This window comes from Streptococcus sp. 1343 (assembly GCF_013277355.1).
GTDB classification, from domain to species: domain Bacteria; phylum Bacillota; class Bacilli; order Lactobacillales; family Streptococcaceae; genus Streptococcus; species Streptococcus pseudopneumoniae.
Window position 1 is genome coordinate 1 of record NZ_VMMT01000018.1, and the last position, 57,671, is coordinate 57,671.

Annotated in this window: 54 protein-coding genes, 1 tRNA gene and 2 pseudogenes (1 of these 57 running past the window's edge); 10 read left to right on the forward strand and 47 right to left on the reverse strand. The window is 38.0% G+C overall.

Annotation, left to right across the window (positions count from 1 at the left end):
• Positions 1-43 precede the first annotated feature (43 nt).
• From HT709_RS02370 to HT709_RS02400, 7 genes are all read right to left on the reverse strand, one after another.
• A complete protein-coding gene (locus HT709_RS02370) occupies positions 44-298 on the reverse strand; it encodes a type II toxin-antitoxin system RelE/ParE family toxin (protein WP_001809704.1) in 255 nt (84 codons plus the stop codon).
• 1 nt (position 299) lies between these two features.
• A complete protein-coding gene (locus HT709_RS02375; RefSeq protein ID WP_007284772.1) occupies positions 300-542 on the reverse strand; it encodes a DUF6290 family protein in 243 nt (80 codons plus the stop codon).
• A gap of 90 nt (positions 543-632) precedes the next feature.
• Positions 633-1,442 (reverse strand): MBL fold metallo-hydrolase, encoded by an 810-nt coding sequence (locus tag HT709_RS02380; protein WP_001289495.1) that lies wholly within the window; start codon positions 1,440-1,442, stop codon positions 633-635.
• Position 1,443: 1 nt separating this feature from the next.
• A complete protein-coding gene (gene vicK / locus HT709_RS02385; protein ID WP_172925479.1) occupies positions 1,444-2,793 on the reverse strand; it encodes a cell wall metabolism sensor histidine kinase VicK in 1,350 nt (449 codons plus the stop codon).
• On the reverse strand, positions 2,786-3,490 hold the full coding sequence (yycF, locus tag HT709_RS02390) for a response regulator YycF (RefSeq protein ID WP_000722069.1): 705 nt from the start codon (positions 3,488-3,490) through the stop codon (positions 2,786-2,788). The genes vicK and yycF overlap by 8 nt, the downstream gene beginning before the upstream one ends.
• Before the next feature lie 55 nt (positions 3,491-3,545).
• Positions 3,546-4,721: an A/G-specific adenine glycosylase gene (mutY, locus tag HT709_RS02395; RefSeq protein ID WP_172925480.1), complete on the reverse strand. Its 1,176-nt coding sequence runs from the start codon at positions 4,719-4,721 to the stop codon at positions 3,546-3,548.
• Between the two features lie 460 nt (positions 4,722-5,181).
• Complete coding sequence (locus tag HT709_RS02400) at positions 5,182-6,852, reverse strand: formate--tetrahydrofolate ligase (RefSeq protein ID WP_172925481.1); 1,671 nt, start codon at positions 6,850-6,852, stop codon at positions 5,182-5,184.
• Positions 6,853-7,081: 229 nt separating this feature from the next.
• Between HT709_RS02400 and coaB the strand changes: the two genes are divergently transcribed.
• From coaB to HT709_RS02425, 5 genes are all read left to right on the forward strand, one after another.
• Positions 7,082-7,771 carry a phosphopantothenate--cysteine ligase gene (coaB, locus tag HT709_RS02405; protein WP_050251486.1) on the forward strand — a complete coding sequence of 230 codons (690 nt, stop codon included), beginning with the start codon at positions 7,082-7,084 and terminating at the stop codon, positions 7,769-7,771.
• A gap of 11 nt (positions 7,772-7,782) precedes the next feature.
• A complete protein-coding gene (gene coaC / locus HT709_RS02410) occupies positions 7,783-8,334 on the forward strand; it encodes a phosphopantothenoylcysteine decarboxylase (RefSeq protein ID WP_004254190.1) in 552 nt (183 codons plus the stop codon).
• Entirely contained in the window at positions 8,318-8,881 is a 564-nt protein-coding gene (locus HT709_RS02415; RefSeq protein ID WP_000747412.1) for an ECF transporter S component, read from the forward strand. The genes coaC and HT709_RS02415 overlap by 17 nt, the downstream gene beginning before the upstream one ends.
• A 176-nt stretch (positions 8,882-9,057) precedes the next feature.
• A complete protein-coding gene (locus tag HT709_RS02420) occupies positions 9,058-9,585 on the forward strand; it encodes an ECF transporter S component (protein ID WP_172925482.1) in 528 nt (175 codons plus the stop codon).
• Between the two features lie 11 nt (positions 9,586-9,596).
• Positions 9,597-10,112 carry a transcription repressor NadR gene (locus tag HT709_RS02425; RefSeq protein WP_172925483.1) on the forward strand — a complete coding sequence of 172 codons (516 nt, stop codon included), beginning with the start codon at positions 9,597-9,599 and terminating at the stop codon, positions 10,110-10,112.
• Here the strand turns inward: HT709_RS02425 and HT709_RS02430 are convergent.
• The 7 genes and pseudogenes from HT709_RS02430 to HT709_RS02460 all read right to left on the reverse strand — a co-directional run.
• A pseudogene (locus HT709_RS02430) lies at positions 10,109-10,246 on the reverse strand (NUDIX hydrolase); the annotation flags it as partial. The gene HT709_RS02425 and the pseudogene HT709_RS02430 sit on opposite strands and share 4 nt — an antisense overlap.
• An 80-nt stretch (positions 10,247-10,326) precedes the next feature.
• A complete protein-coding gene (locus tag HT709_RS02435; protein ID WP_000691495.1) occupies positions 10,327-11,292 on the reverse strand; it encodes a substrate-binding domain-containing protein in 966 nt (321 codons plus the stop codon).
• Positions 11,293-11,395: 103 nt separating this feature from the next.
• Positions 11,396-12,340: a ribose ABC transporter permease gene (rbsC, locus tag HT709_RS02440; RefSeq protein ID WP_172925485.1), complete on the reverse strand. Its 945-nt coding sequence runs from the start codon at positions 12,338-12,340 to the stop codon at positions 11,396-11,398.
• Position 12,341: 1 nt separating this feature from the next.
• On the reverse strand, positions 12,342-13,820 hold the full coding sequence (locus HT709_RS02445; protein ID WP_172924911.1) for a sugar ABC transporter ATP-binding protein: 1,479 nt from the start codon (positions 13,818-13,820) through the stop codon (positions 12,342-12,344).
• A 13-nt stretch (positions 13,821-13,833) separates the two neighbouring features.
• Positions 13,834-14,232, reverse strand: a complete 399-nt coding sequence (rbsD, locus tag HT709_RS02450; protein ID WP_172925486.1) for a D-ribose pyranase — start codon at positions 14,230-14,232, stop codon at positions 13,834-13,836.
• On the reverse strand, positions 14,207-15,118 hold the full coding sequence (gene rbsK, locus HT709_RS02455) for a ribokinase (protein ID WP_070527734.1): 912 nt from the start codon (positions 15,116-15,118) through the stop codon (positions 14,207-14,209). The genes rbsD and rbsK overlap by 26 nt, the downstream gene beginning before the upstream one ends.
• The gene (locus HT709_RS02460) at positions 15,118-16,092 is read right to left on the reverse strand and encodes a LacI family DNA-binding transcriptional regulator (RefSeq protein ID WP_172925487.1); all 975 of its coding nucleotides are present in this window, start codon (positions 16,090-16,092) and stop codon (positions 15,118-15,120) included. The genes rbsK and HT709_RS02460 overlap by 1 nt, the downstream gene beginning before the upstream one ends.
• Positions 16,093-16,236: 144 nt before the next feature.
• On the opposite strand from HT709_RS02460, the pseudogene HT709_RS02465 reads away from it, so the two are divergent.
• Positions 16,237-16,305: pseudogene (locus HT709_RS02465) on the forward strand (DNA-binding transcriptional regulator); the annotation flags it as partial.
• Here the strand turns inward: HT709_RS02465 and HT709_RS02470 are convergent.
• The 4 genes from HT709_RS02470 to HT709_RS02485 form a co-directional block, all read right to left on the reverse strand.
• On the reverse strand, positions 16,302-16,769 hold the full coding sequence (locus tag HT709_RS02470; protein WP_172925488.1) for an 8-oxo-dGTP diphosphatase: 468 nt from the start codon (positions 16,767-16,769) through the stop codon (positions 16,302-16,304). The pseudogene HT709_RS02465 and the gene HT709_RS02470 sit on opposite strands and share 4 nt — an antisense overlap.
• A gap of 70 nt (positions 16,770-16,839) precedes the next feature.
• Positions 16,840-17,328 (reverse strand): GNAT family N-acetyltransferase, encoded by a 489-nt coding sequence (locus tag HT709_RS02475; RefSeq protein ID WP_172925489.1) that lies wholly within the window; start codon positions 17,326-17,328, stop codon positions 16,840-16,842.
• 14 nt (positions 17,329-17,342) lie between these two features.
• Positions 17,343-19,331 carry an excinuclease ABC subunit UvrB gene (gene uvrB / locus HT709_RS02480; RefSeq protein ID WP_172925490.1) on the reverse strand — a complete coding sequence of 663 codons (1,989 nt, stop codon included), beginning with the start codon at positions 19,329-19,331 and terminating at the stop codon, positions 17,343-17,345.
• 76 nt (positions 19,332-19,407) lie between these two features.
• On the reverse strand, positions 19,408-20,361 hold the full coding sequence (locus HT709_RS02485) for a CPBP family intramembrane glutamic endopeptidase (protein WP_100104548.1): 954 nt from the start codon (positions 20,359-20,361) through the stop codon (positions 19,408-19,410).
• Positions 20,362-20,533: 172 nt separating this feature from the next.
• Here HT709_RS02485 and HT709_RS02490 point away from each other — a divergent pair, with 172 nt between their 5' ends.
• From HT709_RS02490 to zwf, 3 genes are all read left to right on the forward strand, one after another.
• Positions 20,534-22,699, forward strand: coding sequence for an ABC transporter substrate-binding protein/permease (locus tag HT709_RS02490; RefSeq protein WP_172925491.1), 2,166 nt, complete (start codon positions 20,534-20,536; stop codon positions 22,697-22,699).
• The gene (locus HT709_RS02495; protein WP_050251490.1) at positions 22,699-23,439 is read left to right on the forward strand and encodes an amino acid ABC transporter ATP-binding protein; all 741 of its coding nucleotides are present in this window, start codon (positions 22,699-22,701) and stop codon (positions 23,437-23,439) included. Before HT709_RS02490 ends, HT709_RS02495 begins: the two co-directional genes overlap by 1 nt.
• A 150-nt stretch (positions 23,440-23,589) precedes the next feature.
• Complete coding sequence (zwf, locus tag HT709_RS02500; RefSeq protein ID WP_050261511.1) at positions 23,590-25,077, forward strand: glucose-6-phosphate dehydrogenase; 1,488 nt, start codon at positions 23,590-23,592, stop codon at positions 25,075-25,077.
• 45 nt (positions 25,078-25,122) lie between these two features.
• Here zwf and ftsY read toward each other — a convergent pair whose 3' ends face one another.
• From ftsY to shp3, 11 genes are all read right to left on the reverse strand, one after another.
• Positions 25,123-26,400 carry a signal recognition particle-docking protein FtsY gene (ftsY, locus tag HT709_RS02505; RefSeq protein WP_050261510.1) on the reverse strand — a complete coding sequence of 426 codons (1,278 nt, stop codon included), beginning with the start codon at positions 26,398-26,400 and terminating at the stop codon, positions 25,123-25,125.
• A 3-nt stretch (positions 26,401-26,403) separates the two neighbouring features.
• Complete coding sequence (locus HT709_RS02510) at positions 26,404-27,222, reverse strand: Cof-type HAD-IIB family hydrolase (RefSeq protein ID WP_000763444.1); 819 nt, start codon at positions 27,220-27,222, stop codon at positions 26,404-26,406.
• On the reverse strand, positions 27,222-28,013 hold the full coding sequence (locus HT709_RS02515) for an HAD family hydrolase (protein ID WP_031243444.1): 792 nt from the start codon (positions 28,011-28,013) through the stop codon (positions 27,222-27,224). The genes HT709_RS02510 and HT709_RS02515 overlap by 1 nt, the downstream gene beginning before the upstream one ends.
• A gap of 1,069 nt (positions 28,014-29,082) precedes the next feature.
• On the reverse strand, positions 29,083-30,249 hold the full coding sequence (locus HT709_RS02530) for a nucleotide sugar dehydrogenase (protein ID WP_172925492.1): 1,167 nt from the start codon (positions 30,247-30,249) through the stop codon (positions 29,083-29,085).
• 21 nt (positions 30,250-30,270) lie between these two features.
• Positions 30,271-31,038 (reverse strand): site-specific DNA-methyltransferase, encoded by a 768-nt coding sequence (locus tag HT709_RS02535; protein ID WP_000846118.1) that lies wholly within the window; start codon positions 31,036-31,038, stop codon positions 30,271-30,273.
• Entirely contained in the window at positions 31,022-32,248 is a 1,227-nt protein-coding gene (locus HT709_RS02540; RefSeq protein WP_172925493.1) for an MFS transporter, read from the reverse strand. The genes HT709_RS02535 and HT709_RS02540 overlap by 17 nt, the downstream gene beginning before the upstream one ends.
• Positions 32,235-33,167, reverse strand: a complete 933-nt coding sequence (locus HT709_RS02545) for a hypothetical protein (RefSeq protein WP_001144047.1) — start codon at positions 33,165-33,167, stop codon at positions 32,235-32,237. Before HT709_RS02545 ends, HT709_RS02540 begins: the two co-directional genes overlap by 14 nt.
• A 3-nt stretch (positions 33,168-33,170) precedes the next feature.
• Complete coding sequence (locus HT709_RS02550; RefSeq protein ID WP_001221832.1) at positions 33,171-34,292, reverse strand: hypothetical protein; 1,122 nt, start codon at positions 34,290-34,292, stop codon at positions 33,171-33,173.
• Positions 34,293-34,297: 5 nt separating this feature from the next.
• The gene (locus tag HT709_RS02555) at positions 34,298-34,768 is read right to left on the reverse strand and encodes a hypothetical protein (RefSeq protein WP_000350878.1); all 471 of its coding nucleotides are present in this window, start codon (positions 34,766-34,768) and stop codon (positions 34,298-34,300) included.
• A gap of 495 nt (positions 34,769-35,263) precedes the next feature.
• The gene (locus HT709_RS02560; protein ID WP_000744515.1) at positions 35,264-37,120 is read right to left on the reverse strand and encodes a hypothetical protein; all 1,857 of its coding nucleotides are present in this window, start codon (positions 37,118-37,120) and stop codon (positions 35,264-35,266) included.
• A 101-nt stretch (positions 37,121-37,221) separates the two neighbouring features.
• Positions 37,222-37,293, reverse strand: a complete 72-nt coding sequence (shp3, locus tag HT709_RS02565; RefSeq protein ID WP_001812431.1) for a peptide pheromone SHP3 — start codon at positions 37,291-37,293, stop codon at positions 37,222-37,224.
• Positions 37,294-37,372: 79 nt separating this feature from the next.
• Between shp3 and HT709_RS02570 the strand changes: the two genes are divergently transcribed.
• A complete protein-coding gene (locus HT709_RS02570) occupies positions 37,373-38,224 on the forward strand; it encodes an Rgg/GadR/MutR family transcriptional regulator (RefSeq protein WP_050222395.1) in 852 nt (283 codons plus the stop codon).
• 193 nt (positions 38,225-38,417) lie between these two features.
• Here the strand turns inward: HT709_RS02570 and smc are convergent, their stop codons facing one another.
• From smc to HT709_RS02655, 18 genes are all read right to left on the reverse strand, one after another.
• Positions 38,418-41,957: a chromosome segregation protein SMC gene (gene smc / locus HT709_RS02575; RefSeq protein WP_172925494.1), complete on the reverse strand. Its 3,540-nt coding sequence runs from the start codon at positions 41,955-41,957 to the stop codon at positions 38,418-38,420.
• Positions 41,948-42,646 carry a ribonuclease III gene (rnc, locus tag HT709_RS02580; RefSeq protein WP_000661480.1) on the reverse strand — a complete coding sequence of 233 codons (699 nt, stop codon included), beginning with the start codon at positions 42,644-42,646 and terminating at the stop codon, positions 41,948-41,950. Before rnc ends, smc begins: the two co-directional genes overlap by 10 nt.
• Before the next feature lie 334 nt (positions 42,647-42,980).
• A tRNA-Arg gene (locus HT709_RS02585) sits at positions 42,981-43,052 on the reverse strand.
• Between the two features lie 66 nt (positions 43,053-43,118).
• Entirely contained in the window at positions 43,119-44,105 is a 987-nt protein-coding gene (locus HT709_RS02590; protein WP_138707054.1) for a GMP reductase, read from the reverse strand.
• Positions 44,106-44,305: 200 nt separating this feature from the next.
• Positions 44,306-45,085 carry a Sua5/YciO/YrdC/YwlC family protein gene (locus HT709_RS02595; protein ID WP_000160496.1) on the reverse strand — a complete coding sequence of 260 codons (780 nt, stop codon included), beginning with the start codon at positions 45,083-45,085 and terminating at the stop codon, positions 44,306-44,308.
• Positions 45,086-45,112: 27 nt separating this feature from the next.
• The gene (gene leuD / locus HT709_RS02600) at positions 45,113-45,706 is read right to left on the reverse strand and encodes a 3-isopropylmalate dehydratase small subunit (RefSeq protein WP_119919765.1); all 594 of its coding nucleotides are present in this window, start codon (positions 45,704-45,706) and stop codon (positions 45,113-45,115) included.
• Positions 45,707-45,715: 9 nt separating this feature from the next.
• Positions 45,716-47,098, reverse strand: coding sequence for a 3-isopropylmalate dehydratase large subunit (gene leuC, locus HT709_RS02605; protein ID WP_055356790.1), 1,383 nt, complete (start codon positions 47,096-47,098; stop codon positions 45,716-45,718).
• A gap of 3 nt (positions 47,099-47,101) precedes the next feature.
• A complete protein-coding gene (locus tag HT709_RS02610; RefSeq protein WP_033680381.1) occupies positions 47,102-47,371 on the reverse strand; it encodes a DUF1294 domain-containing protein in 270 nt (89 codons plus the stop codon).
• A complete protein-coding gene (gene leuB / locus HT709_RS02615; protein ID WP_055356789.1) occupies positions 47,368-48,405 on the reverse strand; it encodes a 3-isopropylmalate dehydrogenase in 1,038 nt (345 codons plus the stop codon). Before leuB ends, HT709_RS02610 begins: the two co-directional genes overlap by 4 nt.
• An 11-nt stretch (positions 48,406-48,416) precedes the next feature.
• Positions 48,417-49,979, reverse strand: a complete 1,563-nt coding sequence (locus HT709_RS02620; protein WP_055356788.1) for a 2-isopropylmalate synthase — start codon at positions 49,977-49,979, stop codon at positions 48,417-48,419.
• 314 nt (positions 49,980-50,293) lie between these two features.
• Complete coding sequence (locus HT709_RS02625) at positions 50,294-50,950, reverse strand: MmcQ/YjbR family DNA-binding protein (protein ID WP_023936522.1); 657 nt, start codon at positions 50,948-50,950, stop codon at positions 50,294-50,296.
• 43 nt (positions 50,951-50,993) lie between these two features.
• Positions 50,994-51,626, reverse strand: a complete 633-nt coding sequence (locus tag HT709_RS02630; protein ID WP_023936523.1) for a copper homeostasis protein CutC — start codon at positions 51,624-51,626, stop codon at positions 50,994-50,996.
• A 92-nt stretch (positions 51,627-51,718) separates the two neighbouring features.
• A complete protein-coding gene (locus HT709_RS02635; RefSeq protein ID WP_023936524.1) occupies positions 51,719-52,078 on the reverse strand; it encodes a YbaN family protein in 360 nt (119 codons plus the stop codon).
• A gap of 105 nt (positions 52,079-52,183) precedes the next feature.
• Positions 52,184-54,271 carry a type I DNA topoisomerase gene (gene topA, locus HT709_RS02640; protein WP_000179656.1) on the reverse strand — a complete coding sequence of 696 codons (2,088 nt, stop codon included), beginning with the start codon at positions 54,269-54,271 and terminating at the stop codon, positions 52,184-52,186.
• Between the two features lie 165 nt (positions 54,272-54,436).
• Positions 54,437-55,480: a TIGR00341 family protein gene (locus HT709_RS02645; protein WP_007284808.1), complete on the reverse strand. Its 1,044-nt coding sequence runs from the start codon at positions 55,478-55,480 to the stop codon at positions 54,437-54,439.
• 52 nt (positions 55,481-55,532) lie between these two features.
• Positions 55,533-55,658, reverse strand: a complete 126-nt coding sequence (locus HT709_RS12025; protein WP_031233629.1) for a hypothetical protein — start codon at positions 55,656-55,658, stop codon at positions 55,533-55,535.
• 592 nt (positions 55,659-56,250) lie between these two features.
• Positions 56,251-57,099 carry a DNA-processing protein DprA gene (gene dprA, locus HT709_RS02650; RefSeq protein ID WP_166736025.1) on the reverse strand — a complete coding sequence of 283 codons (849 nt, stop codon included), beginning with the start codon at positions 57,097-57,099 and terminating at the stop codon, positions 56,251-56,253.
• Positions 57,100-57,186: 87 nt separating this feature from the next.
• Positions 57,187-57,671, reverse strand: the 3' portion of a protein-coding gene (locus HT709_RS02655; RefSeq protein WP_172925495.1) for a sugar phosphate nucleotidyltransferase. It continues 205 nt past the right edge of the window; 485 of the gene's 690 nt are visible here — the last part of the coding sequence; its start codon lies off the right edge, out of view — the gene reads right to left on this strand; the stop codon is at positions 57,187-57,189.

Consider the following 57,671-nt stretch of genomic DNA (forward strand, 5'->3'; position numbering starts at 1 on the left):
ACTGGCTTGAAGCCATAATGAAAATTTACTTGAAAAAAGTAATTCAATAAATATCTCTCCTATGACCAACTTCTAGAGTAGCAACGACTAATTCATCATCTACAATTTGTACGATAACTCGATAATTACCAATTCTATAGCGCCATTGACCAACACGATTACCAACCAAAGCCTTTCCGTGTCGTCTTGGGTCTTCCAAAACATTGGTTTGTAAATAGTTTGTAATTAGCTTCTGCGTATAACGATCCAATTTTTTCAATTGCTTGATGAATCGTCTTGTCGGAACTAATTTATACAAATTATTCATCCTCCAAGCCTAAATCATGCATCATTTCTTCCCAAGTAATAGGCTCAACTCCTTTTTCCAAGTCGTCTAAATACTCTTGATAGGCTAAATCTGCCACACGAGCGTCGTATTCGTCTTCTAGAGCTTCAAGAGTTTTGGTGCGGATAAGTTCCGACAGAGAAACTCCTTCAAACTTAGCCATTGCTTTCATAAATGTTTTATCAGCTTCAGAAACTTTTAATGTAATAGTAGTCATCTTTTGCACTCCCTTTTTTAATGGTAACACCATTGTATTACTTTTTAGGTGTTCAGTCAATATAAAAAGAACACCTTCTCAGCGTTCTTTCTATATGTCCGTCAAGGGTGTTGCGGTATCTGGTGAGGTATCATAAACCTTAAAGTCCACTCCGACTCCCAGATCAGCTTGAGCCAGCTGATTGACCATGGTCATATGAGCCAGTTCCTTGATATTGTTCTCCTTAGATAAATGCCCAAGGTAGATTTTCTTAGTGCGGTTTCCCAAGGTACGAATCATAGCTTCAGCACCGTCTTCGTTAGAAAGGTGACCGAGGTCAGATAGGATTCGTTGTTTGAGTCGCCAAGCGTAAGAACCTGCTCGCAAAATCTCTACATCATGATTGGACTCAATAAGATAGCCGTCCGCATTTTCGACAATTCCCGCCATACGATCGCTAACATAACCTGTATCAGTCAGCATGACAAAACTCTTGTCATCCTTCATAAAGCGATAAAACTGCGGTGCGACTGCATCATGGCTTACACCAAAACTCTCGATGTCGATATCTCCAAAGGTTTTGGTTTTACCCATTTCAAAAATATGCTTTTGCGACGAGTCTACCTTACCGAGATACTTGCTATTTTCCATAGCCTGCCAGGTCTTTTCATTGGCATAAAGATCCATACCATACTTGCGAGCCAAAACGCCTACTCCATGGATATGGTCTGAATGCTCATGGGTAATCAAGATGGCATCCAGGTCTTCTGGCTTGCGGTTAATTTCAGCAAGTAGGCTGGTAATTTTCTTACCAGATAAGCCTGCATCTACTAAAAGCTTCTTTTTTGAGGTTTCCAGATAAAAGGAATTTCCACTGGAACCCGACGCTAAAATACTGTATTTAAAGCCTATTTCACTCATTCTAGTCTTCTACTTCGTCCTCCCATACTTCTTCTTTCACTGCATCCTTATCATAAGGGAGCACAATGGTAAAGGTTGAACCCTTGCCATATTCACTCTTGGCCCAAATAAAGCCCTTATGTTGTTTTATAATTTCTTTAGCGATAGACAGTCCTAGACCTGTACCACCTTGTGCACGACTTCTAGCACGATCCACACGATAGAAACGGTCAAAGATACGTGGTAAATCCTGCTTAGGAATCCCTAAACCCTGGTCAGAAATGGATAAAATCATCTGGTCTTCAGTTGTCTTCATTCTGACAGTGATTTCACCCCCATCTGGCGAATACTTAATAGCATTATTTAAAATATTGTCGACAACCTGTGTCATCTTATCTGTATCAATTTCCATCCAGATAGAATTGATGGGATAATCTCTCACCAACTCATATTTTTTCTCCTTTTCCTGTCCTTTCATCTTGTCAAAACGATTGAGGATAAAGGTAATAAAAGCAGTAAAGTTAATCAGTTCCACATCCAAGTGACTGGTGGCATTATCAATCCGTGAAAGATGAAGGAGGTCCGTCACCATGCGCATCATACGGTTGGTTTCGTCCAGAGACACCTTGATAAAGTCTGGTGCTACAGTTTCACACAAAGCCCCCTCATCCAAGGCTTCAAGATAGGATTTCACGCTGGTTAAAGGAGTCCGTAACTCATGGCTAACATTGGAAACAAAGAGTCTCCGTTCGCGTTCTTCCTTCTCCTGCTCCGTCGTATCATGCAAAACAGCCACCAAACCTGAAATAAAGCCAGACTCTCGACGTATCAAGGCAAAGCGAACTCGAAGGTTCAAATATTCGCCATTGATATCTTGGGAATCTAGCAACAATTCTGGACTTTGGGTAATCAAATCACGCAATTCATAGTCTTCTTCTATCTTGAGTACTTCCAAAATGCTTCTATTCAGAACATCTTCCTGAACCAACCCCAGTTGCTTCTTGGCTGTATCGTTAATCATGATAATCTGCCCCCGACGATTGGTCGCAAGGACCCCATCTGTCATATAAAACAGAATACTATTTAGCCGCTTACTTTCTTGTTCTAGATTTTCCTGAGTGAGACGAATAACCTCCGACAAGTCATTCAAATTATTGGTAATATTGGTGATTTCAGACCCACCTTGCATATCAAGAACCTTGGAATAATCTCCTGCAATCAAATCTTTAACCTTTTGATTGACTTGCTTCAATCGAATATTATCACGTCTATTCTCCAGTAATAAGAGGGTCACAACAAGGATGAAACCTAACAAAATCAGAATAAAGATAAAATCTCTGGTAAAAATGGTTTGTTTCAGTAAATCAAGCATTATTTCTCATGTAATACCCTACACCACGGCGCGTCAAGATATACTCTGGTCGGCTGGGCGTATCTTCAATCTTCTCACGCAGACGTCGGACAGTCACATCAACCGTACGGACATCACCAAAATAGTCATAACCCCAGACAGTCTCAAGCAAGTGTTCGCGCGTAATGACTTGACCTGCATGCGATGCCAAATGATACAAAAGCTCAAACTCACGGTGGGTTAAGTCTAGTTCTTCTCCATATTTTTTAGCCACGTAGGCGTCTGGAACAATTTCTAAATCCCCAATTTGGATAGGTTGAGGTTTACTTTCTGCTTCCTGCCCATCTACTGGCATAGGTTGAGAACGACGCAGAAGAGCTTTAACACGCGCCTGCAACTCACGATTGGAGAAGGGTTTGGTTACATAGTCATCTGCACCAAGCTCTAAACCGATAACCTTATCAAATTCGCTATCCTTAGCTGACAGCATGATAATAGGCACACTACTAGTCTTCCGAATAGTCTTCGCAACTTCTAAGCCATCAATTTCTGGAAGCATCAAATCCAAAATAATAATATCTGGTTGCTCTGCTTCAAATTGCTCTAGCGCTTCACGACCATTAAAAGCAGTTACAACCTCGTACCCTTCCTTGGTCATATTAAACTTGATAATATCTGAGATTGGTTTTTCATCATCTACAATTAATATTTTTTTCATATGTTCACCTTTTTCTCTACTATTATACCAAAAAAATAGCAAGAAGACACAATAGCTAGTCTTTGCTACTGTCTAAGTTGGCTTTTGCATAAGCCTGCCAGATTTTTTGTTGGGGTTTGGCAAGTGGGACATCCTTGAACTCTTCTGGTGAAAGCCAGCGAACTTCTCTATCTGAAAAATCATGAAAGTCACTCACCTGACCTGCTACAATCTGTACATGCCACTTTCGATGGCTAAAGACATGCTTGATAGTCTCAAAATAAGTATCAAACCAATCAACATCTAGATCATAGTCCTGCTGGAAACTCTCCTCTGGACTGGGGCCAAAGTTGACACTTTCTTCTGCAACCTGATGAAAGAGGTCAAACTGCTCCTCTTCCGAAAAGTCATCTACTTCTACCAGTGGGAAATGCCAAAATCCTGCCAACAAGTTTTCACTTTCATTTTTTTCAAGTAAAAATTGTCCCTGAGAATTTTTCACAACTAAGGCTTTAAGATAAATGGGAACTGGCTTTTTCTTTGGTGCCTTAATTGGATAACGGTCCATGGTTCCATTCTGATATGCAGCACTAAAGTCCTTCACCGGACTCTCTTCTGGTCTAGGATTTACAGGAGCCTCAATATCAGACCCCAAGTCCATCAAGGCTTGATTAAAGTCACCTGGCCGTTCTGGGTCAATCAAGATTTCCATCATTGCCTGAAAAATTTTGCGATTACTTGGAATCCCAATATCATGGTTGACTTCGAACAGACGGGCCAAAACACGCATAACATTACTATCGACCGCTGGCTCAGGCAAATTAAAAGCGATACTGGAAATGGCTCCTGCAGTATAAGGTCCAATTCCTTTCAAGCTGGAAATTCCTTCATAGGTGTTTGGAAATTGGCCACCAAAGTCAGTCATAATCTGCTGGGCTGCAGCCTGCATATTACGAACTCTAGAATAATAACCCAAACCTTCCCAAGCCTTCAACAAACGCTCTTCAGGCGCATTCGCCAATCTTTCCACTGTTGGAAACCAGTCCAAGAATCGTTCATAGTAAGGGATAACCGTATCCACTCTGGTCTGCTGGAGCATAATTTCAGACACCCAGATATGATAAGGATTCTTACTTCTCCTCCAAGGTAAATCTCTTTTGTTTTCATCATACCAAGTGAGGAGTTTCTGACGAAAAGAAACAATCTTCTCCTCCGGCCACATGACGATACCGTATTCTTTCAAATCTAACATATCTCTAGTATAACACAGAAGACTCTAACTGTCCTTTTCCTAGTATTAAAAAGCCTCTTCCCAAGGGAAAGAGGACTGATACTCAATGAAAATCAAAGAGCAAACTAGGAAGCTTAGCCGCAGGTTGCTCAAAACACTGTTTTGAGGTTGTGGATAGAACTGACGTAGTCAGCTCAAAACACCGTTTTGAGGTTGCAGATAGAACTGACGTAGTCAGTAACATCTATACGGAAAGGTGAATCTGACGTGGTTTGAAGAGATTTTCGAAGAGTATAGTTCTTATTGATGAACTGCTTGCAACAAATAAGAAATAGGTGGGGCAAAAGTCTTTAAACTCAAAAAACACATAATATTCGGTGTTGAAAAACCTTGATATTATGCGCTCTATTATGGGGAAATTTACTTCATTTTCTCCTGAAATTGAGTTTTTACCCAATCTCTCAAAGTCAATTGCGATATACTAGAACAAGCCTAGAACGGTTCCATCGCTTTCAACATCCATGTTGAGGGCTGCTGGTCGTTTTGGAAGGCCTGGCATAGTCATGACATCACCAGTTAAGGCAACGATGAAGCCTGCACCTAATTTTGGTACCAATTCACGAATGGTAATTTCAAAGTTTTCAGGTGCTCCAAGTGCATTTGGATTATCTGAAAAACTATATTGAGTTTTAGCCATACAGATTGGTAATTTGTCCCAACCATTTTGAACAATTTGAGCGATTTGCGTTTGAGCTTTCTTTTCAAAGTTCACTTTGCTACCACGGTAGATTTCAGTAACAATCTTTTCAATCTTTTCTTGGACAGAAAGGTCATTGTCATACAAACGTTTATAGTTAGCTGGATTTTCAGCGATAGTCTTGACAACCGCTTCAGCAAGAGCTACTCCACCTTCCGCGCCATCAGCCCAGACACTAGCCAATTCAACTGGTACATCGATTGAGGCACAAAGTTCTTTCAAGGCTGCGATTTCTGCTTCAGTATCAGAGACAAATTCATTGATTGCTACAACTGCTGGAATACCGAACTTACGGATGTTCTCAACATGGCGTTTCAAGTTAGCAAAACCGGCACGAACTGCCTCCACATTTTCTTCTGTCAAAGCATCTTTAGGCACACCACCATTCATCTTAAGGGCACGAAGGGTTGCGACAATGACAACTGCATCTGGAGATGTTGGCAAGTTTGGTGTCTTAATATCAAGGAATTTCTCGGCACCAAGGTCTGCACCAAAACCAGCTTCAGTAACTGTGTAATCAGCCAAGTGAAGGGCTGTGTTTGTTGCCAAGACTGAATTACATCCATGAGCAATATTAGCAAATGGACCACCATGTACAAAGGCAGGTGTACCGTAAATTGTCTGAACCAGGTTCGGTTTAATAGCATCCTTCAAAATCAAAGCCAAGGCACCTTCAACCTGCAAATCACCTACAGAAACTGGTGTACGGTCGTAACGATAACCAATAACGATATTAGCCAAACGACGTTTCAAATCTTCAATATCAGTCGCCAAGCAAAGAATAGCCATGATTTCGGAAGCAACGGTAATATCAAAGCCATCCTCACGTGGAATACCGTTTAGAGGGCCACCAAGTCCAACAGTTACATGACGAAGGGCGCGATCATTCAAGTCCACAACGCGTTTCCAGAGGATACGACGTTGGTCAATTCCCAACTCATTCCCTTGATGTAAGTGGTTGTCAATCAAGGCAGAAAGAGCATTGTTGGCAGTCGTAATGGCATGCATGTCTCCAGTAAAGTGAAGGTTGATGTCTTCCATTGGTAGAACTTGAGCATAACCACCGCCAGCAGCACCCCCCTTGATCCCCATGACTGGACCAAGAGACGGTTCGCGAATAGCAATCATGGTTTTCTTGCCAATCTTGTTCAAGGCATCCGCAAGACCAATGGTAATAGTTGATTTTCCTTCACCTGCAGGTGTTGGGTTGATGGCAGTAACCAAAATCAATTTCCCAACTGGATTGCTCTCAACTGCACGAATTTTATCAAAGCTGAGCTTAGCCTTGTACTTTCCATACAACTCTAAATCTTCGTAAGAAATACCAAGTTTCTCTACAACATCAACGATTGGCTTCAACTCAATACTCTGTGCGATTTCAATATCTGTTTTCATTCAAAACTCCTCTAACCTCTTATATGATAATTCATTATATCACAAAACAAGATTTTTAACATCCTCAAACTCTCTAAACGTTCGTAAATATCCATTTTTTTAAGATTTTTAGAGCCCTTTCTTAAATTTTATATGGCTTTATAGTTTGAAACTATAGTAAATATTCGTTTCTACCAAAAATTTATCACTTTCATTTTACTTACCGTTTATTTTTGTGTACAATAGTGCTATGAAAATTTTAGTTACATCGGGCGGTACCAGCGAAGCTATCGATAGCGTCCGCTCTATCACTAACCATTCTACAGGTCGCTTGGGCAAAATCATCACAGAAACCTTGCTTGCTTCAGGACATGAAGTTTGTTTAATGACGACAAAACGAGCTTTGAAGCCAAAAGCCCATCCCAACCTAAGCATTCAAGAAATTAACAATACAAACGACCTTCTCCTTGAAATGCAAGAACGTATTCAGGATTATCAGGTCTTGATTCACTCAATGGCCGTATCTGACTACACTCCTGTTTATATGACAGGGCTTGAGGAAGTTCAGGCTAGCTCCAATCTAGAAGAATTTTTAAACAAGCAGAATCATCAGGCCAAGATTTCTTCAACTGATGAGGTTCAGGTTTTGTTCCTTAAAAAGACACCCAAAATCATATCCCTAGTCAAGGAATGGAATCCTACTATTCATCTGATTGGTTTCAAACTGCTGGTTGATGTTAACGAATATCATCTAGTTGACATTGCTAGAAAAAGTCTTGTCAAGAACCAAGCTGACTTAATCATTGCAAATGATCTGACTCAAATCTCAGAAAACCAGCACCATGCTATCTTTGTTGAGAAAAATCAGCTTCAAACAGTTCAGACTAAGGAAGAAATTGCAGAACTCCTCCTTGAAAAAATTCAAGCCTATCATTCATAGAAAGGAAAGCTATGGCACATATTCTCTTGGCTGTAACGGGGTCAATCGCCTCTTACAAGTCGGCAGATTTAGTTAGTTCGCTTAAAAAACAAGGTCATCAAGTTACTGTTTTAATGACTCAAGCTGCTACAGAGTTTATCCAACCTTTGACACTACAGGTCTTATCACAGAATCCTGTCCACCTAGATGTCATGAAGGAACCCTATCCTGATCAAGTCAATCATATCGAACTTGGAAAAAAAGCAGATTTATTTATCGTGGCCCCTGCAACAGCTAACACGATTGCAAAACTAGCCCACGGCTTTGCGGACAACATGGTAACCAGTACAGCTTTAGCCTTGCCAAGTCATATTCCCAAACTAATAGCTCCTGCTATGAATACAAAAATGTATGACCATCCAGCAACTCAGGCTAATCTAAAAACATTAGAAAGCTACGGCTATCAGCTGATTGCTCCGAAGGAATCCCTACTAGCTTGTGGAGACCACGGACGAGGAGCCTTAGCCGACCTCACAATTATTTTAGAAAGAATAAAGGAAACTCTCGATGAAAAAACGCTCTAATATTGCACCCATTGCTATCTTTTTTGCAACCATGCTCGTGATACACTTTCTGAGCTCTCTTATCTTTAACCTTTTTCCATTTCCAATCAAACCGACCATCGTTCATATTCCTGTCATTATTGCCAGCATTATCTACGGTCCACGCGTTGGTGTTACACTTGGATTTTTGATGGGGCTACTTAGTTTGACGGTTAATACAATTACGATTCTACCGACAAGCTACCTCTTCTCCCCATTTGTACCAAACGGAAACATCTACTCAGCTATCATTGCTATCGTCCCACGTATTTTGATTGGTTTGACTCCGTATCTAGTTTATAAACTGATGAAAAATAAAACTGGTCTGATTCTAGCTGGTGCCCTTGGTTCACTTACCAACACAGTCTTTGTACTTGGTGGAATTTTCTACCTTTTTGGAAATGTTTTTGATGGTAATATCCAAAAACTCCTAGCAACTGTTATCTCAACAAACTCCATTGCTGAATTAGTTATTTCCGCAGTTCTAACCCTAGCCATTGTTCCAAGACTACAAACCTTGAAGAAATAAAAATAATCTCCGCTTTCAAACTTGAAGGTGGAGATTTTGCTCTATACAGTTTCTTTTTAGTGAAATCTTTACTAACTTTTAACTAAAAAACGACCTATAAACTCAAGTAAATCCTTGCTTTATTGTCTGGTTTATTGTACTATACTAATGTATATACAGTCAAAAAGGAGATTCTTATGAACACACGGAAAAAGACACAATTTATGACAATGACTGCCCTCTTAACGGCTATTGCAATTTTGATTCCAATTGTTATGCCTTTTAAGATAGTCATTCCGCCTGCTTCTTACACTTTGGGGAGCCATATCGCTATTTTTATTGCCATGTTCTTGTCGCCCTTGATGGCAGTTTTTGTCATCCTTGCCTCTAGTTTTGGATTTTTGATGGCTGGCTATCCTATGGTTATCGTATTTCGAGCTTTTTCCCATATCTTTTTTGGGACTTTGGGGGCTCTTTACCTACAAAAATTCCCCGAAACCCTAGATAAACCAAAAGCTTCCTGGATTTTCAACTTTGTTTTGGCTGTTGTTCATGCCCTTGCTGAAGTATTGGCCTGTGTCCTTTTTTACACAACTTCCGGTACCAATGTAGAAAATATGTTTTATGTTCTATTTGTACTAGTTGGATTTGGTACAATTATCCATAGTATGGTAGACTATACATTAGCACTAGCTGTCTATAAAGTGCTTCGAAAACGCCGTTAAAAGGAAGAACTATGACAAAAGATCGCAAACAAGCCCTGCTCCAACTCTTGAAAGAAGCTCCTAAAGCCCTCAATGGCCAAAGATTGGCGGAGCATTTTCATGTAACACGCCAAGTCATTGTACAAGACATTGCAATTTTAAGAGCCGATGGCGCTCCTATCCTATCCACTAATCGTGGCTACATCTATAAGCAAATTGATACCAATCCTTATGTCCATAAACTTTTCAAAGTCAAACATGAAGTTGAAGAAATCGGTCAGGAACTCCTTGCTATCGTTGATAATGGTGGACGTGTTCAAAACACCTTGATTGACCATCCCGTCTATGGAGAAATTGAAACCTTGCTTAAACTGTCTTGTCGTAGAGATGTGCAACATTTTCTAGAACAAGTCGAGCATTCTGACTTTAGACCCCTATCTGAATTGACAGATGGTATCCATTACCACCTAGTCGAAGCCGAAACACAACAAGACCTCCGCTATATCGAGGAGGCCTTGGATCAGCTCGGTTATTTAGTAAAAGACTAGAAAATTTTCTTTTCCCAATCGTCTTCTGTACGGCGATGGTAAAAAAATTCAGATTTGTCAGGAGCTTCCATCATTTCCATCAAAGGCAACATATCATAGGCCAGATTCAAGTTTGGAAGCTGGTCTTTTTGCACCCCAAAGCTCAAATACTAACAATAATATTTAAAAACTACATTGAATGAAAATTAACAACTACCTACTTACTAAAAATATATCACCAGTTGTGTTGATCAACATTATCCTTAGTCACAAGATAAATTGGAGAAACTGTTTCTTTTTCCAGTTTTTTCCCTTGATAATGATCGATTGCTGATTGAATAGCGATTTCACCCATCTTAGCTGGTTGCTGAGCAATAGTGGCAGTAATATCACCTTTTGCAATAGCGTCATGTGCATCTGGTTGACCATCAATACCAACAATTAATACATTGCTAAGACCAGCTGCTTTTACTGCTTGTGCAGCTCCTAACGCCATCTCATCATTCTGTGCAAAGATTGCTTGTACTTCTTTGTTTCCTTGAATCATATTTTGCGCTGTATTCAAAGCTTTTGCACGATCAAAATTAGCGGATTGACTAGAAAGAACATCTAAATTTGTCTTTGAAATTTGTTCAAATCCTTTACCTCTATCTACTGTTGCAGAAGCACCAGGGACTCCTGACAATTCAAAAGTTTTTGCTTTTTCTCCCAATTGCTTGGTAATAAATTCGGCAGCCATTTTACCTGCTTCTACGTTATCAGAAGCAACAGTTGTCAAGACTTCACCACCATTACTACCGCGGTCAATTAAAATTACTGGAATATTTGCATTATTAGCAGCTTTAATAGATGTAACAATTGCATCAGAATCAACTGGATTAATTAGTAAAGCATCTACATTTTGACTAATAAAATTTTGAATATCATCTGCTTGTCTAGCAGCATCATCTTGTGCATCTGCTATCTTCAAAGTTACTTCTTTTTCTCCTGCGGCTTTTTCAAGACCATCTTTCATAGCCACAAAATAGGGATTATTAGTAGTCGAAATAGAAACTCCTAATTTTAATTCTTTTGCCGACTTCTGAGTCGTAGATTTATTATCATTTGATGAATTTCCTAAACCAGTTTTTCCACAAGCTACTAAAGCAAAAATAAATGTTACAAACAAAGCAAAAATGCTAATTTTTTTAATAATTTTCATGTTATTACTCCTCGTAATATATATCTATAGGGATAGTTTCAATCCCGATTATTGTTCGTCATCTAATAAATTATTACTATTTCCAAAAAAATTGAAAATGATTCTACTGTTTTACAACTTTAAAACGATCAATCAGAACAGCAATTAAAATTACAACTCCTTTTACTACTTGCTGCCAAAATGCTGAAACACCAATAATATTAAGTCCATTATTCAAAACTCCAATAATTAAAGCACCTATTAGAGTCCCTAGTATACGACCTTTACCTCCTGATAATGAGGTTCCCCCAAGAACAACAGCTGCAATAGCATCCATTTCATAACTAGCACCTGCTGTTGGTTGAGCAGAATTTAAGCGTGATGTTATAATCAATCCAGAAATTGAAGCCATCATACCTGAAATTGAATAAATGATAATTTTCACTTTATTTAGTTTCACACCTGATATATATGCTGCTTTTTCATTCCCCCCTATAGCATACACAGATTTACCAAATGCTGTTTTATGAAGTAAAACATATAAAACAATAAATACAATAAACATAATAATTACAGGAAATGGAATTCCGACTATATAACCTTGCCCCAAAAATTGAAATAAGAATGTATCACTTAATCCTTTTGTGATAGGATTCCCATTTGTATAAACAAGTGTTGCGCCTCTAAAAATAGTCATAGTTGCTAAAGTAACGATAAATGGAGCTAATTTCCCGTAGGAAATCAATAAACCATTCATCATCCCCAGAATGCAACCCAAAATTAAAGAGATGAGAATTGCTAACGTAACAGGCATTCCAGATCCTAATAGGCCAGCGGTTAGCGCACTGGATAAGGCTAAAATTGATCCAACTGATAAATCAATTCCACCTGTTAGAATAACAAAGGTCATTCCAAAAGCGATCAGTGCATTTGATGTTACTTGCAATAGTAAATTTAACAGATTATTTGCTGTTAAAAAATTTGAATTGATAATAGTGATGACAGCCATTAAAATTATCAATGCTATTACTGTTGTCAATTCTGACATATACTTCATAGTATTTTTCACACTATTGTCCTCCTGTAGCTAGTTGCATAACTTTTTCTTGTGTAGCTTCTTGACGTGTTAATTCTCCACTAATTCTTCCTTCATGCATGACCATAATGCGATCACTGACTCCGATCACTTCTGGTAAATCTGAAGATACCATAATAATTGGCACACCTCGTTCAGCCAATTCATTCATTAATTGGTAAATTTCACGCTTAGCACCAACATCTACCCCACGAGTTGGCTCATCTAAAATCAGTACTTTTGGTGCAATACCTATCCATTTTGCTAAAACTACTTTCTGTTGATTACCACCAGAAAGTGTTCCAACTTCCTTATCTGGATAACCTGATTTAATTCGTAGCCTATCAATTAAACGTTGTACAAATATATCACTTGTTTTATTATCAAAAATACCATTTTTAACAAAATCTCGAGTACTAGGTAAAGTCATATTATCTTTAATAGAAAAATCTAAAATCAATCCCTCATCTTTACGATCTTCTGTTAAGAAACCAATTCCATGCTTAATTGCTTCAAAAGGATTTTTAATTATCAGTTGTTCTTCGTTTATTATAATTTGACCAGATTTTAAAGAATCAATTCCAAAAATTGCTCGCATTATTTCAGTACGACCAGCACCCATCAAACCAGAAAAACCAAGAATTTCCCCTTGACGTACATAGAAAGAAATATCCGTAAAAGCATCACCAGAAAGATTCTTAGCTTGAAAAACAATATTCCCAATCTCAGCCTTTTTTTCTGGATAATAATCTTCTAATTCACGACCTACCATCTTCTGAACTAATTCATCCGCATTAGTTAACTTCGTTTTCTTAGTATCAATTACAAACCCATCCCTCATAACAGTTATAAGATCTGTAATCTTAAAGATTTCTTCCATCCGATGTGAAATATACACAATACCTACACCATCAGATTTTAATCCTTCTATCACTTTAAAAAGTGTTTCAGTTTCACGATCAGTTAAAGCTGCTGTGGGTTCATCCATAATTAACAAGGAAACTTCTGATAATAAACATTTTGCTATTTCTATCATTTGTTGTTGTCCGACTGATAATTGACCAATGATTGCATCAAGAGGAATAGAGATATTAAGACGTTTAAACGCTTCTTTAGCTTTCCTTTCCATACTAACTTTATCTAGAAACCCAATCGAATTTTTAATTTCTCTTCCTAAAAAAAGATTATCAAGTACAGTCATATCTGGCCAAGTATTCATTTCTTGATGAATAAAACTCAGTCCAAACCGTTCTGCCTCTTGAGGATTAGAAAATGTTTTTTCTTTTCCATCAATAAAAATAGTTCCTGAAGTAGCTGGAAAAAGTCCAGTTAAAATATTCATTAAGGTTGATTTGCCTGCACCATTCTCTCCCATTAAAGCATGAACTTCTCCTGAATTAAGAACCAAATCAATACTTTCTAAAACACGATTATTCCCAAAAGATTTTGAAATGTTCTTCATTTCAATTTTCATAGGCAACCCCCTTCTAAATAATAACTCCTGATTGCAAGATTATATTCGAATATGGTGTATCTTCCCCAGTGCGAATAACTGCCTTAACTTTAGTATTCATAGCTTTCAATTCTTCATGACTAATATATTCAATAATTATATTCGATCCTAAAAGATCTAGAACTGCTTGCCACTGTTCTTTGTTTTTTTCCTTAATTTCTTCTGCTAAGAAAATTTTTTCAATAAGTACATGATCTGAATATTCTTTTAAAACTTCTAAAAAACTTGGATTGCCTTTTCTTAATGCTAAATCAATTTTATCAACACCTTTTGGAACTGGCAATCCTAAATCTCCGATACAAACCAAATCCATATGACCTAAATCATCAGCTAGTTTTGCTATATTACTATTTAAAATCCCATATTTCTTCATATCCTGAATGCTCCTTTATTTCTTTCAAACTCGGCATGCCTCCTTGCGCTCCAAACCTTTGAACAGAAAGATGTGAAGCAATCGTTGCAAAGGACAATGCAATATTCATCTCTTTTCCTTTTGAGATAGCATAAGCAAAAGCACCATTAAACGTATCTCCTGCTCCTGTAGTATCAACTACTTCTGCTTTTATAGCAGGAATCTTCTGAACTGCTGCCCCATCATAATAAATAGAACCTTCAACTCCTAATGTCACAATCATTTTATTAGGATAAATTTTAATAATTTCTTCTAATTTCTTATCTGGAAAAAGCTCTGAACATTCATGCTCATTAGGAGTAATAAAATCACAAAAAGGAATCATCTCTATATCCGTTTCTCTAGCTGGTGCAGGATTGTAAAGCACCTTAACTTTATTTTCTTGACAAAATTTAGCTATAGATAAGTTGGCTTCATGTGGTATTTCATTCTGTAATACAACAATACTTGCATCACTAATCAATTCCCACTCATTTTTCCAATCATTTGTTTTAACTAAATTATTCGCTCCGGGATAATAAATAATCCTATTATCACCTCCATATAAAGTAATTTGTGCAACTCCTGTAGATTGTGGTACCGTTCCCACATGTTCTGTAGAAATATTATTATTTTGCAGATTACTTAGTAAATCTGCTGAAAAAATATCTTCTCCGACGTTTCCAAATATGTAAATATTATCTTCTACACTGGATAATCTACCAATAGCTACCGCTTGATTTGCACCTTTTCCACCTGGAACTATATTAAATGAATCCCCAAAAATCGTTTCACCTCCTTCTGGAATCCTTTTTGTTCTCATAACTAAGTCCATTGAAATACTTCCAACAACAACAATTTTACTCATTACTTTCTCCTTAATGTATTTCTTTCTACGTATCTAACAGGTAGTTTAATTTTAGCTTCATCTATAGAGAACTTATTTGCCATATTATAGATTAGTTTTGCAGCCTGTTCTCCCATTTTATATGATGATTGGTGAATAGTTGATAAAGAAGGGTAAATAAATTGACTAAGTACAATATCGTCATAACCAATGATTTGAATATCATCTGGAATTTTTTTACCAATTGCTAAAATTTCATGAATATAAGCTATCGCATGAATATCAGAAGGTGCTATAATACTATCGATATTTGGATTTCTTTTTAGATTCTCTTTAGCTTCTTTTTGAATTTTTTCAAAGTCAAACGTTTCACTTTCTTCAATACAAATTTCTAAAGATTTATTCCTCAAATAGTTTAAACTTGCTTCAAACCGTTCCGCTATATTCTCGGCTTTATCATCTAAAACTTTAATAATCAGAACTTGTTTAGCACCTGCATTACAGATTGCTTCAGCAGCCAAACGACCACCTGACTGATTATCAGAAAAAACACCGTAACCTGTATCTTTACTAATCCGGTCAACCACAACAACAGGTAATGATAAATCTGGATATTCTTTTGTGAAGTCATGTGTAGTAATAATTCCAGCAGCATTTGTTTTCAACAGTAAGTTAACATATTCATTCAAAGATTCTTGGTCTGAAATCGTACCAACCATAATTCTATAACCTTTATCTTTCAAATATGATTCAGCTCCTCGAACCAATCTTGGGAAAAAGGGATTTGAAATATCTGGCAATAAGAGTCCTACCATTTGGTTTTTTTTGGTTTTCAAAGATTGTGCTAATACATTTGGTGTGTAATTTAATTTTTTAATCGCATTTTTTATTTTCTCTCTCGCATCATCTCCAACATAACCTTTTTTTGATATATATCTTGAAACCGTTGATTTTGATACTCCAGCTTCTTCAGCAACCTGTTTTATTGTAGTCATCACTCCTCCTTCTTACATTGTGGAACCGTTCCCTTATTCTATAGTAAACGTTTTCTTTTGATTTGTCAATACTTTTCTAAAAATATTTTAAATTTATTTCAGAGTACATATATTTTTTCCAAATCCATTATTACTATTATACAGGAAACACAACAAGACCTCCACTATATAGAGGAGGCCTTGGATCAGCTCGGTTGTTTAGTAAAAGACTAGAAGATTTTCTTCTCCCAGCCATCTTCTGTACGGTGGAGGTAGAAAAACTCTGACTTGTCAGGAGCTTCCATCATTTCCATCAAGGGTAACATATCATAGGCCAGATCCAAGTGTGGAATCTGGTCTTTTTGAATCCAAGAAACTTCTCCCTCTTCTGAAGAGCGAAGGGTACCAGAGAACTCAGTTGCCTTATAACAAATGACAATATAGCGCCCACCTGTATCCAGTGGCCAATTTTTAATGCCGACAAGTTGAGGATTTTGGATAGTCAACCCTGTTTCTTCATAGATTTCACGAATGACAGACTCTGCGAAAGACTCGCCATTTTCTACATGGCCTCCTGGAAAGGCATAACCATACCAACGATTGGTTTCAGGAGCGCGATACTGCATCACCACGCGCTGGGTTTCGAGGTCTTCAATCAGACAAATGTTTGTTAAAATCGTTAATTGGGAACGGGACATATTTTCTCGCTTTCTAATTTATTAAATTTTCAGACTTACTACCAGAGATATTATCTTTTACTTTTTAAAATTATTTAGAATTGAATACCATTCGTTTTTCCTCTATAGGCTTTCCAAGTTCAAGTATCTTTTCTTGTCCATCAAAAGTAAAACCCATTTTTTGATAGAAAGCAATGGCGCGCTTGTTATCTTTCAATACCCATAAGAAAATTTCAGAAAAATGATCAAGAGCAACCAAAGCTGCTTTCACTAACTTTTGTGCGATTCCTTTTCCATAATAGTCTTTTAAAACATATAAAGCAATAATTTCACCAGCTTGAATAGTCTCATCACGAAAGTTGCCATAACTTATAAAACCAACTACCTTCACGCCATCTATCGCAATCAATGTATTTTCTGGATACTTTTGACTAAAGAATCGACACCTTTCTAATGTCATTGTCTCCTGAAATTCTGCAGGCAAAAGGTCATCATAAGCCTCTCTCCACGTTTGCCAGTGAACAAAGGATTTACCTTCTATCTCTTCAGGAGTTTCCATTGATTTGATAATAATCGTCATTTATTTTCTTTTCCTTAATCCAACGCCCTAACTTCCAGCATCATATCTCGAATCTGAGCTGCTAGTTCAAAGTCAAGCACTTCAACTGCTTCTTGCATTTGTTTTTCGAGTTTCTTGACCAGTTCTTTGCGTTCTTGTTTATTGAGGCTATTGATATCGACTTCCTTGTCCTCTTCCTTGGCAACTGCCTTGGTCACAGCAATCAGGTCACGGATTTCTTTCTTAATGGTTTGTGGCACGATACCATGTTCTTCATTATAAGCCATCTGGATTTTCCGACGGCGGGCAGTTTCATCGATAGCACGTTGCATAGACTGGGTAACCGTGTCCGCATACATGATGACATGACCTTCACTGTTACGGGCAGCACGACCAATGGTCTGGATGAGTCCACGTTCGTTACGAAGGAAACCTTCCTTGTCAGCATCGAGAATAGCAACCAAGCTTACCTCGGGAACGTCAATTCCTTCACGGAGCAGGTTGATTCCGACCAAGACATCAAAGACACCCAAACGCAGGTCACGGATAATCTCTGTCCGCTCTAAAGTCTTGATATCCGAGTGCATGTACTTGACCTTAATGCCCATTTCTTTAAAGTAGTCAGTTAAATCCTCTGCCATTTTCTTGGTCAAGGTGGTTATAAAGGTTCGTTCATTCTTTTCAACACGGGCATTGATTTCACCTAAGAGGTCATCAATCTGTCCCATTGTCGGACGGACTTCCACCTCAGGATCCAAAAGCCCTGTCGGACGAATGATTTGCTCAATCACTGTCTCGGTCTGTTCATTTTCATAGTCACCAGGTGTCGCTGAAACGTAAACAATCTGGTGCACATGGCTTTCAAATTCTTCACGACGGAGAGGACGATTGTCCAGAGCAGACGGCAAACGGAAACCATAATTAACCAGCATTTCTTTACGCGAACGGTCTCCATTGTACATGCCCTTGATTTGCCCCATGGTCATGTGGCTCTCATCAATCATGATTAAGAAATCATCTGGGAAGAAGTCGAGAAGCGTATAAGGAGGCTCACCTTCGCTACGACCATCCATGTGACGAGAATAATTTTCAACCCCGTTAGTATAGCCCATCTCACGCAACATTTCAATATCATACTCTGTCCGCTGTTTCAAACGCTGGGCTTCTAGCAGTTTACCTTCCTTTTCAAAGATAGCTAACTGCTCCTCCAACTCGGCCTGAATCTTGGCAATGGCAACTTCCATGTGGTCATCATTGGTCACAAAGTGAGTAGCTGGGAAAATAGCCAAATGATCCACTTCTCCTAAGACCTGACCTGTCAGAGCCTCAACTTCACGAATACGGTCAATTTCGTCTCCAAAAAATTCTACTCGAAAGGCGTGTTCATCACGAGATGCTGGGAAAATCTCCACTACATCCCCACGCACACGAAATCTTCCCCGTTGGAAATCAATATCATTACGTTCAAACTGGATATCAACCAAGTCATTCAAGAGTTTATCACGAGAAATCTCTAGACCAGGACGGAGACTCACGACACTATCAGCGTATTCCTTGGGCGAACCCAAACCATAGATACAAGAGACTGAGGCCACGACAATAACATCATTACGCTCCAAAAGGGCTGAAGTCGCTGAGTGACGGAGCTTGTCAATCTCGTCATTGACAGAACTATCCTTCTCAATGTAGGTATCACTAGAAGGGACATAGGCCTCTGGCTGGTAATAATCATAGTAGGATACGAAGTACTCAACAGCATTTTCAGGGAAAAATTCCTTAAACTCCCCATAGAGCTGTCCTGCTAGAGTTTTATTGTGGGCAATAACCAGAGTTGGTTTATTGACTTTGGAAATGACTTGACTCATGGTATAGGTCTTCCCTGTACCAGTCGCCCCCATCAGAATCTGAGCTTTTTCTCCCCCCTCGATATTATCAACCAACTGCTCAATAGCTTGAGGTTGGTCTCCTGAAGGTTGATATTTTGATACTAGTTTAAATTGATTATCTGTAATGCGGTTAATCATAAGAATCCTCTCTCCATGTGCTATTCCTATTTTAGCATACTTGTAGCATTTTCACGAAGAAAAGGACGGACCGAAGTCACATCCTTTCATTTTCTTTCTTTAATTGATAAGCGAGATAAAGAATCAGCAGAAACAAAATAATACTGGACACGATGGAACCCTCAATACCAAAAGACCCACCAGATAGCCAGTCTTGATTGCCTTGTGGAGTAAATTTCATGATTGATGTTCCTGAAGACTGACCACTAACTAATACTCCAAAGAGGTTTCCCTGTGCGAAATTCCAAGCTCCATGAATACCACCTATACCCCATATAGTATCTGTTTTAAGAAGATATAGGGACATGGCAACTCCGAATAAAAAGAGATCAATTGCAGATAAGAAAGTTATGCCTGGATTTCCTAAATGAAGTAAGGTAAAGAGACTACTAGATATGATAATAGCGACTTTAATATTGGTTCTCTTAGCCAATTGTGGAATCAGCCAAGCACGAGTAACCAATTCTTCTGCCGTTCCTTGTAAAATCCAAAAAGGTATTGTAAATAAAGTAAAAGCTAGCGAATAAGTATCCAAGTGAATGGAGTCAAATTGATACTGCCCCAACACTACTAGTCCAGCCAAAGCAAGTATAAAGAGGGATAGACCAAGACCGTATCCTTTAAATAAGGCACTTAAAAAATTTTCTTTATAGAATCCCAAGGTTCGAATCGGTCTTTTCTCTACTTTTCTAGTCCATCTAAACACAGTTAAGATGATAAAACCAAAGGACAGTAATTCAAATATTAAATGGATGTCACTTGTTTTATCAGATAAATTCTGAAATAACATTTGAAGGAAATCTGCAATTCTTTGACCACCCATACCAAGATTGCTAAATAGCCCGATCAATGCTAAAAAACTAAGGCCAAAAAATAGAGAAGATATGAACTCAGATATATAGACGAAAAATAGAGCTAACAAGGGGCTTGTGTAAATGTTTAAACTCATTTTAGAAGTTTCAAAGTCTTTTAAGATTCTTTTGTCTTTCATAACTTTATCCTCTTTTACTATATGATATACCTTTATTATAGCACTTCTGTTGTGTGATTCAAGACAAAACAAGAATTACGGATGTTATATTTTCTGACACAGAAATATAAAAATTTGCCTTTTTTTACTTTTTCTGATATAATGGGAAAATATTCGGAAAAGGAGACTAAAAATGAAGAAAAAATTTCTAGCATTTTTGCTAATTTTATTCCCAATTTTCTCATTAGGTATTGCCAAAGCAGAGACGATTAAGATTGTTTCTGATACCGCCTATGCACCTTTTGAGTTTAAAGATTCAGATCAAACTTATAAAGGAATTGATGTTGACATTATCAACAAAGTCGCTGAGATTAAAGGGTGGAACATTCAGATGTCCTATCCTGGATTTGACGCAGCGGTCAATGCGGTTCAAGCTGGTCAAGCTGACGCTATCATGGCAGGAATGACAAAGACTAAAGAACGTGAAAAAGTCTTCACCATGTCTGATACTTACTATGATACAAAAGTTGTCATTGCAACTACAAAGGCACACAAGATTAGTAAATATGACCAATTAAAAGGAAAAACTGTTGGTGTTAAAAACGGAACAGCCGCTCAACGTTTCCTTGAAAGTATCAAGGATAAATACGGTTTTACTATTAAAACATTTGATACTGGTGATTTGATGAACAACAGCTTGAGTGCTGGTGCCATTGATGCCATGATGGATGACAAGCCTGTTATCGAATATGCCATCAACCAAGGTCAAGACCTCCATATTGAAATGGATGGTGAAGCTGTAGGGAGTTTTGCTTTCGGTGTTAAAAAAGGAAGTAAATACGAGCACCTGGTTACTGAATTTAACCAAGCCTTAGCTGAAATGAAAAAAGATGGTAGTCTTGATAAAATCATCAAGAAATGGACTGCTTCATCATCTTCAGCAGTGCCAACTACAACTACTCTTGCAGGCTTCAAAGCCATTCCTGTTAAGGCTAAATACATCATTGCCAGCGATTCTTCTTTTGCACCTTTTGTTTTCCAAAATTCAAGCAACCAATACACTGGTATTGATATGGAATTGATTAAAGCAATCGCTAAAGACCAAGGTTTTGAAATTGAAATCACCAACCCTGGTTTTGATGCTGCTATCAGTGCTGTCCAAGCTGGACAAGCTGATGGTATCATTGCTGGTATGTCTGTCACAGATGCTCGTAAGGCAACTTTTGACTTCTCAGAATCATACTACACTGCCAATACCATTCTTGGTGTCAAAGAATCAAGCAATATTGCTTCTTATGAAGATCTAAAAGGAAAGACAGTTGGTGTTAAAAACGGAACTGCTTCTCAAACCTTCCTAACTGAAAATCAAAGCAAATACGGCTACAAAATCAAAACCTTCGCTGATGGTTCTTCAATGTATGACAGTTTAAACACTGGTGCCATTGATGCCGTTATGGATGATGAACCTGTTCTCAAATATTCTATCAGCCAAGGACAAAAATTGAAAACACCAATCGCTGGAACTCCAATCGGTGAAACAGCCTTTGCTGTAAAAAAAGGAGCAAATCCAGAATTGATTGAAATGTTCAATAACGGACTTGCAAACCTTAAAGCAAACGGTGAATTCCAAAAGATTCTTGACAAATACCTAGCTAGTGAGTCTTCAACTGCTTCAACAAGTACTGTTGACGAAACAACGCTCTGGGGCTTGCTTCAAAACAACTACAAACAACTCCTTAGCGGTCTTGGTATCACTCTTGCTCTAGCTCTTATCTCATTTGCTATTGCCATTGTCATCGGAATTATCTTCGGTATGTTTAGCGTTAGCCCATACAAATCTCTTCGCGTCATCTCTGAGATTTTCGTTGACGTTATTCGTGGTATTCCATTGATGATTCTTGCAGCCTTCATCTTCTGGGGGATTCCAAACTTCATCGAGTCCATCACAGGCCAACAAAGCCCAATTAACGACTTTGTAGCTGGTACCATTGCCCTATCGCTAAATGCAGCTGCTTATATCGCTGAGATTGTTCGTGGTGGTATTCAGGCCGTTCCAGTTGGCCAAATGGAAGCCAGCCGAAGCTTGGGTATCTCCTATGGAAAAACCATGCGTAAGATTATCTTGCCACAAGCAACTAAATTGATGTTGCCAAACTTTGTTAACCAATTCGTTATCGCTCTTAAAGATACAACCATCGTATCTGCTATCGGTTTGGTTGAACTCTTCCAAACTGGTAAGATTATCATTGCCCGTAACTACCAAAGTTTCAAGATGTATGCAATCCTTGCTATCTTCTATCTTGTAATTATCACACTTTTGACTAGACTAGCGAAACGCTTAGAAAAGAGGATTCGTTAATGGCAAAATTAAAAATTGATGTAAATGATTTACACAAAAGCTACGGAAAAAATGAAGTTTTAAAAGGAATTACGACCAAGTTCTATGAAGGAGATGTTGTTTGTATCATCGGTCCTTCGGGTTCTGGTAAGTCAACTTTCCTTCGTAGCCTAAATCTTTTGGAAGAAGTTACTAGCGGTCACATCACTGTGAACGGTTATGACTTAACTGAAAAAACAACCAACGTTGACCACGTCCGTGAAAATATCGGAATGGTGTTCCAACACTTCAATCTCTTCCCACACATGTCTGTATTGGACAACATCACCTTTGCTCCTATTGAGCACAAGTTGATGACCAAGGAAGAAGCTGAAAAATTGGGAATGGAGTTACTTGACAAGGTTGGACTAGCAGATAAGGCTAAGGCCTGTCCAGATAGCCTATCAGGTGGTCAAAAACAACGTGTGGCCATCGCTCGTGGACTAGCAATGAATCCAGACATCATGCTCTTTGATGAACCAACTTCTGCCCTTGACCCTGAGATGGTCGGAGACGTACTAAACGTTATGAAGGAATTAGCGGAGCAAGGCATGACCATGATCATTGTAACCCACGAGATGGGATTTGCCCGTCAGGTTGCCAACCGCGTTATCTTTACTGCAGATGGCGAGTTCCTTGAAGATGGGACACCTGATCAAATCTTTGACAACCCACAACACCCACGTCTGAAAGAATTTTTAGATAAGGTTTTAAACGTTTAAACTCAAACTGTAAGGACTTCCTTGCAGTTTTTTTCTATCTCGTATTGGAATTTTTGATTTTTCGGAAAATTATGTTAGAATTAAGTTTATGAAATGAGGTTTCCTCATACCTAGCAAGACTAGGAATAAAAATAGAAATTAGGTAGCTAGATGTCATCTAAGGTTATTGTTACAATTTTCGGTGCGAGTGGAGACCTGGCTAAACGCAAGCTCTACCCTTCCCTATTTAGACTATATAAATCCGGCAATCTTTCCAAACATTTTGCCGTCATTGGAACTGCCCGTCGTCCTTGGAGCAAGGAATATTTTGAATCTGTTGTAGTCGAATCTATCCTTGATTTGGCAGATAGTACCGAACAGGCTCAAGAGTTCGCTAGCCACTTCTACTATCAAAGTCATGATGTCAACGATACAGAACACTACATTGCTTTGCGTCAATTGCAGGCTGAACTAAATGACAAGTACCAAGCTGAACACAACAAGCTCTTCTTCTTATCTATGGCACCTCAGTTCTTTGGAACTATTGCCAAACACCTCAAGTCTGAAAATATCGTAGATGGTAAAGGTTTTGAACGCTTAATCGTTGAAAAACCATTTGGTACAGATTACGCAACTGCAAGCAAGTTGAATGACGAGCTCCTAGCAACATTTGACGAAGAACAAATTTTCCGTATCGACCATTATCTTGGTAAGGAAATGATTCAAAGTATCTTTGCAGTTCGCTTTGCCAACCTGATTTTTGAAAACGTTTGGAACAAGGATTTTATCGATAATGTTCAAATTACCTTTGCGGAGCGCTTGGGTGTAGAAGAACGTGGTGGCTATTATGATGAATCTGGTGCCCTCCGCGACATGGTACAGAACCACACTCTACAACTTCTTTCGCTCCTTGCTATGGACAAACCAGCCAGCTTCACAAAAGACGAGATTCGTGCTGAGAAGATTAAGGTCTTTAAAAACCTCTATCATCCAACGGATGAAGAGCTTAAAGAACACTTTATCCGTGGTCAATACCGTTCTGGTAAGATTGATGGCATGAAATACATCTCTTATCGTAGCGAGCCAAATGTGAATCCAGAATCAACAACTGAAACCTTTGCATCTGGTGCTTTCTTTGTAGACAGCGATCGATTCCGTGGTGTTCCTTTCTTCTTCCGTACTGGTAAACGTCTGACTGAAAAAGGCACTCATGTCAACATCGTCTTTAAACAAATGGACTCTATCTTTGGAGAACCACTTGCTCCAAACATTTTGACCATCTATATCCAACCCACAGAAGGCTTCTCTCTCAGTCTAAATGGGAAGCAAGTAGGAGAAGAATTTAACTTGGCTCCTAACTCACTGGATTACCGTACAGATGCGACCGCAACTGGTGCTTCTCCAGAACCATACGAGAAATTGATTTATGATGTCCTAAATAACAACTCAACTAACTTTAGCCACTGGGATGAAGTTGGTGCGTCATGGAAATTGATTGACCGTATCGAAGAGCTCTGGGCTGAAAATGGTGCCCCACTTCATGACTATAAAGCTGGAAGCATGGGACCTCAAGCAAGCTTTGACTTACTTGAAAAATTCGGTGCCAAATGGACTTGGCAACCAGATATCGCCTATCGTCAAGATGGTCGTTTAGAATAAAAAAATTTCCTGCAAGTTTATGCCTTGCAGGATTTTTGCTTCTGATTAGATTAAGCCTTCCAAGAGACCTTTCATAAAGTTTTCTGAGTTAAACTCTCCAATATCATCGATTTTTTCACCAAAACCAATCAATTTTACAGGAATATTGAGTTCTTCACGGATGGCTAGAACAACACCACCTCGAGCAGTTCCATCAATCTTAGTCAAGACAATTCCTGTTAAAGGAGTGATTTTTGAAAATTCTTTGGCCTGTACCAAGGCATTTTGACCTGTTGATGCATCAAGTGCCAAGAAGGTTTCATGAGGAGCTTCTGGCACAATACGTTTGATAATACGACCAATCTTTTCCAACTCAGCCATGAGGTTGTCCTTGTTTTGCAAACGACCAGCAGTATCGATCATGAGAATATCGATACCTTCAGCCACGGCACGTTCCATGCCATCAAAGACCACACTGGCTGGATCAGCTTTTTCAGATCCAGTCACAACTGGAACGTCCACACGACGGCCCCATTCAGCAAGCTGGGCTACCGCCCCTGCACGGAAGGTGTCTGCCGCAACCAACATGACTTTCTTACCTGCTTGTTTGTAGCGGTGGGCTAGTTTCCCGATAGAAGTTGTTTTCCCAACACCATTCACACCAACAAAGAGCATGACTGTCAAGCCATCTTGGAAGTGGATGCTTTCATCGTAGCTACCATCCTTTTCATAAAGCTCAACCAATTTCTCAATGATGACACGGCGCAGTGCATCAGGTTTCTTGGCGTTTTCAAGCTTGGCTTCGTAGCGTAACTCATCTGTTAAGTTAGAAGCGACCTGTACACCAACGTCACTCATGATCAGCAGTTCTTCCAGTTCCTCGAAAAATTCTTCGTCAACAGAGCGGAAATTGGCAAAGAAGGCGTTCAAGCGAGCTCCGAAGCCTGTACGAGTTTTCTTAAGACTGCGGTCATATTTTTCCTGAACAGTTTCTTCTGCTTGAGGCGTTTGTGCTTCAAGAATTTCAGAATTATTTTCTTCTACAGTCTCTAGAAACTCAGTATTCTCTTCTTCTGAGTGTGGAAATTCTGCGACTTCTTTTTGAGAAACTTCTACAACTGGCTCTAAATCCAGACTTTCTTCAACTGTGTCTTGGATTTTCTCTTCTTCAAACACAGCTTCTTCAGAACTTTCAACCTCTGCTTCTTCCTGAGAAATTTCCTCAGCTTCTGTTAAGGCATGCTCAACATCTTCAGACAAATCAAGATTTTCCAGAGCTTCTTTTACAACTTCTTCGATTTTAGGTTCTTCTTTTTTTCCGAATAGACGGTCAAATAATCCCATATCTTAGTTCTCCTTTAGCACATATTCTTCGATAGCCCAGGCGACAGCCTCTTCATCGTTGGTCATTGGCGTCACTACATTTGCGACTGCCTTGACTTCAGGAACAGCGTTTTGCATGGCAACACCAAGCCCTGCCCATTCAATCATAGAAAGGTCATTGGCTTCATCACCACAGGCCATAACTTGGCTTTGGTCGATTCCTAGATGGCTGATTAGTTTTGCCAAACCTGTTGCTTTATGAACATTCTTTGGTGACCATTCTAGCAACATTTCACGTGATTTAAAGATTTCATATTGGTCAAACAATTCTGGAGAAATCTTTTGAATGGCTGCATCCAAGGGTTCTTGAGCAAAGGCAGTCACGCATTTATTGTAGGTCATTTGACTAGACAAGTCTTCAAAGTCCACTGGAACAAAAGTCAAAGCTGGATTAAATTTGGCATAAAGACTTTCTTGGTCGGATTGGATTTGATAAACAGTTCCTTCTGAGATAGCATCAAGAGGCAGTGATAATTTCTCTGTTTCCTCATACAAGCGTGCCACATCATCATATGAAAAGACTGTTTTATCAAGGATTTCTCCTGTATTTTTCTGAACCAAACCACCATTAAAAGTAATCGTATACTCATCTTCTTGGCCGTCAGTCCCTAGCTCATGGAGAAAGAAATCCATGGCTTTTAAGGGACGACCAGTTGTCAATACAACCTTAATACCACGATCACGCGCAGCTTTCAAAGTTGCCTTGGTACGATCCGTCAGCCTTTTATCAGTAGTCAACAAGGTCCCGTCCAAGTCCAATGCAATCAATTTTATATCTGCCATTATAAGCCCTCCATATAAGCTATAACCGACTGGTCCTTATGGTGACCAATCACAGTCTCTGCTAATTCTAAAATTTCTGGTCGTGCATTTTCAGGAGCTACAGGATGTCCCACAACCTGCATCATATGCAAGTCATTTAGATTGTCTCCAAAAGCCATAACCTGATCCATTGTGATACCAAGTTTTTTAGCTAATTCAACAATAGCCACACCCTTATCGACATAGTCCAGAACAATATCAATGGATTCAAAGCCAGTTGTCATGGCCTTAACACCAGGAACATGTTCATTAACCCAAGCTTCCCCAGCTTCTAGCGTTTCTTCTGTGAAGTTGGTTGTAAATTTGAAAATGTCATCTGTAATATCTTCTAGACTCGCTACTTTTTGAATATTTTCATTATAGTGCTGACTCACTTTTAAATAGGTCTCATCAACCGTATCTAGCACATAAGAGCCTTTTTTCCCCGTCAAGAGCAATTTATTAATATCTACATAAGGTGACGTTTTCAGCTTTTCAAAAGTTGATAGATAGAACTCACGAGACATGGTCGCTTCATACAAGTCCTGACCTTGATATTCGACCAAACTGCCATTTTCCGCGATGAAAATAATGTCATCACGAACATCAGCAAATAATTTTTCTAAGGATAGAAATCCGCGCCCCGAAGCCACCGCAAAGTAAATCCCTTTTTCCTTGTAGGAAGCCAAAAGAGACTTGAGGCGATCCATATCAAAGCGTCCATTCCCATCTAGGAAGGTTCCGTCCATATCCGTTGCTACTAATTTAATCATAAATTCTTCATACTCCAATTAATAAATCCACCTTCTATTATACCATAGAAAAAGCAAATAGCGCCTAATCCATTTGAGATTAGACGCTTGATAAACTCCCGACTTTATCACTTAATTTTTATCCAATATTACTTAACCCTTTAGTATAACTGGATTTTTTCTAAATTCCCAAACTAACTTCCACCGCCAATAAAAGTTGAAATTAATCTGATAAAAATCGAAAAAACAAGTGGAATTCCAAGTCAGAGTAAGTTCCACTTGTTTATCGTCCAATAACAAGGAAGAGATGCTCGTCTTTCAAAATTGTCTTAAAGGTTTCTTCAGAATTGAGCCTGTATTCAATAGCCTTCCCTAGTTCTGAACCCTGTAAAACTGACTGGATCCGGCACCAAACAAAGAAGTCTTCCATTCAGGGTTGGAGCTTTTCTTGACGTTTCTGTAGTCGTTCATCAATCGACAATGTATCCCATCAATAAGCTAAGCCTTTAGCACCTAACGATGATTTCCCCACTTGCTTGGGCGTCGCTTCAAAAAACTCCTTTCTCACATGTGCCCAACAACCAACAAGTGCAGCTTCTTCCAGTTGACGATAAGCGGACGAGCATCTCGCAGTTTACCAAGCTTAGCATCGCTTTGCTCCTAAACCTTGGACTGCTATCGCATAAGCAGAATAAGCTCCCTGAGATTCCTGCACTACTAAACCACTCCGTCGCTGATCATGATGGTAAAGCGTGATACCTTGTTGCTCATCTTTCCCTGACAAAAAAGTCTAATAATAGGTCTGCTGGCTATCACTTTTTAAGACCCAATAAGAGGTTTCTTTCGGATGAGGAAGAGGTTGTTATAGAAACTTTTCTTCTATAGTTACTTATCTTATAAAAAACATGTTATAACATAGTATATTGACATTGAAATAGTACACCGTTGTTTCTAAAACATTGTTAGAAATTGGTTTAACTTCCCCAATAAATTTGTTCAATTTTTATTTCATTTCGCTATAAATCGTAATATACTTTGATTTTCTCAAATATTATGTTATCGCAACTTCTCAAAAGTAAAATATTATTATTTAATCCCTATTAAATATATCTCTTGTATAAACTTTTTCTAATACATCAGACAATTCATCTGAAATTCTATTTGAAATAATAACATCCGATGTTTTTTTAAATTCTTCCAGATTCGTTACAACTTTAGCATCAAAAATCTCTTTTGAAGACAAAAACGGTTCATAAATAATAATATTTACATTATATTTCGTTAATTGTTTAATCACATTTTCAGTTGACGAATCACGAATATTATCAGAATCTTTTTTAGCTAGCAAACGATAAATGCCTACATTGTATATATTATTTTTTGTTATTTGTGTTGCTATAAACTCTGATCTTTTTTGGTTACTTAATACAATAGAATCTAACAAAACAGTTGGAAGGCCTTCACATTCACTTAACATATGTTTTGTATCTTTAGGTAAACAGTATCCTCCATAACCAAAACTAGGATTATTGTAAAATTCTCCGATTCTTTCTTCAGAACAAATTCCTTCAATGATATTTTTAGTATTTAACCCTTTCATAATGGAAAAACTATCAATTTCATTGAAGAACGCAATTCTCATTGCAAGGTATGAATTTGAAAATAACTTAATTGCTTCAGCTTCAGCTGAATTTGTCAGTAGAATCGGGGCAACTTCATTTAACGAGAACTCCGATAATAATCTTCCAAATCTTTGACAATATTCAGCTCTCCCTCCCAAAATAATTCTAGATGGAAATAAGTTATCTAATAATGCTTTTCCTTCACGCAAAAACTCTGGAGAAAAAATGATCCGATCTGTGTGAAATTTTGTATTCAAATAATTCGTAAATCCGATTGGCACTGTAGATTTTATAACTATATATGCAACAGGATTAATACTTAGGCAATCAGCTATAACTGATTCTATACCCTCAGTATCTAATACTCCTTTATTTTCATCAAAGTCTGTTGGTATTGCTATTATGATACAATCAACTTTTTCAAAGTACTTCTCATCATAAATACAAGCTTCGAATTTCAAATCTTTATTTAAAAAATATCTCTCCAACTCATAGTCGATAAATGGACAAATTTTATTATTAAGATGTTCGACTTTCTGTAAATTAATGTCTAATCCAACCACGTCATGTTCCTGAGATAACAGGACAGATAAAGTCAAACCGACGTACCCCATACCAACTGTAGTTATTTTCATAATAGACCTTCTACTACTTTCTTATCTGTTTACATTCAGCGCACCCACTTGATTTAGTTTTTTTAAACCTAATTTATAAGTGGTTGGATTTAATTCATAGGTAATGAACTTTCTATTTTTCTTAAAAGCACACAAAGATGTAGTCGCTTGCCCCATAAACGGATCCAACACAACATCACCTTCCAGAGAATAAATATCAATAAGTTGATTGACAATTTGTTCTGGAAAAGCTGGTGGTCTTGTAGAATAATCCCAAGGTATATTCCAAATGCAGTCAATAAATTTAGTGCCCTCAATGTTTCTATCCCACACTATAAATTCTGACTTTTTCTTAAAAATCAATATGTATTCATAGTTATTTAGAATCAAAGACTCATTATTCGAATAACTTGAAGGATATTTTTCAACTTGATTTTTGATATATGAAGTATTATTCAAATTCCATATTATTGTCCCTTCAATATAGAAATTATGCTCCGCAAAGAATTTTTCAATTTCATGTTTGATATCGTAATACATATTTTGATTTTTTCTGCTAATTTCTACAGAACTGCAAATATTGATGCAAATTGTTCCTGTTTCTTTTAATATTTTACTACATCTTTCCCAAACACTATTTAGACTCTGAATATAGCCTTTATATGTTTCTGTTAACCCAATCTGATCATCGTGTTGATAATCAACTAAATTAAAATATGGTGGAGAAGTGATTATTAAATCAACAGAATCATTTTCTACATCTTCCATAGCTCTGGAATCACCTAAATAAGCCTTATTCTCTGTTTTCATGTTTTTTACTCCTTTTAGTTTTTTCTATTAACATATACGAGATTAATATCATTACAATCATAAAACAAGAAATCAATAAGATAGTTATTCTCATATTAAATATTTGAATTCCTACACCAATTATCGGATTTACCAACATTGTAACAAGACTAATTGAAAAGGATAGTCCTGATATAACTGTTGCTCTTGAATTGTCATCAACCCAAAGATGTAACATCTCCATGATAATAGGATCAAGAATATCTATGATAATGTACAACAGTAGAAAACTAAATATAAATGTGGCATTGAAAGGCAAAATTTGAAAAATAATGGAAATCATTAGTATCAATGATAGCAGCATAATTAATTTAGAAACTCTTATTTTTGATATTTTATAAGCTTGAGTTGCTACTATGCCACCAATGATACTATAAATCATAAACATAGCTCCATTAATAGATGTAGAAAATCCTATTTTAGAAAAATAATCTGGTAATAAAGCAAATACTACGTTAATTGCTGAGACAATAACCGTAGTAAAAGCGAACATGAAAAGAATTTTAGTAGATTTTAGCAACCTATGAAAAACTGAAAATAATTCTTTAAATTTCGGAACACCATTTTGATTAAGATCTTCTATAGAGTGTTTCTGATTATCTGGAATAGATATGATGATTATCATTGAACCTATAAGTGTAAAAGATTGTATAAAATATGGTAAACATCTTGTAATGCTATATAAACCACCTCCTATAAATGTAGCAATCCCCAAAGTCAGAGCGCTGATTAATTGTAACTTTCCTCGTATTTTCCCATAACTCTCCTCCTTGCCTTCACTTCTTAGAGATTCAAAAAACAAGGCATCATCAGCTCCACTTAAAAAAGCATTTCCTACTCCTTCTAAAACAAATGCACCTAGTATAATATAGTAAACATAGTCCTTCATTAGCAAGATTGATGAAAGAGTTAATAATGGAGTAATTGATAACAGAACTAGTCCCAATAGAACGATTTTCTTCTTACTAAACCTATCTCCTAAAATTCCGGAGGGAATCTCTGAAACTAATTGTGAAAATAGAAAAATAGATTGAAAAAATGCAAATTGTACTAAAGATAATCCCAAAAACTGAACAATAAAGATAATATTTACTATTCTAGTAAATCGTAAATTTGTAAAAATGATATATAGATAATATTTTAACTCTGATGAAATTTTATTGCTTCTCATACCACATTCCTTCTAATTCATCTTTTACTAACCAAAAATTATCAACATCAAAAGATTTAAAAATAGCTTCCAATTCTATTCTATTCATAAATTCATGAAACAATGGATCAGATTTTCTAGTTTTATTCAAAGATGCTGATTCAAAAATACCTATTTTCCCATTATTACTCCTATGCATGCGATTTCTACAACTAAGAGATGGCATATCTATATATATTTTGGGATATATTTTATTACTGATTCTCCAGGCTTTGCCAATTGCTTTACACTGACTTAACTCTTCACAAACTATAATTTCTTCAAAATTTTCTTCAAAATATTCTGAAATGAATTCTGGTAAATACGAAATGATTGATCTACGAAAATGAAGTAATAGTTCTGGTCCAAATACAATATTCTTTGCACTAGGCACTAAATCATACAAACCTTTTAATTCATCATCACTAAAGTTATGTTTTTTTAATATCTTATCAATCATTTTATAAGATAAATCTCTTCGAATTATTTTTATTTCAATGCCTACACGTTTTCCTAGCTGTTCAAAAAATATTTCTAAGCGTTTAACAAATTGTTGCCATCTTTCTTTTTCACAATCATCTTTACATGATTCAATAGGTGTATCCACATATATTGCACAATTTAAATTTTTCATGATGGCCTCATTAATAGGCATCAGTATATCAAAGTAAAAATTGATAGCCAGATTATCAATTTTTGCATCACAGCGATCAATACAAGCCCCCCCAACAACAAGACTGTTATTTGGAGAAAAATTACTTGTTTCATCAAAAACTATTAAATTATCCCTAAAACTAGCATCATAATTTAAGTCATTTAATGAAATTATCTGATTTAAATCTTTTTTATACATTTTTTTCACTAGTAAATTGGAAAAATCAATATCTTCAATCACAGGCATGTATTATCTTCCTTTCAATAGTCCTTTTTCAAGCATAATTCTAATAATTGAACGAATACCGCTCTCTTCCTTATATTGAATTTCATTTTTTGATTCATACACCGAACCTTCATTAATATATGATATTATATTGTCGAAGATTTCTTCTTTATATCTTGTACTAATATTAGAAAATGCTTCTCTTACTTTAGTCACACCTTCACTTTCTTCAAGTAACTCATCTGTTGAAAATAAATATCCATACTTAGATAAGGTATTACAATTCCCAGAGATTTGATTATATTTTTCAAGCAATAATGCCTGAGAATAATTTGAAGGCAAAAAATAATGTGGTTTTAAGCCTAATTCTAAACTCTCTAAATAAAATGTCAAACCAGGTGTTGTAAATATCCTACTTGCTTCACATGACGCTGATAGAAACTCTTTATGGGACATTACTTTAAATGTAACATTGTAGTCAAAACGGTTGTTTGATTCAATCCATTTTTTCTGCGTCATGTTACAAGCACAATCAATCTCATATTTATCAATATTAGGTATTTTTGAAAAAAGTTTTAGATAAAATAACATGTACTTTTTGAAAAATACATCATTTTCATATGGAGTAACTATACCAGCGAAATTTAATAGAATTTTATTGTTTTTGAAATCTTTTGTTTTTGTTATTCCTTCCGTATTAATAATAGGATTTATTGTTTGGATATTCTTATACTGCGATAAATTATTGGGATCAATAAAAGCATTTTGAACAAAATAAATATCATATTCGTTAATCCCATCTAGGGGTTTTTCCCACATCCAACTTAGACTATCAACAAATACACTTTTTACATTTAAATTTGTATCTCGTTGAATTTTAGGAATATTCAGATTCATAACATTAATTAAGAGTTCATAATTCTTAATATCTACTATTTTCAAAAAGCTTTCAGACCTAATTTCATCAGTATCACACTCGATGTATTCTAATCTATTACCAAAGTTGGTCTTAAAAAAATTTATAGATTCTCCATTTCCGCAAAATGTAATCTCTTTATATCCCATCTTCAATAGCTCTTTGATAATAGAATATAATTTGGAAGACGGACCAAAACCAAAATTTGTAGTTACTGTCAAAATTCTCATAACAATCACCTAATAAATATATGCTTTTCTATGTACTTTAATATTTTTAACCATTCAAGTTTATCTGGAAACTCATCTTCAGAATCATAATAAATAACATGAACCTGAGTACCTGTTGTGTGTAAACCTTCATACAATGGTGTTTTTGAACCGATTCTTTTGTTAATTCCTAAGACAATAGGAATAGAGTGCGCTGAAGCCCAACCAAGTTCCACAGCACATCCATAACTATTATTTGGAAAAGTAATATATACATTACTTTGTTTCAGTATCGAATAATCTCTAAGGGTACATTCTAAAGAATCTGCAATCTTTTTGCCAAATTCTTCTTCCTCTAGAGCACAAAACACATTATGACCATACGATCTCAAATCAGAAATAATCCCCTTAATTCTGGACTTTGTCGCAGTTTCTAACGGACTTTTCAAGTTCGGATTAATTATTCCTGTGATTGGTGTACCTAAAAAAATATCCATTGTTATTCATTCCTTTCTTTCGTTTCATTCAATGCACAACACTGAGTTAAAAAGTATTGTGCTCTTTGTTTAAAACTATAATATAAAACGTGAAAACATATCACTATTACAAATCGCGACGAGGCGATTAAGTGAGTGCTTCAGCCAATACATTTGAAAAAATCCATCATTATAACTGTAGTTCATCCTATTAGGTACAACCAACTGTGACCATAATACTAAAAAAATCAAAGAGAAAACTAGGAAGCTTGTCTTGGACATCTCAAAATACTGATTTTATAATGAAGATAAGACTAGAATGCTAATTAATAGATTTACAGATAAATATCTGATATCTTGTATTGCTTTACGATTTCTTAAGATTATAATTAGTAAATTTATTATTAGATAAGCGACTTGTTTATAAAAAGAAATAGGCCTTTCTCAAATTTGGTGAAGGAATACTCCTCGTGTTTCAATTACTCAAAATTAGAGTAAATAATAAATATATTACATTTATATTTTTTCAAACTTTCCCTCACAATTATTTATTAAATTGAAGAAACATCTACTAATAGCTATTCCCCCATTCTGAATAATAAATAGCTTAAGATAATAGCTTTGAAGTAAAGTATCCTCGTTAAAACAGATCTCTCCTTCAACTACTTTAGTTCCAATATTTTTAAAACGTATTCTTTTCAACTCTGGTGAGGTATTTGATGACTTTTCTACATATGTTGGTAGCTGTACTCCTAAGTAAACATCTCCTCTATGTTGTGGAGTAATAACAATCTTATATTTTATTCTTAATCTTTCTCTATCATAATTATCACACATAAAATCTACTTCTGGCATGCCTGTCATTGAAGTATTTTTATCACCGCACCTATAACAATAGAAAGAATTAATATTGAATAAATTGTTAGTTTCTGGAATATAGTTGCAACCAACACCCGAACTTCCACAACAACATATTTTTTTGAAAATACTACTTTCATCAATTATAGACCTAAAAATATTATATCGATCAAATTCGAAAAGCTCGTCATTTTGGTTCTGAATCATTATTTCAGCTATCTTTTTAGAAATAGGATTTACTCTATTTATTAAATTTTGTTCAAAATTTAAATATTTTTCTTCTGTCACTCCATAGGTACCTCTGCGTGTCATTTGCATGTAATCTGCTAAAACATTATTAGATAACTTTTTTACCTCATGTTCACTACTTAATAACCCAGACGAAACATATGAAGCAAGTCGCGATAAAATCATTTTGCTACTTTGGGTTAATCGGACAATCCCATTTATATTTTCAAGTGATTGATCTACTTTTCTAGTATTTGGGAGTCCAATATTAACAATTGAAACAAACGGCTGTACATCATTTAATTTATTATGAAGTTTGGTTCCAATATTTGTCAAATTTGAATCTGAAAAAATTTCATATATCTCTGGATTATCAATCGATTGAACAGCAATAGAAGCAACAATATTTCTTGCTATTCCATCGATAGCATCTAATGTTAAGTTGAATCTAGAATCATACAATCTACAATCATTAAACGGAAAATTACTACAAGATAATAAAAATAATGTTTCAACATTTATAGAGCTAATACGTATTGCTTTACTCTCATCCTTAAAAAAAGATTGCCCTTGATGGCCCCAAGAAGGAGCAAATTTTTCTTGTTGAGGAATTAATTTATTAAAACCATGCAAAGTGAAATCAGCTAAATTTAGATGATCTTCTTTTCCATGTCCATGAAAAACTAATTCTGACCAAGATTTTTCTTCCAAAAGATTTTTTATATTTTCATTTTCAAGCCTTTTTATATCAAAAATATCCCATTTGTTTTTTGTTTCACTAAATTCATTTAACTTTTTATGCGAAAAGACTGCTTTTCGTACTTCTTTTTCACTTTTTGAGTAAAACTGCTTTCCTATCATCCAAGACAATGAAGATAGATCTCTTCCTGTCAGTATGTACAGTTCAATATTATTTTTCTTACAATATTCTAATATAGTCAAAATTTTATATTGTGAAAAATCTTTATATAGTCCTATTACTACCAGATTTTCTATGTTTATCATCTCATTTAAAGAGGTCACCCACTTCTTACAAAATAACCTACAGTTTTTATAAAACTCTAAATCAGAAGATAGAGTGATCCCTGCATCGCATTGGTAAATTGGCGTTGTTTTATAGCATTCGGAATATTCATTGTTAATTCGCTTGATATTATGAAGTAAATCTTCTCTTTTGTGGTCAACAAAAATAGGAATTTCTCCTTGAAAATTTAAACCCATAGTATTAAAAGCATTCGAATACTCTTGTACATTATTTGATATTTTAAATAAATTCTGTTTTTTCAATTAAAGCCTCCCAAATTATAAATACCGTATTTTATACTATGTATCTATAAAATCTTAAGTCTTTAGAATATTCTAAAGACTTAAGTGTACACTTAAGCATTTTACCCACCAACAATTATAATAATATCCATCACCAAAACCAAAATCGGCAAAAATTTTGAAATTTTCTTCATACTCGGACTTCCTTTCCGTTTTTATTTATTGTACAATAAATAAAAACGGATTTAATTTTTGTTGGGAAAATGGGAAATTATGAAATCAAAACTTGGCATCACACTTAGAAAAGTTCGTAAAGGAAAACAAATTAGTCTATGCTCTGTAGCAGATGAACACCTTTCAAAATCTCAAATATCTAGATTCGAACGTGGGGAATCAGAGATATCTTGTATTCGACTTATCAATATTTTAGACAAATTACACATTACTTTAGATGAGTTTCTTATTTTACATAATGAAGATTATACTAATGCTGAATTATTCGCTAATTTGGTTCAATATATTCGTAAGCAATATTCATCACATAACATCAAAAATATAGCTGCTCTACTTTCTGACTCATCACATTACACTTTAAATTCTTTCGATAAAACAATGATAAAATCCATTCTACATACAATGGATTCCAGCATTATTCCATCAAATAAAGAATTACTTCAATTGACAGATTATCTCTTTAAAGTTGAAAAATGGGGTTACTATGAAATCACTTTATTAGGTAACTGTGTACGAACAATAAACTACAACTCCTACTTCCTATTAACAAAGGAAATGTTGAACAATTACATCTACTCTTCGTTGAATAAAACAAATAAGCGAATTGTCACTCAATTGGCCATCAATTGTCTAATTCTTAGCGTAGATAAGGAAGAATTTTCAAACTGTACTTGTCTAATCACCGAAATAAAAGCATTATTAGATAATGAATTAAACTTTTATGAACAGACAGTTTTTCTCTATGCAACTGGTTACTTTGAATTTAAGCGTCATTTAGATAGCGGAATTGAAAAAATGAAACAGGCCATACAAGTCCTTGATATTTTAGGAGAAGACAAGTTAAAATTACACTATACTAGCCATTTCGATAAACTGGTAAACAAAGAATAGATGAAATGATTCTCTACTATTTAACATTTTACAAATCAAGGGTGTCTCCATAAACTCGCAACATCTCTAATGATTTTACCCTGATAGCAATAGACAGTTAAAAAGCCCTGAAATCAGCTAAATTTCAAGGCTTTCTTTATAGGCTATTGTATCAATTTACTTATTCCGATTTCTGTTGCTACTAGTTTAATTGTCATCCTTCAATACCTTCTAAATCTTTTAACTTAACTGAAACAATTTTTGAGACACCTGACTCTTGCATGGTCACTCCATAGATGGAATCAGCCGCTGCCATGGTTCCTTTACGGTGGGTCACAACGATAAACTGGCTGTCCTTGTCAAATCGATTGAGGTAATCCCCAAAACGTTTAACATTGGCTTCATCCAGCGCAGCTTCCACCTCATCCAAGATGACAAATGGAATGGTCTTGACACGAATAATGGAGAAGAGCAAGGCAAGAGCTGATAAGGCTTTTTCCCCACCACTCATGAGATTAAGCGACTGGATTTTCTTACCTGGAGGTTGAACAGAAATCTCCACACCAGCTGTTAAAAGGTCGCCCTCAGTCAATATCAAGTCTGCCTGACCTCCGCCAAACATCTGTTTGAAGGTCACTTTAAAGGACTCACGAATGGCTTCAAAAGTTGATTTAAAGCGTTCCTTAACCTCATCATTCATCTCTGTAATGGTCTCAAGGAGCAGGTTTTTCGCTGACAAAATATCATCTCTCTGGCTATTTAGGAAATCCAGACGGCTGTGAACTTCTTCGTACTGGTCAATAGCTTCCAAGTTGACTGGACCCAGTGAGCGAATAGCCTTCTCCAAATCCTTAACCTTTTGCTCTGCCAGATTAAGATTTTCCAATTCATGTGCCTTTTCTAGTGCTTCAGTATAGCTAATCTGGTACTGGTCTGTTAATTGGCTTTGTAAATGGCGTAAGCGCTCGCTGACCTTTTCTTTCTTAGCTTCAGCACGTGTTTGCTTGCGAATCCATTCCTCATTCTGTTGGCGAGCCTGATCCAAATGACTAGCAATATCATCCAGCTGGCCTTCAATATCATCCAACTCAAACTGCTTGCGAATCAAACCTTGTTGGAGGTTTGTTTTCTGAGTTTTGGCTTCTTCTACCTGTTGACTGAGCAAATTCGTATCAACTTTCTCAAGATTGTCAACCTTTTCTTGAAGAAGACGCTGGATTTCCTCTTGTTCTATATCTAAATTGTCCAATTCTTTGCCTAAACGTTCAATATCAGCAACTTCATAACGTTTTTGCCCTTGCAGTTCTGTCTTAAGCAAGCGAGCTTGCGCTACCTGTTCTTGCAAGTTCTGATAACGTTCTTGGATGGCATTTTTGTTAGACTTAATCTCTTCAATCTCAGCTTCTAGATTTTGCTTGTCACTGGAAATAGTAGCAAGGCGTGCTTGGCATTTTTCCTTATCTGCTTGCCAATCTCCCTCAGAAAGACGATCTAATTCCTCTTCTTGGAGTTTCCAAAGAGTTTCTAATTCTTCGACTTGCTGACTGGTCTGCTGATAAGCGAGGGACAAGCCCTGCTCCTGAATACGAGCCTGCTCACCCTGAGATTTGATGGCTTCTAATGATTCGGTCAATCTAGCCATCTCGTCTTGCAAGTTCTTCAAACTCGCTTCTTCTGAACGTAAGCTTACTTCTTCTTCAGCAATTTCTTTTTGCAATTGCTCCAGTTCTGGCTTGATAAAAATACTGTTATTCTGACGATTGGCTCCACCTGCATAGGAACCACCTGTGCGTAGCTCTGTCCCGTCCAGTGTCACCATGCGAACCTGATAACGAACCTGGCGAGCTGCTGCACGAGCATGTTCTACTGTATCAAAGATAGCTGTTATAGCTAGCAAATTCTTGAAAATAGCTTCCAACCTATTATCGAATGTCACCAACTCATCTGCCATCCCAAGGAAACCTGGGCTTCCAGCGATAGCACCTTGGTTCTGACTAGAAATCGTACGCGCCTTGATCGTTGTCAAAGGAAGGAAGGTTGCACGACCTGCTCTGTTTCGTTTGAGGAAATCAATCGCCTTAGTCGCCGCGTTCTCATCTTCTACAATGATGTGCTGACTGCTTGCTCCAAGCGCAATTTCCAAGGCAGTTTGATAATGCACATCAAAGGTCAGGTGCTCACTAACAGCACCAATAATACCACCAAGGCGGACTTTTTCTTGGAGAACAGTCTTAACACCTGCATAAAAGTTACTGTGATTTCTAAGGATATTTTCCAAACTTTGAGCTCTGGCCTGCTTGTTTTTGAGATTATCCAGACGGTCAAATAGTTGACTTTGTTGAGCTTGATAGGAAGATTTCTGCTCCTCTTGCTCCTTGGCAATAGCTTGGTAGTCAGCCAATAATTTTTGAACCTGCTCCTTAGCAGTTTCAAGCTCCGCCTTTTGCTGACTAGCCTTCTCTTTAGCTGTAGCCAGCTGTTCTTTGAGTTTTTGTAATTGATCTGCTTGTTTTTGAGAAAGCTGACGACTATTTTCCAACTCATTCTCGATGCGGGTCAGTTGGTTTGAGACATCCGCTTCTTCTTGTAAAAGAGCTACAAAGCGTTCGCGTAAGAGCTCAATCATTTGATCAGGATCATCTGAAAAAGCTAGCAATTCAGCTTCTAAACGATTGAGTTTTTGATTATTTTGGACTAGATTTTCCTCTAACAGAGCTAAAGAGCTTTCTTTATCAGATTTTTCTTGGCTGAGTAAATTTCTCTTATCCTCCAAAGCAGCCAAACGAGCTTGTGCTTCCTGTTGATTGAGGGCTACTTGCTCAGATTCTAATTTCGATAGGGCTAATTTTCTCTCTAAATCACTAATCAGACTGGTCAAATCCATCAAACTGCCTTGGTCTTTAGCCATTTCAGCCTGTAAATCTTGGCGTTGCTTTTTAAGAGTTTGATTTTCTTCTTCTAATTTTTCACGCTTTTGGTAATAGCTTGTCAAGAGTTCCTGAACCTGTACCAACTCTTCTTCTGTCGACCCTAGTTCAGACTTATTTTCCTTGATTTGAGCAACAAGGACATCCAAGTAAATAGCCTTGCGTTGACCTTCCAAATCTAAAAACTTACGAGCATTTTCTGCTTGCTTCTCAAGAGGCTTGATTTGATTATCCAACTCATAGATAATGTCCTCTAAGCGGTCTAGATTATCCTGAGTTTGTTGCAATTTGCTCTCAGTTTCTTTTCTGCGAGTCTTGTATTTCAAAACACCTGCAGCTTCTTCAAAAATAGCTCGGCGTTCCTCAGGCTTGGAGTTGAAAATCTCCTCAACCTTCCCTTGGGAAATGATAGAGAAGGAATCGCGTCCCAAACCTGTATCCAAGAAAAGATCATGAATATCACGCAGACGGACTTTCTTGCCGTCAATCTTGTATTCGCTATCTCCGCTACGATAGATATGGCGTTCTACCCTGATTTCTTGACCTGCATCCTTGATAAATCTGTCATGATTATCCAGAGTCACAACTACAGAAGCATAATTGAGCGGTTTGCGACTTTCTGTTCCAGCAAAGATGACATCTGGCATCTTGCCACCACGGAGACTCTTAACACTTGACTCCCCCAAGGCCCAACGAAGACTTTCTGTAATATTCGACTTTCCAGAACCATTGGGTCCAACAACTGCCGTCACACCTTGGTCAAAGACGACCTTGGTCTTATCAGCAAAAGACTTGAATCCCTGAATTTCGATTTCCTTTAAATACATGAATCCAGCCCTTTCTCAACGGCATTTTTAGCAGCTTCCTGCTCTGCTAATTTCTTAGAACGACCTTGACCTTGACCGATGCTCTTACCTTCAACCAGAACTTCTACATCAAAAACCTTATCATGGGCTGGACCCGTTTCAGAAATCACCTGATAACGAATAGCTACATCGCCATTGACCTGAAGTAACTCTTGGAGATGGGTTTTGTAGTCTGTAATCATCTCAAATTCGCCTGCTTCAACCTTAGGAATCATGACTTGATAGATAAATTCCTTAACCTTGGCCACATCCTTGTCCAAAAGGAGGGCACCAAGAAAGGCTTCAAAGGCATCACCAAGAATGGTATCACGATTGCGACCACCAGACTTTTCTTCCCCCTTACCCAGCTTGATAAACTGATCAAACTGGCAATCACGTGCAAAACCAGCCAAGCTTTCCTCACGGACAATCATGGCACGAAGTTTAGACAAATCACCCTCAGGTTTTTTAGGATATTTTTTATACAGATATTCTGAAATCAATAACTGTAGAACAGCGTCTCCTAAAAATTCCAAGCGTTCATTGTGTGAAATTTTTAAGAGGCGGTGCTCATTGGCATAACTCGTATGAGTAAAGGCAGTCTCCAGTAACTTTTTGTCTGCAAATTCGATTGCAAAATGGTTCTTTAGTACAGTTTGTAATTCTTTCATACCAACCTCTTTCTAACTGATAACAGTCCTTTTTATTATATCAAAAAAAGCCTCCTGAGTCACTCTAAAACGGGACTGGAGGGGATTTGGGCATTCTTTAGACAGAGATTTTCAGTTTTATACTCAATGAAAATCAAAGAGCAAACTAGGAAACTAGCCGCAGGCTGCTCAAAGCACTGCTTTGAGGTTGTAGATAAGACTGACGAAGTCAGTTACATATATCTACGGTAAGGCGACGTTGACGTGGTTTGAAGAGATTTTCGAAGAGTATTAGGGGCAAATTTGAGGCAGGATAAACAAAAAGCCCTATTAAAGGCTTTTTAGGATGTTTACATCCACCCTGAGGGAATCGAACCCCCATCTCAAGAACCGGAATCTTACGTGATATCCATTACACTAAGGGTGGAAACTTGTTTTATTATAACAGAAATTTGCTCTAATAACAAGTTTTTTTCTAGTGAGATAGCCCGTCTTAGTGGGATGCATCCCCATTCCAGATAGAGTTTTTCACGATCACATAATCAACGTGTTTAAGGTCAGCAACCTGACGTCCACCTGCGTATGAAATGGCACTTTGAAGGTCTTGTTCCATCTCCGTTAAAGTATCTTGCAGATGACCTTTGGCAGGAAGCAAGATGCGTTTGCCCTCCACATTTTTGTAAGCACCTTTTTGGTATTGGGAAGCTGAACCATAGTATTCTTTGAATTGTTCACCATCGACTTCAATCGTTTTCCCTGGACTTTCGATGTGTCCTGCAAAGAGGGAACCAATCATGACCATGTTAGCACCGAAGCGGATAGACTTGGCAATATCGCCGTGAGTACGAATTCCTCCATCAGCGATAATCGGTTTACGGGCAGCCTTGGCACACCAACGGAGAGCAGCCAACTGCCAACCACCTGTACCAAAACCTGTCTTGACCTTGGTGATACAAACCTTACCAGGACCAATTCCGATCTTAGTGGCATCCGCACCAGCATTTTCCAATTCACGCACCGCTTCTGGTGTTCCCACATTTCCAGCAATAACAAAAGTATCTGGCAATTCTTTCTTGATGTGTTGAATCATAGAAATCACGCTATCTGCATGACCATGAGCAATGTCTATCGTGATGTATTCTGGAGCATCATCCTTGAGCTGGCTAACAAAATCATACTCATAGTCCTTAACGCCGACAGAGATAGAAGCAATAAGTCCTTGCTCATGCATTCGTTTAATAAAAGGAATGCGTCCTGCCTCATCAAAACGATGCATAATGTAGAAGTAACCACCTTTAGCCAGTTGCTCTGCTACATTTTCATCCAAAATCGTCTGCATATTAGCTGGCACAACAGGTAGTTTAAAGGTGTGATTTCCTAGAGTGACACTTGTATCCGCTTCTGCACGGCTTTTAATCACACATTTATTTGGAATCAATTGAATATCTTCGTAATCAAAAATTGGAAATTCATTTAACATATCGATGTCTCGTTTCTTTTGTAATGACCTACCTATGCTCTCGCACCACTACGTCTTTTCCGACGTTTCCTTAATTCATTATAAATCAAAGTACAGTTTTTGTCAAATAATTTTATAAATTAAAATATAAAGTTCGGTTTTTATTGTGTTAAAAATAAAAGAAAGAGGGGAAATTATTTTCTCCCCACTTCTTCTACATTCTAATAATACTCGCCCTGACGGTAGTCCCATGAGTTAAAGGTATCTGACAGGTGCATCATGATTTTATCAATGTCAAGTCCTTTGCGGATCACAACTGGAGCTGGTGAAGTTGAGCGTGCTCCTCCTTGTTCTGGGATGAGTTTACCGTCTTTATCGACCATAGAGACCATCACACCTTGCTCATAGCGTGTTTCAATCGTTTTGTCAGGTTGGATAGATGCCACATAGTCGTCTGCTTCAATGACAAGGTCCACTGCTCCTTCGATTCGTTCTCCGATACCTTCCACCTTACCGCGGTTTCCTTTTCCAGATGGGTTAGCTGATGAGGCATATACCATCTTGCCTTCTTCCCAAAGCTTGGCAGCCAATTGTTCACCAGCTTTCCCGAATTTGATAACAAAACAGCTAGTACCACGCACGTCAGTCATCAGCTCTTCACGGCCATCCCCATACGCTTTGAGTTTTTCAAAGGCTTCTGGTTTCCAAGGAAGGATACAACCAAGAAGAATATCTTCATCCCAATGTTTTTGGTAGAAGGCTTCAATTTCTGGGTTAAGTTGTGCTAAAGCACGAAGCTCATCCATGCTACCGCAGAGAACAACACCTGGTTTGTTACGGTTACGTTCTTTAGCTTCAAACTTACGTTCAAGACCAGCCTTGTCACTAGTCATGATGATATAACCAACTTTAGTAGGGCAAACGATACATCCGCCCTCACCTTTTAAAATGTCATAGCCTTCTTGTGAAAGTGTTCCCTTCCATTGAATGTGTTTTGTCATAGTTCTATTTCCTTTTCTATTTTTCTTCTAGTCCTGCCAGTAGGCTGGTCGTTGTTTTTCATAGGCAGCAATCAAATCTTCATACTGCAAGGTAATACCAATATCATCCAAACCATTTAAGAGCTTGTGTTTCCACTCACTATCGATTTCGAAAGTGAATTCTCCAATTGGTGAGATGATTTTCTGTTGTTCCAAGTCCACAGTTACCTGGTCGGTTGGTTTTAGCTGGGCTAGTTTCTCTCTAACCTCTCTAGGCTGAACAATAGGTAACATGCTATTATTGAGTTCATTATTGTAATGAATGTCCCCAAAAGACCCTGCAATCACGACCTTAAAACCATAGTCCGCTAGAGCCCAAGCTGCATGTTCCCTCGAAGACCCTGCCCCAAAGTTATCCCCTGAGATAAGAATACTAGCTTTCCGATATTCAGGTCGGTTAAAGACAAAGTCTGGATCTTCAGTATACTTGTCATCCAGATAACGCCAAGCATACATGAGGTACTTACCAAAGCCTTTTTTATCAATCAGCTTGAGAAACTGCTTGGGTAGAATTTGGTCGGTGTCGATGTTATCATTCATGAGAGGAACGGTCGTTCCCGTATAAACTGTAAATTTCTCCATATCCTCTCCTTACTGGGCTTCTGGCATTTGCCGAACATCTACGAAGCGCCCTGCAATAGCTGCTGCTGCTGCCATGGCTGGACTGCATAGATGGGTCTTAGCACCAAAGCCTTGTCTATCTTCAAAGTTACGATTGCTGGTTGAGGCGCAGTGGACACCACCAGGAACCTTGTCCGGATTCATCCCTAGGCACATGGAGCAACCTGGGTCTCTCCACTCAAAGCCAGCATCTAAGAAAACTTTATCCAAGCCCAACTTCTCAGCAGCTCGTTTCACAGGACGAGAGCCTGGAACCACGATAGCTGTTAGATTAGGAGCAATTTTCTTTCCTTTGACAAATCGCGCAGCCAGTTGCAAGTCGCTGAGACGAGCATTAGTACATGAACCTATAAAGATATAGCCCAGTTCAATATCTGCTGGCTTTTGACCAGGCTCCAAATCCATGTAATTGTAGGCGCGCTCATCATTCATATCCTTAATTTCTGGGAAGCTACTGTCAAAGTCAACCCCCATAGCAGGGTTGGTTCCCCAGGTCACCATAGGAGCCAAGTCTGAAACATCCATCTGGATAACCTTATCATAAACAGCATCATCATCACTGACAATTGTTTTCCAATCCGCCACAGCCTCTTCAAAGTCCTCTGGAACACATTCTCGTCCCTTGAGATAATCATAGGTAGTTTGATCCGGATTCATGATTCCCATCTTGGATCCAAACTCGATGGACATATTGCAGATGGTCATTCGCTCTTCCATGCTCAGTGCATCAATCGCCTGTCCACGATATTCCACCACGTAGCCAACGCCGCAAGCAACACCGTACTTGGCAATCAAGGCTAAAATGTAATCCTTGGAATAAACTCCTTTTTGAGGAACACCTGTAAATTCCACCAGCATTTTCTTGGGTTTGACCTGCCAGAGGGTCTGTGTCGCAAAGACATGTTCGACCTCACTGGTCCCAATCCCAAAGGCGATAGCTCCGAAAGCCCCGTGGGTTGCTGTGTGGCTATCTCCACAGACGATGAATTTCCCTGGTTGGGTTCGTCCTGTTTCTGGACCAACCATGTGAACAATTCCTTGTTTTTCAGAACCATGGGCCGCATGTTCAATCCCAAACTCCTCAACATTTTCAGCCAGCTTATCAATTTGAGCCTTAGAAATCACATCTCGAATATCGTAGATATTGACCGTCGGGACATTGTGGTCAAATGTTCCAAATGTCAAGTCTGGTCGTCTCAATCTGCGCCCTGCATCTCGCAAACCTTGAAAAGCCTGAGGGCTGGTCACTTCATGAATATAGTGCTGATCCACATACATGAGTTGGGGCTGCCCCTCTTCTCCTGTGATGACATGACGGTCCCATAATTTATCAAAAATCGATTTTCCTGCCATCTATTACCTCCAAATAACATATAAGGCTACTAGTGTAGTCACCATCCCAAGAAACCAAACTGTTTTAAAGTACCATTTTCGAGTCTTGTGGTGAAAGATGATTCCTGCTAGCCAAGCACCAAAACCACCACAAGTAAAGGCTAAAATGAGTAAGATTTTCTCAGGGATGCGCCAAGCTCTTCTCCTCGCCTTAGATTTGTCAATACCATAAATCAAGAAAACCATGACATTCCAAATCAAAAGGACTAGAGTAATTTTTTCGTCTAACTTCATAACCTTGCAATAATAGCTTCTGTCATTTCCTTGGTCGAAGCCTGTCCACCTATATCTCTCGTTAAAACGCCAGCCGCTAAACTAGCTTCAACAGCACGCTCAATACGCTCTGCATCCTTATAACGTCCAAAACTGTCTCTCAACATCATGGCCACTGATAAAATCATGGAGATAGGATTAGCAATTCCTTGACCTGCAATATCAGGCGCTGAACCGTGAATGGGCTCATAGAGACTTGGGCCATTTTCAGAATGACTGGCTGATGGCATAACCCCAAGTGTGCCAGATAGAACGCTTGATTCATCAGATAGAATATCTCCGAAAAGATTCTCCGTCACGATGACATCAAACTTGGCAGGATTAGTAATCATAAGCATGGCAGCTGAGTCGACTAACTGGTGTTCCAAGGTCACATCTGGGAAATCCTGCGCGACTTCCTCAGCTACTTTCCGCCAGAGTTTTGAGGTCGCTAGAACATTTTGCTTATCGATACTAGTAACGATTTTTCTGCGATTTCTTGCGATTTCAAAGGCTTTGCGAATAATTCGCTCTACTTCCTCATAGCTATAGTCGTTAATATCACGCGCTTTACGCTCTTCAAGGATATGATCTCCAAAGTAAATCCCGCCTGTCAACTCACGCACCACGACAAAGTCTACACCAGCAATTAGTTCCGGTTTGAGAGGGGACAAATGCTTGAGACTGTCAAAGATTTTTACAGGGCGAATATTAGCGTAAAGATTGAGTTCCTTACGGAGAGTTAGCAAGCCTTGTTCAGGCCGAACCACTGCTCCATCATACTGAGGACTACCGATAGCCGCTAGGAGAATGGCATCTGCTTCACGACATACATTGAGGGTTTCATCAGGTAAAGGATGCCCTGCTGCATCAATACCTGCACCTCCGAAGGGTCGTCTGTCAACCTCATAGTCAAAATCTGTTTTTTCAGCTAGAGCCTCCAGGACTTCTAAACCAGCCTCCATGATTTCTGGGCCAATTCCGTCCCCTGCTAGAACTACTATTTTATTTGTCATAGCATTCTCCTTTACACACTCGGCATGTCGCGGTAAGAAACACTGCGTCCCATCTCACCAGCATTCTCTTTTTGAACAAAGGTATTAGCGTTTATATAGGCAATAGCCGAAGCCTTCAACACATCGAAATCAAGACCTGCTGCGTTAAATATGGTCTCTGTATCTCTGTTTTCAACAGTGACCAAAACCCGAGCTTGGGCATCGATTCCATCCGTTACCGCATCAATGGTATAGGACACCAAGCGAACGGATTGGTTAAAGAACTTGTCGATAGCGTTAAAGATCGCTTCAACGGAACCTTGACCTGTCGCATTAAATTCGACCTTCTCACCATCCATATTGGCTAGGCTAACGAGCGCTTCAATGTCATTATCTGCATGGGTTTGAAGTTGTAAATCATCAAAATGGAAGCCTTCTGGATTTTCAACCATGGTTCCAGCTACCAGCGCACGAATATCTGCATCTGTGATTTCTTGTTTCTTGTCGGCCAGTGCCTTGAACTTAGCAAAGAGTGGTTTGATATCCTCTTCTGTAAAATCTAGGGCTAGTTCTCTCAGCTTCTCAACGAAGGCATGGCGACCAGACAATTTTCCAAGCGGAAGACTATTACTCTTAACACCAACCAATTCAGGGGTGATAATCTCATAAGTGAGAGGATTTTTAAGAACTCCATCTTGGTGAATACCAGATTCATGAGAAAAAGCATTACCACCAACCACAGCCTTGTTTTTAGGAACTGGAATTCCTGAGAAGCGAGAAACCATTTCTGACGTATTGATGGTCTCATTTAGGACAATACTGGTTTCTGCTTGGTAGTAATCTTGGCGAATATTGAGAGTAACTGCTATTTCTTCCAAAGAAGCATTTCCAGCTCTCTCACCAATACCATTGATGGTTCCTTCAACACGTTCTGCCCCATTCTTGACGGCAGCAAGGCTATTTGCCACTGCCATTCCAAGGTCATCGTGGCAGTGAGGCGAATAGATAATCTGACGATCCGTCTTGACATTCTCAATCAAGTATTTGAAGATAGCACCGTACTCCTCTGGCGTGGTAAATCCAACCGTATCAGGGATATTGATATAAGACGCCCCTGCATCAACCGCTGTTTGAACAACTTGTAAGAGGAAATCCAACTCTGTTCTAGTCGCATCCTCAGGAGAGAATTCGACCACTTCAAACTTAGAACGGGCATAAGAAACATGCTCCTTAATAGCTTCCAAAATCTCTTCCTTGCTCTTATTGAGCTTATACTTACGATGAATGGGACTGGTAGCGATAAAGACGTGAACTTGTGGATACTTGGCGTCCTTTAGGGCCTCGTAACAAGCATCAATATCAGACTTGACAGAGCGGGCCAGACCAGTTACCGCCGTTTTCTTCAAGGCCTTAGCAATCTCCTGCACTGCTGTGAATGAATCAGGACTCGCCGCCGGAAAACCAGCTTCAATGGCTGAAATACCCCATTTCTCAAGCTGCCTTGCTATGGCAATTTTTTCTTTGATTGAAAAGTTAACACCGGGTGTCTGCTCTCCATCCCGAAGGCTGGTATCTAGAAATTCAACTGTTCGCATAAGATTTCCCCTTTTCCAAATGTGATTTTAAAAAAAACATCTCGCTCAGAAACCCAAGCGAGATGTTGATTTACTCCCGCTTGGTAAGCCAAACAGGACTAATGCTTTTTGCACTAGCCCGAGTACCTCAACAACAAAGCGAATTGATTAAACTTAGCTGTTTTCATGTTTGACTTTCTCCTTCGTTTGATATCTTGTTAAGTATTTTAGCATAGGCAAAAGCACTTGTCAAGAAAAAATCAAATATTTTCTGAAAATTTCTTCAGTAGAGAATATTTAGCTAATTGAAAGTTCTTGAAAATCCTTGAAATGTTTCATTTTTTAGAGGTTAAGTTCCAACTTTTTTCTATCAATTCCAGTACCATTTCATCTGACAACGTATCATCAAGCGCCACACTAATCCAGTAGCGTTTGTTCATATGAAAAGCTGGATAAATGCCCTTTTGTGAAAGCAGGTCCACTACTTGATCATGTTTGAGATTGACTGCTTCCACTTGTCCTTCTCTGCCCTTTTCCAGCTTATCCCAAGAGATTTTCATCAAGACGGCATACCACTTTTGATTTCCTTCATGTCTTAATACTGCCGTATCAGGCGATTTCTCCCACAGATACTCCAACTGGTTTCCATACTTTTCCTGAACCTGAACCATGATACGCTTAGTCTGAGGAAAGATAAAATCTTGCACATCAAAACAAGCCTTCCGAATCTGGTAAAGAATCTCCAAACAAGCCTCACGGACACTTCCTACAAAACTCCCACGCATACTTTCCATATGAACTTGAGGATAGAGGTCACCGGTTTCCTGGTCAAAGACCTGAAAGTTCACATTATCAGCAGTAATGGACACAGTCATGACAAAGTCACCCTGCAAAATCTGGCAACTATAGGTCCAGACTCCACTATTTTCTACAAAACCATAAGCATGAGCCTTTTCTTTATTAAATTGATAGGATTTAAAAATTTCAAACATAAGTGAAAACTGCTATCAAAAGCTAGCAGTTCCTTTCTATTTTTTAAAAGACAACCTTGGTTCCATGCAATTGTGTTATCCCCAGCTGGTCAATAAAGGTTTGACGGTTGTCAAGGTCAATCCCTCCACCTGGTAGAATTTCAATTTTACCTTTAGCATGTTCCAAAATTTTGTGATAATGAGCAAAACGTTTGTCTAGAGAGTCGCCAGATACACCAGCACGAGTTAGGATACGAGTGACTCCAGCTTGACTAAGCCAGTCAATAGCTTCTAACTGGTCTTCTTCGCTCAATTCATCAAAGGCCATATGAAAGACAATTTCCATTCCTTTTGAAGCCTCAATTAGCTTCTCCAGATTAGGCTTATCCAACTTTTTATCAGCAGTTAAGGTACCAAATACAACCCCTTGACTTCCAGCCTGAGCAGTCAAGCGAATGTCTTCTAGCATAATAGCAATTTCCATATCATTATAGACAAAGTCGCCACCACGTGGACGAATCATGGTCATGATGGTTGTATTGTAGTTAGCTGCCAGTTCAACTGCTGCCTTAGTCACTCCATAGCTGGGTGTTGTCCCACCAACTGCAAGATTATCACAGAGTTCGATTCGACGAGCTCCAGCCTCCATCGCTTTTTCAAGCAAGGTCACATTTTCAGCACAAAATTCGTAAATCATTTGATTCTCCTTGAATATTACTTTGAATTTATTATATCATATTGTTGTGAATATGTTTTTATTTTTATCAAGGCAAATAACTACTATTTTAACTATTCTTTGTCTGGAATAACCTTAAAGAGATAATAGGTGATAAAGATGGTCAAGGCTCCCAGACCGATTTTGACAGGTAAAAGAGGTGCAAAATAAATGGAAATTCCCATCAAGATGTAGATAGAGACAATAATCTCTTTTTTACGTTCACGCGCAATAGACTTAGTCTCGCGAAAATCAGCAACATATGCTTGATAGAGCTTGGTATGATACAACCAATCTTCGAAGCGCTTGGAACTTCTGGAGAAACAAGCAATAGACAACAAAAGAAAAGGCGTTGTAGGCAACAAGGGTAAAACAACCCCAACAATTGCCAAGGCCAGTGATAAAAAACCAATTATCAGATAGATAAGACGCATAACTACTCCTAATTAAAATAATCTTCTTCTAGTTTCGCATACAATGATGAATTTTGTCAAGTTCTAACCAAAAAGAGCCTGAAATTCACTTTCAGGACTCTCTTCTTATTTAATCTTTTCTTCTTCGTAGTCACCCTTGCTACAAACAACCTGCTTGCCACCACCACGGACTTTTTTCTCCATGAGGAAGTTTCCACATTTTGGACAGTCACGACCAACAGGCTTGTCCCAAGAGGTAAATTCACATTCTGGATAGCGATTGCAACCATAGAAAAGGCGATTGCGTTTGGTTTTACGCTCAATGATTTGTCCCTGATGACAACTTGGACACTCAACACCAATCTCTTTCACAATTGCTTGGGTATGGCGGCAATCTGGGAAATTGCTACAAGCGTAGAACTTACCAAATCGACCAAGTTTAATGACCATTGGACTGCCACACACTTCACAGTCAAATCCAGCTGGTTCATCCTTAATCTGGATTTTTTCCATTTCTTCTTCAGCCTTGGCCACTTCTTTAGAGAATGGTTTGTAAAAGGCATCAATAACACGTTGCCACTGCTCTTTTCCGACTTCGACATCATCCAGCTTGCCTTCCATTTCAGCTGTGAAGGTCACGTTTACGATATCTGGGAAATATTCAACGATGAGCTTGTTAACAATTTCTCCCAACTCTGTCGGTTCAAAGCGTTTGGCTGCAAGGCGAACATAATAACGTTTCTGAATAGTTTCAATGGTCGGTGCGTAGGTTGACGGACGTCCAACACCATTTTCCTCCAAGGTCTTAATCAATGTCGCTTCAGAATAACGAGCAGGCGGTTGAGTGAAATGTTGCTCTGGTTTGCTATTCACCTGCTTAACCACATCTCCAACAGCCATATCTGGTAACATTTTATTCTTGTCAGAATCATTATAAATGGCAAGATAACCATCAAACTTAACCTGACTACCATTAGCAGCAAATTGAACACCATTTTGCGACAATTTAACAGCCATGGTATCAAAGACAGCAGCTGTCATCTGACTCGCTACAAAACGATTCCAAATAAGAGTATAAAGCTTGAGCTGATCCTTATCCAGATACTTAGCAATACTTTCCGGTGTGTTAAAGACACTTGACGGACGAATAGCCTCATGGGCATCCTGAGCACCTGATGCATTTTTGACCTTGCTACCATGCTTAGAATACTTGCTACCAAAACGGTCTGTAATGAAACTTGCTGCTTCGTTCTGTGCCACTGGACTGATACGAGTCGAATCAGTACGCATATAGGTAATCAAACCTTGCACACCAGAACCGATATTGATCCCTTCATAGAGCTGTTGGGCAACCATCATGGTTTTTCGAGTACGGAAGTTAATTTTATTGGCAGCATCCATCTGCATAGATGAAGTGGTATAGGGTAATGGAGCATTGCGCTTGCGCTCTTTCTTATCTACCTGATCCACTGAAAAATCTTTGCTAGTCAGACGAGACAAGACTTCCTTGACCTCATCATTGCTAGTCAGTTTCAACTTTTTGCCGTCTACTCCATAGAAGGAAGCCTGAAATTGCTTGGTTCCCTTTTTAAAGACAGCATCAATTGTCCAGTATTCTTCTGGCTGGAAGGCATTGATTTCATTCTCACGATCAATGATGAGTTTAAGCGCAATAGACTGAACGCGACCTGCTGACAAGCCCTTCTTGACCTTCTTCCACAAAATAGGCGAAATCGAATAGCCTACCAAGCGGTCTAGGACACGACGAGCCTGTTGGGCATCGACCAAGTCCATATCAATCTTACGAGGTTCTTTAAAAGCATTTTTGACAGCATCTTTGGTGATTTCATTGAAGACCACACGGTTAGCATCATTTTCATCCAAGTTGAGAATATGGGCCAAATGCCAAGAAATCGCTTCTCCTTCACGGTCCGGGTCACTCGCCAGAAAAACTTTATTAGCTTTTTTAGCTTCTTTTTTCAAGTCATTGATAAGAGGGCCTTTTCCTCGGATATTGATATATTGCGGTTCATAATTATTTTCAATATCGACGGACATACTGGATTTCTTCAAATCACGGATATGCCCGACACTGGCTAAAACCTTGTAGTTTCTGCCTAGATATTTTTCAATCGTCTTGGCCTTAGCAGGCGACTCCACGATGACTAGATTTTTTTTAACTGTTGATTTTTTCTTTTTTGTTGCCGTAGCCACAGTATCACACCTTTTCAAAGTAATAAACTTTATAAAGTGTAAACCATTTTTTGAACCCTGTCAAGACTTAGCTACTATAATAGAAGAAAAGTTTATACTTAAGACTTCAGTCTTCCTTTGATATACATAGAAGACTCACGAGAAAAACCAGCTATTCTCAAGAAATTATTGTTCCTCAGACTCTGTATCAAATTTATTGGCTTTTTCCTTTTCTTTTGCTTCCTTATCCTTGATATACTGGAAGAAATACTCCACCAGTTCTTCCTTACTAAGTTGTTCTGAATCAGACAATTGGGAAACTTGAACAGAAACATCACTTAAACCATAGTCACCTCTCTTACTGGAAATCATATCGAGTTCTTCTTCTGTCAAATAATTTCCTGAAATGGTTAGCTTTAGGGTATGAGTCTTTTTAGAATAGATTTTTTTCAAAATATTATGCCCCTGAAATTGCTCTGATATAAATTTCTTAAGGGACTCTTTTTTCAACGTTTCTCTCACTAAAGTCGTTGCAGAGATAAAACTCGGAATCATCAGCAAAACAGCAACTAGAAGCAAAATCCTGCGCATTTTAGAGTCTTCTTCATTATCTTTAAAATAATGTTTCTTAACCATCATCAACCTAACACCTATATAAGTCGCAATGACAATAAAGCTACAATTGATGAGGAATAGGTAAGAGGAGCCTATGATAAATTTTAGATTAGCAGAAGCAATAGCATAACCTACTGTACAAAGAGGAGGCATCAAGGCGGTTGCAATAGCAACACCAGGAACAATATTATTGGTCTCTTTTTTCCTAGCACCAATAATACCTGCTATCCCTCCTACAAAAGCAATGAGAACATCCCAAATAGTCGGAGAGGTTCTAGCAACAATCTCCGAACTAGCATACGAAATGGGAGAAAGATAAAAATAAAGTGTTGAAGCTATTAGACTGGCAAGAATTTGAATAGCTAATATTTTAAAAGATTTTCTTAACAATTTAAAATCAAATATAGCTAGAGAGAGCCCCACTCCCAGAATAGGTGTCATCAAAGGAGAGATTAACATGGCTCCAATAATCACGGGAGTCGAATCCATATTTAATCCGATAGAGGCGATAAGCATGGCACATAGTAAAATCGCTAAATCACTTCTGGAAAGTTCTAATTCTTCATATATTTTATTTCTAAATTCTATCAACGAATACAGTTTATTATTTGTCACAAATATCTTCCTTTCCCAGCTAACTAGTCGCTAATACTCTTCGAAAATCTCTTCAAGCCACGTCAGCTTCACCTTGCCGTAGATATATGTAACTGACTTCGTCAGTCTTATCTACAACCTCAAAGCAGTGCTTTGAGCAACCTGCGGCTAGCTTCCTAGTTTGCTCTTTGATTTTCATTGAGTATAAAATCCTAACAAACTCAATACTTTAGTAGTCTGATATGCCAATCTCATGAGGTCTTTTTATCATTTTCCATCATATCCTGACGCAAATGTCTACTGATGTCTCTCATCAGTTTCATTTCTAGTAAATGAAAATCAAACTCGGAAGCTCACCGTAGCTTGCTCAAAACACAGCAAGGCAAAGCTGAACTGACGTAAAAATATTTTCGAAGAGTGTCATCATCAATTTCAGACCATTTTTTATAATAACCATTTTATTTTTATCTGTCAAGGTCTTTGAATTCTTTCTTAACAAACCGCTTACAACCTCTACTTTTGAAGGCTTTATTTTTCCCTACTGGCAATACTTGAAACGATACAGCTCCCTGACAGTAAGCTGACCAAGATTAGTCACAAGCAACTCTCCTTTCTCAATTACACTAAATTACTTTCCTTCCTCTGGGAAAAGTCCTCCACTCTACTTATTCACTTAGAAAAAACGCATAATATCAAGTGAAAAACCTGATACTATGCGTTTTATTGTGGGGATATTTACTTCATTTTCTATTAAAAATTGATTTTTCTCAGTATTCTAGCTTATATAATGTTTAAAATTCAAATTCCGCAAGCACATCTCGCCCACTGGTGACCAATTTTGCCCCTTCTTGAATCAAATGATGGCAACCATCTGATAGCCCATCTAAAATGCTACCAGGAATAGCAAAGACATCGCGTCCTTCTTCCATTGCTCGCTCACAGGTAATGAGACTACCTGAACGCATCTTAGCCTCTGCTACAATCACGCCACGGCAAAGTCCAGCAATGATGCGATTACGGGCAGGAAAATGAAATTTCAGAGGTTGTTCGCCAGGTCCATATTCACTGAGAACCAGATGATCATTGCCGATGTAGTCTTGCAAACGTTTATTGGCTTTAGGATAAAACACATCCAGTCCTGTTCCAATCACTGCAATGGTTTTTCCGCCATTTTGAAGAGCTGCCATATGAGCTGCTGTGTCAATGCCCTTGGCTAATCCACTGACGATAACCAGTTCATTTTCCAATCCCTGAATGACTTTTTCAACTGACTTAGCTCCCTGTTTGCTACAAGCGCGACTTCCTACGACTGCTACCTTCGGGAATTTCAGGAGGTCAAGATTTCCCTTGTAAAATAAAAGTACAGGTGCATCGTATATTTCACTCAAATCCCAAGGATAACAGTCGTCTAAAATAGAGAAAGATGGAAATTTTTGAAATTCTTTCTCCAAATACATATCGTCTATCTGAAAATAACGCTCCATAAAAACAGCTGGATTTCGGCAACCTGATATATCTGCAATATCACCTAACAACAGTTCTTGATCGACATTTTCACCATATTCTAGGACATTCAAAATCTGTTGATTGGTCAAACCTGATTTTTTTAACTTATAGATTTCATAGTTTGTGATTTTCATAAATAACTCCATTTCTTTTTCTACTCATCTATCTATTCGTAAAAAAATCAAAAAACATCCGACTATTTTAGTCAGATGTTGGAATCTTTAATTTTCGTTTTTAAGAATTTCTTCTAATTTATGATAGTCTTGGACACTATCGATCTCATAGATGCTATTGCCTTCTAATTCTTCGACATAGACATCTAGCTCTTTGATGTTATCCTTAACCATATTGTCCCAGTAGAGATCAACAAATTCGCCACTTGCATAGGCCTTATCGATAAAGCTGACAATCTTTTCTGCAGTTGGAGCATCCCAGAAGGATACACCACTAAGGATACGACCTGCCTTGCTATCAACAATAATGTCTTGAACCTTGTAGTCATCTCCATAGACCAAGAACCATTCATTGGTACAATCTTCACGATAGACACTAAAATAAGTCGAACGTGTCAAATCATTGCGGAACATATTTTTAAAGAGATAATTATCGGCATCGATAACATAGCTGTTGGCCAATTCTTCTTTTACAAGATAGAGAGAGTAAAAGTTATTGTAGTCAGCGTATTTATCATTGAAAACGAGTCGAA

Coding starts and splice junctions, on each gene's coding strand:
- HT709_RS02375 (WP_007284772.1), bottom strand. CDS start 542: ATGACTACTATTACATTAAAAGTTTCTGAAGCTGATAAAACATTTATG.
- HT709_RS02380 (WP_001289495.1), bottom strand. CDS start 1,442: ATGAGTGAAATAGGCTTTAAATACAGTATTTTAGCGTCGGGTTCCAGT.
- vicK (WP_172925479.1), bottom strand. CDS start 2,793: ATGCTTGATTTACTGAAACAAACCATTTTTACCAGAGATTTTATCTTT.
- yycF (WP_000722069.1), bottom strand. CDS start 3,490: ATGAAAAAAATATTAATTGTAGATGATGAAAAACCAATCTCAGATATT.
- mutY (WP_172925480.1), bottom strand. CDS start 4,721: ATGTTAGATTTGAAAGAATACGGTATCGTCATGTGGCCGGAGGAGAAG.
- HT709_RS02400 (WP_172925481.1), bottom strand. CDS start 6,852: ATGAAAACAGATATTGAAATCGCACAGAGTATTGAGTTGAAGCCAATC.
- coaB (WP_050251486.1), top strand. CDS start 7,082: ATGAAAATTTTAGTTACATCGGGCGGTACCAGCGAAGCTATCGATAGC.
- coaC (WP_004254190.1), top strand. CDS start 7,783: ATGGCACATATTCTCTTGGCTGTAACGGGGTCAATCGCCTCTTACAAG.
- HT709_RS02415 (WP_000747412.1), top strand. CDS start 8,318: ATGAAAAAACGCTCTAATATTGCACCCATTGCTATCTTTTTTGCAACC.
- HT709_RS02420 (WP_172925482.1), top strand. CDS start 9,058: ATGAACACACGGAAAAAGACACAATTTATGACAATGACTGCCCTCTTA.
- HT709_RS02425 (WP_172925483.1), top strand. CDS start 9,597: ATGACAAAAGATCGCAAACAAGCCCTGCTCCAACTCTTGAAAGAAGCT.
- HT709_RS02435 (WP_000691495.1), bottom strand. CDS start 11,292: ATGAAAATTATTAAAAAAATTAGCATTTTTGCTTTGTTTGTAACATTT.
- HT709_RS02445 (WP_172924911.1), bottom strand. CDS start 13,820: ATGAAAATTGAAATGAAGAACATTTCAAAATCTTTTGGGAATAATCGT.
- rbsD (WP_172925486.1), bottom strand. CDS start 14,232: ATGAAGAAATATGGGATTTTAAATAGTAATATAGCAAAACTAGCTGAT.
- rbsK (WP_070527734.1), bottom strand. CDS start 15,118: ATGAGTAAAATTGTTGTTGTTGGAAGTATTTCAATGGACTTAGTTATG.
- HT709_RS02460 (WP_172925487.1), bottom strand. CDS start 16,092: ATGACTACAATAAAACAGGTTGCTGAAGAAGCTGGAGTATCAAAATCA.
- HT709_RS02470 (WP_172925488.1), bottom strand. CDS start 16,769: ATGTCCCGTTCCCAATTAACGATTTTAACAAACATTTGTCTGATTGAA.
- HT709_RS02475 (WP_172925489.1), bottom strand. CDS start 17,328: ATGACGATTATTATCAAATCAATGGAAACTCCTGAAGAGATAGAAGGT.
- uvrB (WP_172925490.1), bottom strand. CDS start 19,331: ATGATTAACCGCATTACAGATAATCAATTTAAACTAGTATCAAAATAT.
- HT709_RS02485 (WP_100104548.1), bottom strand. CDS start 20,361: ATGAAAGACAAAAGAATCTTAAAAGACTTTGAAACTTCTAAAATGAGT.
- HT709_RS02490 (WP_172925491.1), top strand. CDS start 20,534: ATGAAGAAAAAATTTCTAGCATTTTTGCTAATTTTATTCCCAATTTTC.
- HT709_RS02495 (WP_050251490.1), top strand. CDS start 22,699: ATGGCAAAATTAAAAATTGATGTAAATGATTTACACAAAAGCTACGGA.
- zwf (WP_050261511.1), top strand. CDS start 23,590: ATGTCATCTAAGGTTATTGTTACAATTTTCGGTGCGAGTGGAGACCTG.
- ftsY (WP_050261510.1), bottom strand. CDS start 26,400: ATGGGATTATTTGACCGTCTATTCGGAAAAAAAGAAGAACCTAAAATC.
- HT709_RS02510 (WP_000763444.1), bottom strand. CDS start 27,222: ATGGCAGATATAAAATTGATTGCATTGGACTTGGACGGGACCTTGTTG.
- HT709_RS02515 (WP_031243444.1), bottom strand. CDS start 28,013: ATGATTAAATTAGTAGCAACGGATATGGACGGAACCTTCCTAGATGGG.
- HT709_RS02530 (WP_172925492.1), bottom strand. CDS start 30,249: ATGAAAATAACTACAGTTGGTATGGGGTACGTCGGTTTGACTTTATCT.
- HT709_RS02535 (WP_000846118.1), bottom strand. CDS start 31,038: ATGAAAACAGAGAATAAGGCTTATTTAGGTGATTCCAGAGCTATGGAA.
- HT709_RS02540 (WP_172925493.1), bottom strand. CDS start 32,248: ATGAGAAGCAATAAAATTTCATCAGAGTTAAAATATTATCTATATATC.
- HT709_RS02545 (WP_001144047.1), bottom strand. CDS start 33,167: ATGCCTGTGATTGAAGATATTGATTTTTCCAATTTACTAGTGAAAAAA.
- HT709_RS02550 (WP_001221832.1), bottom strand. CDS start 34,292: ATGAGAATTTTGACAGTAACTACAAATTTTGGTTTTGGTCCGTCTTCC.
- HT709_RS02555 (WP_000350878.1), bottom strand. CDS start 34,768: ATGGATATTTTTTTAGGTACACCAATCACAGGAATAATTAATCCGAAC.
- HT709_RS02570 (WP_050222395.1), top strand. CDS start 37,373: ATGAAATCAAAACTTGGCATCACACTTAGAAAAGTTCGTAAAGGAAAA.
- smc (WP_172925494.1), bottom strand. CDS start 41,957: ATGTATTTAAAGGAAATCGAAATTCAGGGATTCAAGTCTTTTGCTGAT.
- rnc (WP_000661480.1), bottom strand. CDS start 42,646: ATGAAAGAATTACAAACTGTACTAAAGAACCATTTTGCAATCGAATTT.
- HT709_RS02590 (WP_138707054.1), bottom strand. CDS start 44,105: ATGTTAAATGAATTTCCAATTTTTGATTACGAAGATATTCAATTGATT.
- HT709_RS02595 (WP_000160496.1), bottom strand. CDS start 45,085: ATGACAAAACACATTCAATGGAAGGGAACACTTTCACAAGAAGGCTAT.
- leuD (WP_119919765.1), bottom strand. CDS start 45,706: ATGGAGAAATTTACAGTTTATACGGGAACGACCGTTCCTCTCATGAAT.
- leuC (WP_055356790.1), bottom strand. CDS start 47,098: ATGGCAGGAAAATCGATTTTTGATAAATTATGGGACCGTCATGTCATC.
- HT709_RS02610 (WP_033680381.1), bottom strand. CDS start 47,371: ATGAAGTTAGACGAAAAAATTACTCTAGTCCTTTTGATTTGGAATGTC.
- leuB (WP_055356789.1), bottom strand. CDS start 48,405: ATGACAAATAAAATAGTAGTTCTAGCAGGGGACGGAATTGGCCCAGAA.
- HT709_RS02620 (WP_055356788.1), bottom strand. CDS start 49,979: ATGCGAACAGTTGAATTTCTAGATACCAGCCTTCGGGATGGAGAGCAG.
- HT709_RS02625 (WP_023936522.1), bottom strand. CDS start 50,950: ATGTTTGAAATTTTTAAATCCTATCAATTTAATAAAGAAAAGGCTCAT.
- HT709_RS02630 (WP_023936523.1), bottom strand. CDS start 51,626: ATGATTTACGAATTTTGTGCTGAAAATGTGACCTTGCTTGAAAAAGCG.
- HT709_RS02635 (WP_023936524.1), bottom strand. CDS start 52,078: ATGCGTCTTATCTATCTGATAATTGGTTTTTTATCACTGGCCTTGGCA.
- HT709_RS12025 (WP_031233629.1), bottom strand. CDS start 55,658: ATGAAAATCAAAGAGCAAACTAGGAAGCTAGCCGCAGGTTGCTCAAAG.
- dprA (WP_166736025.1), bottom strand. CDS start 57,099: ATGAAAATCACAAACTATGAAATCTATAAGTTAAAAAAATCAGGTTTG.